Origin of the sequence: Streptomyces sp., assembly GCF_031181555.1 — a bacterium.
Lineage (GTDB): Bacteria > Actinomycetota > Actinomycetes > Streptomycetales > Streptomycetaceae > Streptomyces > Streptomyces fimbriatus.
Window position 1 is genome coordinate 1 of record NZ_JAPSKQ010000018.1, and the last position, 57,671, is coordinate 57,671.

Sequence of the window (57,671 nt, forward strand, 5' to 3'; positions counted from 1 at the left end):
TGACCGTCACCTTCGGCGGCCGCGGCCGCAAGGAGTCCCGGGCGGTCGACGGCGTCTCCTTCGAGGTCGACCAGGGCCAGGTCGTGGGCCTGGTCGGCGAGTCCGGCTGCGGGAAGTCCGTCACCTCCCTGGCCCTGATGGGCCTGCTGCCCCACAAGGGCGTCACGGTCGGCGGCCGTGCCGAATTCGACGGCACGGACCTGTTCACCATGAGCCCGTCCGCCCGCCGCGACCTGCGCGGCAGCAGGATGGCGATGATCTTCCAGGACCCGCTGTCCTCCCTCAACCCGGTCGTGCCGGTCGGCGTGCAGGTCACCGAGATCCTCGAACGCCACCGCGGGCTGAAGGGCGAGGCCGCCCGCAAGGAGGCCGCCCACCTGCTGGACCGGGTCGGCATCCCCGACCCGACCCGGCGGCTCAAGGAGTACCCGCACCAGCTCTCCGGCGGCATGCGCCAGCGCGCGCTGATCGCCATGGCGGTGGCCTGCGCCCCGAGCCTGCTCATCGCCGACGAGCCCACCACGGCCCTCGACGTGACGATCCAGGCGCAGATCCTGGAACTGCTCAAGGAGCTCGTGGACCAGGAGGGCACCGCCCTGCTGATGATCACCCACGACCTCGGCGTGGTCGCCGGCCTCTGCGACCAGGTCAACGTGCTCTACGCGGGCAAGGTCGTGGAGTCCTCCGGGCGCCGCGAGCTGTTCGCCCACCCCACCCACCCCTACGCGCACGGACTGCTGGGCTCCATCCCGCGTCTGGATGCCCCCCGGGGCGAGTCCCTCAAGCCCATCCGCGGCTCCATCAACGACCGCATCGCCTGGGCCGACGGCTGCGCCTTCGCGCCCCGCTGCGACCGGTACGAGATGGGCTGCCTGACCGGCACCCCGCAGCTCACCGAGCCCCGCGCGGCCGGTCACCAGGTGCGGTGCGTCAACCCCGTACTCGACGACGCGAAGGCCGAGGAGGTCCCCGCATGAGCCTGCTCGAACTGGACGGCGTCAAGGTCCACTTCCCCATCAAGAAGGGCGTCCTGTTCGACCGCACGGTCGGCCACGTCTACGCCGTGGACGGGGTGTCGCTGAAGGTCGAGGCCGGCGAGACGTACGGCCTGGTCGGCGAGTCCGGCTGCGGCAAGACCACCCTGGGGCGGTCGGTGCTGCGGCTGGTGGACATCACCGAGGGTTCGGTCGTCCTCGACGGCACCGACCTGGCGAAGCTGCCCGGCGAGGAGATGCGCCGCTTCCGGCGCCGGCTCCAGATGGTCTTCCAGGACCCGCTGGGCTCGCTCAACCCCCGGCAGAACATCGAGTCGATCCTGTCCGAGGGCATGGTCGCCCACGGCATCGGCAAGGACCAGGAGGAGCGCCGGGAGAAGATCAAGGCGATCCTGGAACGGGTCGGCCTGCCCTCCAACGCGCTCTCCCGCTACCCGCACGAGTTCTCCGGCGGCCAGCGCCAGCGGATCGGCATCGCCCGCGCGCTCGTCCTCGAACCGGACGTGATCATCTGCGACGAGCCGGTCTCCGCGCTCGACGTGTCCATCCAGGCCCAGGTCATCAACCTGCTGGAGGAGCTCCAGGAGGAGCTGGGCCTGACCTACGTGGTGATCGCCCACGACCTCGCGGTGGTCCGGCACATCTCCGACGTGATCGGTGTGATGTACCTGGGCTCGCTGGTCGAGGAGGCACCGAGCGACGCGCTGTACGCCGAGCCCCGCCACCCGTACACCAAGGCCCTGATGTCGGCCGTGCCGGTGCCGGACCCGGAGGTGGAGGACCGTCGCGAGCGCATCCTGCTCACCGGCGACCTGCCCTCCCCGGCGAACCCGCCCACCGGCTGCCGTTTCCACACCCGCTGCCCCTGGGCCCAGGCCGAGCGGTGCTCGACCGAACGGCCGGAACTGCGGGACGTCGGCGGCGGCCACCGGGTGGCCTGCCACTACGCCGACGAGATCCGGTCGGGAGAGCTGGCGCGGACCCGGCCCACGGGCATCGAGGCCGTCACGGCAAGCGAAGGCGTGGAGGCCGGGCGGACCGGGGGCGAGGCGGAGGTTCCCGCCGCACTCCTGCCGGCCGACTCGACGACCAAGCCGGACGCCGCGGTGGTCAAGGAGAAGGTGCCGACAGCGGCCGAGGCCCCGAACGACCGGACGGCCGATGCCGCGGCGAAGGACCTCGACGCCGCGGCGCCGGATGCGTCCGGCAAGGGTTCGGGCGGGACCGGCTGACGGACCGCCGTACTTCTCGGGTCTTCGGGCGGCTCCGCTGATCGGTCCGAGGACAGCAAGCCCTCATCACCCCTCGCCTTGTTTTGTAAGGCGAGGGGTTCTTGCTGAGTAAGAATGTAAGGGTGCTCCAGCAACTGTTCAGCCCGTCCGTCCTGCACGCACTCGACCTGATCGGCATCTTCGTCTTCGCGATCTCCGGTGCCCTGCTGGGCGTGCGCAAGAACTTCGACGTCTTCGGCATGGCCGTGCTCGCCGAGGTCACCGGCCTGGGCGGAGGCCTCTTCCGCGACCTGGTCATCGGTGCCGTACCGCCCGCCGCCTTCACGGACCTGGGGTACTTCGTCACCCCGCTGCTGGCGACGGCCCTGGTCTTCTTCCTCCATCCGCACGTGGAGCGCATCCAGACCGCCGTCAACGTCTTCGACGCGGCCGGCCTCGGCCTGTTCTGCGTCGTCGGCACGACCAAGGCGTACGACTACGGGCTCGGCCTGACCGCCTCCGCCTGTCTGGGCCTGGCCACCGCGGTGGGCGGCGGCGTGCTGCGCGACGTGCTCGCCAACGAGGTGCCCTCGCTGCTGCGCTGGGACCGTGACCTGTACGCGGTCCCGGCCATGGCCGGCGCCGTCATGGTCGCGCTGTGCCTCCGCTACGACGTGCTGAACGCGACGACCAGCAGCCTCGCCGCGGTCACGGCCTTCGTGCTGCGGCTGCTCGCGATGCGCTACCACTGGCGGGCGCCTCGCGCCTGGCACCGGCGTTCGACGGTCCGGGAGGAGTAGTGCGGGAAGGGGCGGGACCGCGGCACGCGCGCACCGGGACGTCACGCGGATTCCATCTGGGCGTCGAGCCAAAAGCTACCGCTTAGTAATTGCTTCTTGTACTGTTCAGCCATGCCAGAAGCAGCCTCCGCCCCGGCCACCCGGGCCACGATCGGCGCCAGTGAGTTCGACCGCGACACCGCGGTGACACCGCGCGCGCCCGGCGTCTACGACATCGACCTCTCCGCCGGCTGGACGATCATCAACGCCGTCAACGGCGGCTATCTGCTGGCCGTCCTGGGCCGCGCGCTCGCGGACGCCCTGCCGCACCCCGACCCGTTCACCATCTCCGCGCACTACCTGACCGCCTCCCAGCCCGGCCCCGCGGTCGTCCGCACCCAGACCGTGCGCACCGGACGGACCCTGTCGACCGGCCAGGCGTCCCTGTTCCAGCGGGACGAGCGCGGCCAGGAGGTCGAGCGCATCCGCGTCCTCGCCTCCTACGGCGACCTGGACTCCCTCCCCGACGACGTCCGTACGACGGCCGAGCCGCCCGTGATCCCGCCGATGGAGCAGTGCTTCGGCCCCGAGGACGGACCCGCCCCGGTCGACGGCAGCTCCGCCATCGCCGGCCGGCTGATGCTCAAGCTCGACCCGTCGACCCTGGGCTGGGCGCTCGGACAGCCCTCCGGCAAGGGGGAGATGCGGGCCTGGTTCGGGCTCGCCGACGGCCGCGACCCCGATCCGTTCTCGCTGCTCCTCGCGGTGGACGCGCTGCCGCCGACCGCCTTCGAGCTCGGGCTCTCCGGCTGGGTTCCCACCGTGGAGCTGACGGTGCACGTGCGCTGCCGTCCGGCGCCGGGCCCGCTGCGCGTGTCGGTCACCACCCGCAACCTGGCCGGCGGCTTCCTGGAGGAGGACGCCGAGGTCTGGGACAGCGCCGACCGGCTGGTGGCCCAGTCCCGCCAGCTCGCGCGCGTGCGGCTGGGCTGAGCCGCACGCCTTCGGTCCGCCTCCCGGACGAGTCCCTACGACGGCCGCCCCGCGCGCGGGGCGGCCGTCGTCATGGGGCGCTGCGGCCGCCTCCGGCCGGTCCGTCGAGCCAGTGCCGGCGGCCGATGCCGATCAGCCGCAGCTGACGGGTCGCCAGCCGTGTCACCCGCTCCCGCTCCCGCGGGTCCGCGTCCGCCTCCAGCGCCTCCAGGAAGAGCGAGGCCGTGACGAGCATCTGGTCCACGTAGAGCTGGGCCAGCATCAGCCGGTCGTCCTCGCTCCAGCCCGCGGAGACCGGGTCGCCGGCCAGAGCCTCCCCGACCTCCCCGGCGAACCGGGCGAGTTGCTCGCGTACCGCCTCCCGGACCGGCCGGACCCCGCCGTGCCGCTCCCGGGCGATGAAACGGACGTGCGCGGGGTACGCGTCCACATGACCGGCGATCAGTCCGACGGCGCGCGCGATGCGTTCCTCGCTGTCGCCGGCCGCGGACACCGTCGTCCTGATCATCGGGTGCAGGCTGCCCAGCGCCTCCTCGACCAGTGCCACACCCAGGTCCGCGGTGGAGCGGAAGTGCCGGTAGAAGGCGGTCGGGGCGACCCCCGCGGCACGGGTGACCTCACGCAGGCCCAGGCTGCTCAGGCTCTGCCCCTCGAGCAGTTCCAGGGCCGCGTCGAGGAGCGCCCGCCGGGTCTTCTGCTTCTGGGCCTGCCGGGCGCCGAGGGTGTGACTCATGCCATGCAGTCAACAACTGTTCTCCGGGAGGGGAAAGGCACGACCGGAGTTAGACTGGAAAGTCAGTGAACAACTGTAACTGCAATCGTTCACCGAAACGTGGGGATCCGACTCGTGCTGTTCCTCGTCGCCGCCCTTCTGCTGCTCGGCGTGCTCCTGGGCACCGTGGCCCACGCGCCGCTCTCCTTCTCCGTCGCCGCGGGCGCCGTCATCGCCGTCTGGCTCGGTGTCTTCGCCCTGCGCGAGCGCCACGGCCGCGGCCGCGGCACCTCGGCGCGCTGACCTTCCGCAGGACCGCCCCTCCGTCCGGCCGCCCCGACCGTGGGAGTCGATCACCATGCAGCTCATCGCACCGGCGAACCGCCGCACCGGTTTCCGGGACGCCGACGGCATGGCCGTCGCGTCGTTCGTCCTGGGCCTGCTGGGTCTGCTCGTCCTCAACGTCCTCCTCGGCCCGATCGCCATCGTGCTGGCGGGCACGGCCCTGTGGCGGGGCACCGCCCGGCGCGGCCGCGCCCTCCTGGGGCTCGGCCTCGGCGTCGCCGACCTGCTGGTCCTGGCGGCGTTCGTCCAGGCGGACCACACGATCTCGTGGAGCCTGTGAGCCGGCGTCGCGTCCCGGCCGACCTCGACCCGGAGCCGGTGCGCCGGGGCCCGTAGAATCGGCCCCACCATGGCTTACCTCGACCACGCCGCGACCACCCCGATGCTTCCCGAGGCAGTCGAGGCACTCACCGCGCACCTGGGCGTCACCGGCAACGCCTCCTCCCTCCACGCGGCCGGCCGCCGGGCCCGCCGCACCGTCGAGGAGGCCCGCGAAACCCTCGCCGAGGCCCTCGGCGCCCGCCCCAGCGAAGTGGTCTTCACCTCCGGCGGCACCGAGGCCGACAACCTCGCCGTGAAGGGCCTGTACTGGTCCCGCCGCGACGCGGATCCGGCCCGCACCCGGGTCCTCGCCAGCCCCGTCGAGCACCACGCCGTCCTCGACGCCGTCCACTGGCTCGCCGAGCACGAGGGCGCCACCGTCGAGTACCTGCCGGTCGACTCCCACGGCCGGGTCCACCCGGACGCCCTGCGCGAGGCCATCGCCCGCAACCCCGACGACGTCGCCCTCGCCACGGTCATGTGGGCCAACAACGAGATCGGAACGATCCTGCCGGTCCGCGAACTCGCCGAGGCCGCCGCCGAGTTCGGGATTCCGCTGCACTCCGACGCGGTCCAGGCCTTCGGCCAGGTGCCCGTCGACTTCGCCGCGTCCGGGCTCGCCGCGATGACCGTGTCCGGCCACAAGATCGGCGGCCCGTACGGCATCGGCGCGCTGGTCCTGGGCCGGGAGCACACCCCCGTGCCCGTCCTGCACGGCGGCGGTCAGGAGCGCCACGTCCGCTCCGGCACGCTGGACGTGCCCGCGATCGCCTCCTTCGCCGTCGCCGGGCGGCTGGCCGCCGAGCAGCGGGAGTGGTTCGCCCGCGAGATCGGCGCCCTGCGCGACGCCCTGGTCGCCGCGGTCCGCGAGGCCGTCCCGGACGCCGTCCTCGGCGGTGACCCCGCGCCCGGGGGGCGGCTTCCGGCCAACGCGCACTTCACCTTCCCCGGCTGCGAGGGCGACTCCCTGCTCCTGCTGCTCGACGCCCAGGGGATCGAGTGCTCCACCGGCTCCGCCTGCACCGCCGGCGTCGCCCAGCCCAGCCACGTGCTGCTGGCCACCGGTACCGACCCCGACCTGGCCCGCGGCACCCTCCGCTTCTCCCTCGGCCACACGTCCACGGAGGCCGATGTGGAAGCCCTGGCCAAGGCCATCGGCCCGGCGGTGGAGCGGGCCCGGGCGGCGGGGCTGACCTGAGGTCGGGAGGTCCGGCTTCCCCCGGACACGACGATGACCTACGAGACGGGTTCCCTTCGCCGGTATGACCCGGATCAGGTGACTAGGGGTCGCCTTCCGGTCGTGTGACCTTCCGGCCTCTCAGCCCGACCGTCGACGTCGGCACCAGCGGAAGTCGAAACTTCTCGCCGAAGTCGGCTACTCCGGTCGAACTCCCTCACTCGTCCCGTAGGCCTGTTTTCAGAATAGAACGCCCCTTTCGAAATGGAAGGGGGTGGATGGTGTTTTTTCGTCCGGACTTTCGGAGCGGTGGTCTCAGACCGTCCCCGTGCGCGCCCGACGTACGAGCCTCATGTAGCGGTCCCAGTCCCAGTGCGGGCCCGGGTCGGTGTGGTCCGTGCCCGGCACCTCGACGTGGCCGATGATGTGCTCCCGGTCGACCGGGATGTCGTACCGCGCGCATATCCGGGCCGTGAGCCGCGCCGAGGCCTCGTACATCTCGTCCGTGAAGTCCTGCGGCCGGTCCACGAACCCCTCGTGCTCGATGCCGACGCTGCGCTCGTTGTAGTCGCGGTCGCCCGCGTGGTACGCCACGTCCAGCTCGCGGATCATCTGCGTGACGCGTCCGTCCTGGCCGACGATGTAGTGCGTGGCCGCCTTGTGCCCCGGGTCCTGGAACGCCCTCACCGCGCTGTCGAAGCTGCCCTGGGTGACATGGACGATCACCATGTCGATGCCGTAGTCGTCGGGCCGGTCCGCGCGGCGCCAGTTGGCGTCCGAGGCCGCCACCCAGCGCGCGTCCGCGAAGTCCACCGCGCCCTGCTCGCGCGGCTTCTCCACCCCCGGCACGCGCCACCACAGACGCCCCAGCTCGTCCCGGGCCAGCACCGCCGTGCCCGCCGCGGCCGCCACCCCGCCCACGATCAGGGCCCGCCGCCCGATGCGCCGGTCCCCGTCCTTGCCCGCGGATGCTTTTCTCGCCCCCATGCGATCTTCAACGCACATGCGGCGGCTCCGGTTCCCGCGCCCCCGTACTCTGGAGGGGTTATGACTCACACCCCGCAGCCCTCCCGCCCCCTCCGCGTCCTGGCCGCCATGTCCGGCGGGGTCGACTCCGCCGTTGCCGCCGCCCGCGCGGCCGAGGCGGGCCACGACGTGACCGGCGTCCACCTCGCGCTCTCCGCGAACCCGCAGTCGTTCCGTACCGGCGCGCGGGGCTGTTGCACCATCGAGGACTCGCGCGACGCCCGCCGTGCCGCCGACGTCATCGGCATCCCGTTCTACGTGTGGGACCTCGCCGACCGCTTCCGCGAGGACGTCGTCGAGGACTTCGTCGCCGAGTACGAGGCCGGCCGCACCCCGAACCCCTGCCTGCGCTGCAACGAGAAGATCAAGTTCGCCGCGCTGCTGGACAAGGCGCTCGCGCTCGGCTTCGACGCCGTCTGCACCGGCCACTACGCCAAGGTGGTCCTGCGCGAGGACGGCACGCGCGAGCTGCACCGCGCCTCCGACATGGCCAAGGACCAGAGTTACGTCCTCGGCGTGCTGGACGACCGTCAGCTCGCCCACGCGATGTTCCCGCTCGGCGACACGGTCACCACCAAGGAGGAGATCCGCGCGGAGGCGGAGCGCCGCGGACTCGCCGTCGCCAAGAAGCCCGACTCGCACGACATCTGCTTCATCGCCGACGGCGACACCCAGGGCTTCCTCGCGAACCGCCTCGGCAGGGCGGAGGGCGACATCGTCGACGAGTCGGGCGCCAAGGTCGGCACGCACGAGGGCGCGTACGGCTTCACCATCGGCCAGCGCAAGGGCCTGAGGATCGGCACCCCCGCCCCCGACGGCAAGCCGCGCTACGTCCTCGACATCTCCCCGGTGACCAACACGGTCACCGTCGGCCCGGCGGCCTCCCTGGACGTCAGCGCCCTGACCGCGATCAGGCCCCGCTGGTGCGGCGCCGCCCCGGCCGGCCCCGGCACCTACACCGCCCAGCTGCGCGCCCACGGCGGCGAGAGCGAGGTGACGGCGGAACTCGTCGGCGACGAGCTCCGGGTCCGCTTCACCGAGCCCGTCCGCGGCGTCGCGCCCGGCCAGGCGATCGTGCTGTACGACGGCACGCGCGTGGTCGGCTCGGCGACGATCGCGTCGACGGTGCGCGCGACGGCCGGCGTGGCCTGAGACCGGCCGGGGCCCGCCCGGCACCCGCTCACCGCGCGAAGAACTCCGCCAGCACCGGCGCCAGGACGTCCGGTTCGACCATGTGGGTCTGGCCCTCCAGGGTGCGGTACGCGCCCCGGGGGACCGCGTCCGCGATCGCCCGCGCGGCCTCGCGCATCCACGCCGGGCTCTGATCGCCCGCGATCGCCAGCACCGGCACGCGGATCGACGACAGCAGCTCCCGGGGGACGCTCCCGTCGCCCATCACGGCGTCGTCGTACGCGAGGCTCGGGGCGAGGGACTCCATCCCGGCCCACAGGGGGGACTGCCGGGCGCCCTGGATCACCGCCTCGCCCAGTCCGGTCAGCCGCAGGAAGAGCTCCACCGCGTCCCCGCGCCGCCCCTCGGCCAGCGCCGCCGTCAGCCGCTCGGTGTACCGCGCGCGCTCCCTCAGATCGTCCTCGGACATCGCGTACGGCGTCTCGTACACGGCGGCGTGGCGCACCGGCAGCCCGCTCGCCGCCGCCCTGAGCGCCAGCGCGCCGCCCGAGGAGACGCCGTACAGCGACGCCTCGCCGCCCACCGCCTCGATCAGCGCCGCCAGGTCCTCGACCTCGCGCTCCACCGCGTACGGCGCGGTGTCCCCGCTCGTACCGCGGCCCCGGCGGTCGTACACGACGACCCGGAACCGCTCCGAGAGCGGCGCGGCCAGCGGCGCCACCGTGGCACCCGTCGACATCGCGCCGCTGACGAGGACGACCACGGGACCCCGTCCGGCGCTCTCGTACCCGAGGGAGGTGCCGTCGCGCGAAAGGATGTTCTTGTCCATGTCGGACCAGACTGCCGCACGGCACGGACTTCGTCGGTGAGGCGGACGGCGCGTCCGCCGATCGCACCCTCTTCTCCGCGGCCGCCCCCTACGCGCTCACCGCACTTCCACCTCGTAGAAGCAGAGGTGGTCCTTGATCTGCGCGACGTCCGGCTTCGGATCCGGGTACGCCCAGACCAGGTCGGCCGCGTCGGGCAGCGACCAGTAGGACGCGGTGCCCTTGAAGGGGCAGTGCGTGCGCGTCCCGGAGGGCGTCAGCAGGTCGAGCCGTACGTCCTCCGGCGGGATGTAGTACCGCGGGGGACAGCCCGTCTCGCGCAGCACCAGCGCCCGGTCGCTCCGGGCCAGCACCTGCTCGCCGTGCACCACGCGCACGTGCCGTCCGCTCTCCTCGATGGTGATCCGATGCCCGACCGTCACGATCGTCCCTCCTCGGGTAGCCGACTCACCGGTTACAGCGCACGCTGAAGCGGAGTTCTTCCCGAGGAGGTCCCATGGGAGCCAAGGAGCCCGGCAGGAACCGCGCCGGCCTCGCCTACCGGGTCCGCTACGCCCTGCGCCACCCGGAGCGCGTCCCCGCCCACGCGCGGCGCGCCCTGCGGGACGCCTGGCTGCGGCTGCTCCACCGCGACCACATCGCCTACTACCGCGCGGTGATGGCCTCCGACGCCGCCCGCAGCGCCGAGGCCGCGGTGGGCCACAACCCCTCGCGCGAGCAGTGGGCCAGGATCGGCCGGATGCAGTTCGACTATCTGGTGCGGCACGGTCTGAAACCGCACCACCGGATGCTGGAGATCGGCTGCGGCAACCTCCGCGCGGGCCGCCTGTTCATCGACCACCTGGAGCCCGGCCACTACTACGGCATCGACATCTCGCCGCACATCCTGCTCGCCGCCCAGGACACCCTCGTCCGCGAGGGACTCCAGGCCAAGCTGCCCCACCTGACGCTCGCGAACGACCTGACCCTCGCCTTCCTGCCCGACGGCCACTTCGACGTCGTGCACGCGCACAGCGTCTTCTCGCACTCGCCCCGGCACGTCATAGAGGAATGCTTCGCGCACGTCGGCAGAGTGCTCGCGCCGGGCGGGTTCTTCGACTTCACCTTCGACCGCACGGAGGGCGAGGAGCACCAGGTGCTGCACGAGGACTTCTACTACCGGACGGAGACGCTCGTCGGACTGGCCGCCAGGTACGGGCTGTCGGCGCGGTTCATGGACGACTGGGAGGAGCTGCCGCACCGGCAGTCGAAGATCCGGCTGACCGCGATGCCCGACCGGGCCCGTACTGTGGGTCCGTGAACATCTGCGTCTTTCTCTCCGCCGCCGACCTCGACGAACGCTACACACGCCCCGCGCGGGAGTTCGCGCGGCTGCTGGGCAAGGGCGGGCACACGCTCGTCTGGGGCGGCTCGGACGTCGGCCTGATGAAGGTCGTCGCCGACGGGGTGCAGGAGGCGGGCGGCAGGCTCTGCGGCGTCTCGGTGGAGTTCCTCGCGGCGAAGGCACGCGACGGCGTCGACGAGATGGTGATCGCGAAGGACCTCGCCGAGCGCAAGAGGCTGCTGCTGGAGAAGGCCGACGCCGTGGTGATCATGGTGGGCGGCACCGGCACCCTCGACGAGGCGACCGAGATCCTGGAGCTGAAGAAGCACGGGCACACCGACAAGCCGGTGGTCCTGCTCAACACGGCGGGCTTCTACGACGGGCTCAAGGAGCAGTTCCGCCGCATGGAGGACGAGGGCTTCCTGCCCCGCCCACTGTCCGACCTGGTGTTCTTCGCCGAGGAGCCGGTGGGGGCGCTGGCGTACCTGGAGGAGACCCGCGGCGTGGCGTGAGCGCGCGGTGATGCGAGCATGGCGGGTATGGCTACACATGTGATCACCGGGGCCGGCTCCGGCATCGGCGCGGCCGTCGCCCGCCGTCTGCACGCGCGGGGGGACGTCCTCGTGCTGCACGCGCGCGACGCGGGCCGCGCGAAGGAGCTGGCGGCCGAGTTCCCCGGCTCCAGGACGCTCGTCGGCGACCTGGCGGACCCCGACCGGCTCAGCTGGGCCTTCTCCCACCAGTCGCTCCCGGACCGGGTCGACTCCCTGCTGCACATCGCCGGCGTGGTGGAGCTCGGTCCGGTCGGCGAGCTCACCCCGAAGACCTGGCGCCACCAGATCGACGTCAACCTGATCGCCCCCGCCGAGCTGACCCGGCACTTCCTGCCCCAGCTCCGCGCGAGCCGCGGCCACGTGGTCTTCGTCAACTCCGGTGCCGGTCTGAACGCCCACGCCGACTGGTCCGCGTACGCGGCCTCCAAGCACGGCCTGAAGGCCCTCGCCGACTCCCTGCGCCACGAGGAGCACGCGAACGGCGTCCGCGTCACCTCCGTCTACCCCGGCCGCACCGCGAGCCCCATGCAGGCCAAGGTCCACCGGCAGGAGGGCAAGGAGTACGACCCCGGCAGGTGGATCGACCCCGAGTCGGTCGCCACGGCCATCCTGATGGCCCTGGACCTGCCCCGGGACGCGGAGGTCAACGACCTGACGGTGCGACCGGGGCGCTGAACCCGGCGGAATCGTTCCGTAGGCTCTACGGGTGAGCGAAAACAGCCAGTTCAGGTTCGGACCCGCCACCGGGGTCGGGTCCATGCCGGGCGGGGACGCCCGCGAGGCCGCCAAGACCGTCACCGGGAGCTTCGAGGACTTCCCGTTCCTGCCCGAACTGCCCGCGCGAGGGCCCGGCGCGGACATGATCGGGCGGACCGCCGGGATGCTCGTCGAGCTGTACGCGCGCGTGGAGCCCAGCGGCTGGCGGATCGGGGACCGGCCGGGGCGGGACACCAAGCGGGCCCGCTCCTGGCTCGGCGAGGACCTCGACGCGCTGGAGGAGTTCACGCAGGAGTACCAGGGGCCGCTGAAGGTGCAGGCGGTCGGGCCGTGGACGCTCGCCGCGGGCCTCGAACTGAGGAACGGCGAGGCCGCCCTGTCCGACCCCGGCGCCTGCCGCGACCTCGCCGCCTCCCTTGCCGAAGGGCTGCGTCTGCACCTCGCCGAGGTGCGGCGGCGCGTGCCCGGCGCGCGGCTCGTCCTCCAGCTCGACGAGCCCTCCCTCACCGCCGTCCTGCGCGGACGGGTGAGGACCGCCAGCGGCTACCGCACCCACCGCGCGGTGGACCGGCAGGTCGTCGAGGCCACGCTCCGGGACGTCGTCGGGGCGCACGACGGCGGGCCCGTCGTGGTCCACTCGTGCGCACCGGACGTCCCGTTCGCCCTGCTGCGCCGGGCGGGCGCGGCGGCGGTCTCGTTCGACTTCTCCCTCCTCACCGAGCGTGACGACGAGGCGATCGGGGAAGCGGTGGAGAGCGGCACCCGGCTGTTCGCCGGTGTCGTCCCGGGCACGGACGGTCCGTTGTCAGACCCTGCCGGTAGCGTCATGGGTGTCAGGACGCTGTGGCGCAGGCTGGGGCTGCGGCCGGGGCTTCTCCCGGAGACGGTCACGGTCACCCCGGCGTGCGGGCTCGCGGGGGCCTCCCCGGAGTACGCGCGCACGGCCTACGCCCACTGCGTCCGGGCGGCGAGATCCCTCGCGGACAACCCTGAGTAACGGGAGGACACACGGTGGCCGGCGACCAGCAGGCGGAGACGACGAGCGTGCCCGCCGAGGCACGGGAGAAGCACGCACAGCTCGCTGAGCAGATCGAGGAGCACCGCTTCCGGTACTACGTGAAGGACGCCCCCGTCATCAGCGACGCCGAGTTCGACCGGCTGCTGCGCGAGCTGGAGGCGCTGGAGGAGAAGCACCCGGAGCTGCGCACCCCGGAGTCGCCGACCCAGAAGGTCGCCGGTTCCTACGAGACGGAGTTCACGGCCGTCGAGCACCGCTCGCGCATGCTCTCCCTCGACAACACCTTCAACGACGAGGAGCTGGCCGCCTGGGCCGAGCGAATCCACAAGGAACTGGGCGAGCAGACGTACCACTTCCTGTGCGAGCTGAAGGTCGACGGCCTCGCCGTCAACCTCACCTACGAGCGCGGCCGGCTCGTCCGCGCGGCGACCCGCGGCGACGGCCGCACCGGCGAGGACATCACGCCCAACGTCCGCACCATCGCCGAGGTCCCGGACCGCCTGAAGGGCGACGAGGTGCCCGACCTCGTGGAGATCCGCGGCGAGGTCTACTTCCCGATGGAGAAGTTCGACGAGCTGAACAAGCGCCTGACCGAGGCCGGTGACAAGCCCTTCGCCAACCCGCGCAACGCGGCGGCCGGTTCACTGCGCCAGAAGGACCCCAGGGTCACCGCCACCCGCCCCCTGCACATGGTCGTCCATGGCATCGGCGCCCTGGAGGGCTTCGACGGCATGACCCGCCTCTCCCAGGCGTACGACCTGCTCAAGACCTGGGGCCTGCCCACCTCCCGGCACAGCAGGGTGGTCGACGACCTCGACGGCGTACGGGAGTTCATCGCGTACCACGGCGAGCACCGCCACTCCGTGGAACACGAGATCGACGGTGTCGTCGTCAAGCTCGACGAGATCCGCCTCCAGGGCCGCCTGGGCTCCACGGCGCGCGCCCCGCGCTGGGCCATCGCGTACAAGTACGCGCCCGAGGAGGTCAACACCAAGCTGGTCGACATCCGCGTGGGCGTGGGCCGTACGGGCAGGGTCACGCCGTACGCCCAGGTCGAACCGGTCACGGTGGCCGGATCCGAGGTCGAGTTCGCCACGCTGCACAACCAGGACGTGGTCAAGGCCAAGGGCATCCTCATCGGCGACACGGTGGTGCTGCGCAAGGCCGGTGACGTGATCCCGGAGATCCTCGGACCGGTCGCCGACCTGCGCGACGGCAGCGAGCGCGCGTTCGTGATGCCGGGCGAGTGCCCGGAGTGCGGTACGCCGCTGAGGCCGATGAAGGAGGGCGACGTCGACCTGCGCTGCCCGAACGCCCGCACCTGCCCCGCCCAGTTGCGGGAGCGCCTGTTCTACCTCGCCGGCCGCAAGGCGCTGGACATCGAGCACTTCGGCTATGTCGCCGCCGCCGCTCTCACCAAGCCGCTGGAGCCCGAGGACCCGCCGCTGAAGGACGAGGGCGACCTGTTCGACCTCACCATCGAGCAACTGCTGCCCATCAAGGCGTACGTGCTGGACCAGGACAGCGGTCTGCCCAAGCGCGACCCGAAGACCGGGGAGGAGAAGGTCGCCACGGTCTTCGCCAACCAGGAGGGCGGGCCGAGGAAGAACGCGCTGGCGATGCTCAAGAACATCGAGGCCGCCAAGCAGCGCCCGCTCGCCCGTGTCCTCACCGGCCTGTCGATCCGTCACGTCGGTCCGGTCGCCGCCGAGGCGCTGGCCCGTGAGTTCCGCTCGATCGACCGCATCGAGCAGGCCGGCGAGGAGGAGTTGGCGAACACCGAGGGCGTCGGCCCGACCATCGCCGCCTCGCTCAGGGAATGGTTCGCCGAGGACTGGCACCGCGAGATCATCCGCAAGTGGAAGGCGGCCGGTGTCCGCATGGAGGACGAGGGGTCCGGAGAGGACGAGGGCCCGCGTCCGCTGGAAGGGCTCACCGTCGTCGTGACCGGCACCCTGGAGCATTTCACCCGGGATGGCGCAAAGGAGGCGCTGCAGAGCCGGGGAGCGAAGGTGACCGGTTCGGTCTCGAAGAAGACGTCATTCGTCGTCGTGGGTGACAACCCCGGGTCGAAATATGACAAAGCGATGCAGCTCAAGGTGCCGGTTCTGAACGAAGAAGGCTTCAACGTCCTTCTGGGGCAAGGACCGGAGGCCGCGGCGGAGGTCGCCCTTTCGGCCGAGGAGTAGCGGTTGAAGCCCGCCCTATCGGCGCATACCAGATGCATACGGGTGGCCGGGGCGCATTCGGGCAACCGTCGGCGACCGGTGCCCGTGGAAGCCTTCTGCGGCCTACTGTTGAGACATGCGCCTGCCGTGCCCAGTTGCGGTCGGGGCAACTCCGCACTCGTGAAGGGTCCGGGGAAGGGCTTTCCACCGCGGAGCCGCTGAGGGTTGTCGGGCATCGGGCCGCGTGGCGTGGGCACCGCCGGCTGTGAGAGGGACGGGAATGGAACCGACCGAGAGCGCCGCCCCGGGCTCACGGCTGCGCCTGCGCCGCCTGGCGGTCGCATGGCGGCGCGGCCGTGGGGACGGGCGGCCCGCGGGGCGGCCGGGTGCGCGGGAGCGCACCGCCGCGGCCACCGCGGACGCGCCCGGCGCCGGGCAGTCGGCCGCCGGGCACGGCCCCGGACTGTCCGAGGCGGACACGGAACGGCACCCGTCCTGGCCCGCGTTCCCCACGGCGGTCGTCGCGGCGGCCGGCTTCGTGCTGGGCGCCGGCTTCCTGCGGGCGTTCACCGGCGGTCACGCGCTCTTCCCGTCCGGGACCGTCGGCTGGTCCCTGGCCGTGCTGACCGGGATCGTCGTCGGCCACCTGGTGATGCTGGGCCGCTCCCGCTGGTGGGGCGGCACCGGCTCGGGCGCCGCCCTCACCCTCGCCGTGCTGCTGCTGTACGGCTGGGTCCCGGCCGGCATGGTCAGTCTCACCGTCGTGGTGCTGGTCGGCACGGCCCGCAGGGGCCGCTGGCGGCAGGGCGTCCTGCACGGCGCGGTGGACCTGCTCGGCATCGGCGCCGGCGCCCTGGTGCTGGCCGCCTTCGGCTCCGTACCGTCCGTCGAGTCGCCGTCGACTCCGGACACCTGGACGCTCTACACCGCCCCCGGTGTGGTGCTGGTCGCCGCCGCCTACCTCACGGTGACCCGCTTTCTGCTCTGGTACCTGCACGCACCGCGCGCCGGACTCCCCACCGTCGCCCGCACCGCCCTGCTCAGACAAGGCCTGGTCGCGGTCGCCCTGCTGGGCATAGCGCCCCTGGTGTGCGTGGTCGCGGTCGCCAAGCCGGTGCTGCTGCCGCTGTTCTCCATTCCGCTGATCGCCCTCGACTCCACCCTGTGGATAGCCCGCGCCCGGGCGGAGGAGCAGCTGCGCGATCCGCTGACCGGACTGCCCAACCGGCAGTGGCTGCTGGAGCGCATCTGGACCGCGCTCGACGACGCCGAGCGCATCGACGCCCGCGCCGCCCTGGTGCTGATCGACCTCGACCGTTTCCGATCGGTCAATGACACCCTCGGTCATCTCGCCGGTGACCGGCTGCTGCTCCAGACGGCCGACCGGCTGAGAGCGGCCCTGCCGCGCGGGGCGGAGGCCGCGCGGCTGGGCGGTGACGAGTTCGCCGTCTTACTGCCCGTCGCCGACTCCACGACGTCCGCGACCCGCATCGCCCGCAGCCTGGTCGCGGCCCTCGGCGCCCCGCTCGACCTCGACGGTCTCACCCTCGTCCTGGAGGCGAGCGCGGGCGTCGCCGTCTTCCCCGACCACGCGCTCGACGCGGAGGGACTGCTGCGGCGGGCGGACGTGGCGATGTACCAGGCCAAGCGGGACCGCACGGGCGTCGAGGTCTACGAGTCCAAGCGCGACTCCAACACCCCCGACCGGCTCGCGCTGCTGGGCGATCTGCGCCGGGCCCTGGACGCCCGCGAGGTCCAGCTCCACTACCAGCCCAAGGTCCGCTTCGACGGTCAGGTCGCGGGCCTGGAGGCCCTGGTCCGCTGGGTGCACCCGGAGCGGGGCAAGGTGCCGCCGGACGAGTTCATAGCGATCGCCGAGTCCTCCGGGCTGATGCCGTACCTCACCGAGTACGTGCTGGAGACCGCGCTCGGGCAGGTCGCCGAGTGGCGTGCGCAGGGCCTGTTCGTACCGGTCGCGGTCAACGTCTCCCCGCGCGACGTCCACACCCCCGGCTTCGCCGGCTCCGTCGCGGCCCGGCTGGCCCGGCACGGCGTCCCGGCGGGAGCCCTCCAGCTGGAGATCACCGAGCACGTCCTCCTGGAGGACCCGCAGCGCGCCGCCGACACCCTGAACGCCCTGACCGGGCACGGCGTGAAGATGTCCCTGGACGACTTCGGCACCGGCTACTCCTCCCTGGTGCACCTGCGGCGGCTGCCGGTCAGCGAGCTGAAGATCGACCGTTCCTTCGTGGCCCGGCTGGCCGTCGACACCGAGGACGCCGAGATCGTGCGCTGCACCGTCGACCTCGCCCACTCGCTCGGTCTGCTCGTCGTCGCCGAGGGCGTCGAGGACGACGAGACCTGGGAGCGCCTGCGCGACCTCGGCTGCGACGCCGTCCAGGGCTGGCTGGTCGCGGCCGCGATGCCGCCCGACGAGACCACGGCCTGGCTCCTCGCCCGCGGCTCCCGCGGCTGGCAGCGCCCCGCGGCGGCGCTGCCCGCCGCCGCGGGGGACGACACGGGGCGGGTCGGCTGACGCACGCGTACGGCGCGGACCCGTGAAGCCTCCGCCGGCGTGCGGCCCCTCGGGCCTCCTCGGGACGCCGGTGTCCGCGGCCCGGAAAAGAGGGAGGGGGCCCGCCGGCGCGGCCGGCCGCACCCTCCCGCCGGACAGGGCCCCGGGCCGTGCGACGCGCTGCCGCGCCGCCCACCGGCAGGCCCTCCCGCACGGCCCCGGGCAAACCGTTTCACGGGCACGGCCTCCCGACCCATAGGATTGGGCCAAACCACACACACTCACCCCAGAGGATCGCTGCATGCCTGGCATCACGCGCGAGGAGGTCGCCCACCTCGCCCGGCTGGCGCGTCTGGAGCTGAAGCCCGAAGAGCTCGACCACTTCGCAGGCCAGCTGGACGACATCATCGGCGCGGTGGCCCGCGTCAGCGAGGTCGCCGACCAAGACGTACCGCCGACCTCGCACCCGCTCCCGCTGACGAACGTCATGCGCCCGGACGAGGTCCGTCCCTCGCTCACCCCCGAGCAGGCGCTCTCCGGCGCCCCGGCCCAGGAGCAGCAGCGTTTCAAGGTGCCGCAGATCCTGGGGGAGGACTAAGCAGTCATGACCGACATCATCAAGCTCACGGCCGCCGAGACCGCCGCGAAGATCGCTTCCGGCGAGCTCACGGCCGTCGAGGTCACCGAGGCGCACCTGGCCCGGATCGAGGCCGTCGACGAGAAGGTGCACGCCTTCCTGCACGTCGACCGCGAGGGCGCCCTCGCGCAGGCCCGTGCCGTCGACGAGAAGCGGGAGAGGGGCGAGAAGCTCGGCCCGCTGGCCGGCGTCCCCCTCGCGCTCAAGGACATCTTCACCACCGAGGGCATCCCCACCACCGTCGGTTCGAAGATCCTCGAGGGCTGGATCCCGCCGTACGACGCGACGCTCACCCGGCGGCTCAAGGCCGCCGACGTCGTGATCCTCGGCAAGACCAACATGGACGAGTTCGCCATGGGGTCCTCGACGGAGAACAGCGCCTACGGCCCGACCGGCAACCCCTGGGACCTCACCAGGATCCCCGGCGGCTCCGGCGGCGGCTCGTCCGCCGCGCTCGCCTCCTTCCAGGCCCCGCTCGCCATCGGCACCGACACCGGCGGCTCCATCCGCCAGCCGGCCGCCGTCACCGGCACCGTCGGCGTGAAGCCGACGTACGGCGCGGTGTCCCGCTACGGCATGGTGGCCTTCTCCTCCTCCCTCGACCAGGGCGGCCCCTGCGCCCGCACGGTCCTGGACGCGGCCCTGCTGCACGAGGTGATCGCCGGGCACGACCCGCTCGACTCCACCTCCATCGACGAGCCGGTCCCGCCGGTCGTCGAGGCCGCCCGCAACGGCAGCGTCGAGGGCATGCGCGTCGGCGTCGTCAAGCAGTTCCGCGGCGAGGGCTACCAGGCCGGCGTCATGCAGCGCTTCGAGGAGTCCGTCGAGCTGCTCAAGGAGCTCGGCGCCGAGATCGTCGAGCTGGACTGCCCGTCCTTCGACCTCGCGCTGTCGGCGTACTACCTGATCGCCCCCTCCGAGTGCTCCTCCAACCTCGCCCGCTTCGACGGCCTGCGCTACGGCCTGCGGACCGGCGACGACGGCACGCACTCCGCCGAGGAGGTCACCTCGCTGACCCGCGAGGCCGGCTTCGGCGACGAGGTCAAGCGCCGCATCATGCTCGGCACCTACGCGCTCAGCTCCGGCTACTACGACGCGTACTACGGCAGCGCCCAGAAGGTCCGCACGCTCATCAAGCGGGACTTCGACAAGGCGTTCGAGCAGGTCGACGTGATCGTCTCCCCGACGACCCCGACCACCGCCTTCCCGATCGGCGAGCGCGCCGACGACCCGATGGCGATGTACCTCGCCGACCTGTGCACCATCCCGACCAACCTGGCCGGCAACGCCGCCATGTCGCTGCCCTGCGGCCTCGCGCCGGAGGACAACCTGCCGGTCGGACTGCAGATCATCGCCCCGGTCATGAAGGACGACCGCCTCTACAAGGTGGGTGCCGCCGTCGAGGCCGCCTTCGTGGAAAAGTGGGGCCACCCGCTGCTCGAGGAGGCTCCGTCGCTGTGAGTGCACTGACCAAGGCCAAGGGCTTCAAGAAGTCCCGGTCCGGTACGTACCTGTCCATGGCCGCCACCGCGTTCGGCGCGGTCGGCGTCGCCAAGCGGCTGAAGAAGGCCCGCGTCGAGAAGGACACCCTGGTCCTGATCGACGCCACCGTGTCCGCCGCCGCGATCGTCACCGGCCTCGCCATCCTCTACCGCGAGCTGAAGCGGCTGGGCGACGACGACGTCCTGCTGGGCTGAGAGGGAAGTTTCACCGTGACCACCACGACCGACCTGGTGTCGTACGAGGACGCGCTGGCGTCGTACGACCCCGTCATGGGCCTCGAGGTCCATGTCGAACTCGGCACCAAGACCAAGATGTTCTGCGGCTGTTCGACCGCGCTCGGCGCCGACCCGAACACCCAGACCTGCCCCGTCTGCCTCGGCATGCCCGGCGCGCTCCCGGTCGTCAACGCGACCGGCGTCGAGTCCGCGATCAAGATCGGTCTCGCGCTGAACTGCGAGATCGCCGAGTGGTGCCGCTTCGCCCGGAAGAACTACTTCTATCCGGACATGCCGAAGAACTTCCAGACCTCCCAGTACGACGAGCCGATCGCCTTCAACGGCTACCTCGACGTGCAGCTGGAGGACGGCGAGACCTTCCGCGTGGAGATCGAGCGCGCCCACATGGAGGAGGACACCGGCAAGTCGACGCACGTCGGCGGCGCCACCGGCCGTATCCACGGCGCGTCCCACTCCCTGCTCGACTACAACCGCGCCGGCATCCCGCTCATCGAGATCGTCACCAAGCCGATCGTCGGCGCCGGCGAGCGCGCCCCCGAGGTGGCGAAGGCGTACGTCCGTGAGCTGCGCGAGCTCATCCGGGCGCTCGGCGTGTCCGAGGCCCGCATGGAGATGGGCCAGATGCGCTGCGACGTGAACCTGTCGCTGATGCCGAAGGGCGCCGACAAGTTCGGCACCCGCTCCGAGACCAAGAACGTGAACTCGCTGCGTTCCGTGGAGCGCGCCGCACGCTTCGAGATCCAGCGGCACGCGGCCGTGCTGAGCAGCGGCGGCACCATCGTGCAGGAGACCCGGCACTTCCACGAGGACACGGGGTCCACCACCTCGGGCCGCGTGAAGGAGGAGGCCGAGGACTACCGGTACTTCCCGGAGCCCGACCTCGTGCCGGTCGCCCCGTCCCGCGAGTGGGTCGAGGAGCTGCGGGCCGCTCTGCCCGAGCTGCCGCTGGTGCGCCGCAACCGGCTCCGCGAGGAGTGGGGCGTCTCCGCCACCGACATGCAGTCGATCCTCAACGCCGGCGCGCTGGACCTGATCGTGGCCACGATCGACGCCGGTGCCGACGCGGCCTCCGCCCGCAAGTGGTGGATGGGCGAGCTGGCCCGCAGCGCCAACGAGTCGGGCAAGGCGCTGGACGAGCTGGCGATCACGCCGGCCCAGGTGGCCCGGGTCGCCGAACTGGTCACCAAGGGCGACCTGAACGACAAGCTGGCCCGTCAGGTCATCGAGGGCGTCCTCGCGGGCGAGGGCACCCCGGACGAGGTCGTCGACAAGCGCGGACTGAAGGTCGTCTCGGACGAGGGCGCGCTCACGGCGGCCGTGGACGAGGCCATCGCCGGCAACCCGGCCATCGCGGACAAGATCCGCGGCGGCAAGGTGGCCGCGGCCGGCGCGCTGGTCGGCGCGGTCATGAAGGCCACGCGCGGCCAGGCGGACGCGGCCCGCGTCAAGGAACTGATCCTGGAGAAGCTGGGCGTCAGCGAGGGCTGACACCCGGGGACCGCCGGGGACCGACCGCACGAGGGGGACGCATCGAGCCCGATGCGTCCCCCTCGTCGTGGTCACGCGGTCAGCGGCGGCGCCCCACCACGCGGGCGAAGCCCAGTGTGCGGCCCTCGTCCGCGCGCAGCATCTTCGCGCTCAGACGGCTCATCCGCACGTGGAACTCATCCGTGCTCTCCTCGGCGACGACGTCGCACCACAGCAGCCAGTCCCGCCAGCCGTCGGGCTGCCAGTCGGCCGCCTCGACCTCCACGGCCCCGCTGCGGGTCCAGTGGCGGCGCCACCAGGCAGGGGTGTGGAAGCACCAGAACGCGGGCTCCCAGAAGGGCTTCAGGTGTTCCGGCGGCTCGGTGCCCCCGAGTTCCTCGCGGGTCGCCGGGACGACGACGCCGATCCGCCCGCCGGGCTTCAGCAGCCGCGTCAGCGTCGGCAGGTACAGGTCGTCGGTACCGAAGTACTGGTACGCGTCGACGGAGACGATCGCGTCGAAGCTCTCCCGGCCGAAGGGCAGGTCGTGCGCCTCGGCGAGGACCGGCATCACCCGGTCGGCGACACCCGCCTCGGCGATGCGGCGCGCGTTCTCGTCGGGCTCGACCCACAGGTCGGCGGCGGTGACCTGGACGTCGTACTCCCTGGCCAGGAAGATCGACGTCATGGCGCGTCCGCAGCCCAGGTCGAGCACGCGTGCGCCGGGGCGCAGGGTGTCGAGACCGAGGGCCGGCGCCAGCCACTCCAGCAGCCACAGCGCGTGCGGGCCCATCTGGTTCTCGACGGTCCAGCGGGCGTCGTAGGCGCTGCTGCGCGGGTAGCGGGGCAGGGTGAGGCGGCTAGTGAGGTCGTCGTGCGGGGTGTTCGATGTGATGTCCGACATCGGTGAACGGGCTCCTTGGGGCCGTGCAGAGGGAAAGGGTGGCGTCGGAGCTCGGTCGGACCGTCATCAAAGCACCTGCTTCGGCCGGGCGGCGGGCTGCCGCGGAACGTCGGACCGGCGGACGCTAGCAGGCGACCGCGCGCCCCCGCACCCGGGTTTCCGGACTCGAAGCGCTACGCTCCCGCGCCATGAGTGGACGTGCTGATTCCGACACGCCCCCGGACACTCACGCCGAGGACACCGACGACGCCGCGGGGCAGGCGCGACGGGCCCGGTGGACCGCGGCCGGCGCCGGGGCCGTACTGGCCCTGGCGGGGGTGGCCGCGGCGCTGCTCCGCCTCACCGGCCCCGCACCGGCCCTCGTCCCGGTCGCCTACGCCTGCGGTGCCGCCGTCTGCGCCCTCGCCGCGCTCCTGGGCTCCCGGGGACGTACCCGCAGGGCGCTGTGGCTGCTGGTCGCGGGGCTCATGGTCATGGCGCTGGGGGACCAGTTCGACTGAACCGTCCCGAAATGTTCCGGACGCGGAGCCCCGTTCGGGTGACGGGCGCCACGCCCGGCGACGGGGCCGGGGCGATTGCCGTACGAGTCATCTCCTCATCGATGTGAATAAGCCCACGAGTCCGACAAATGATCTCTCTTGCCTGCAAGAGTGGCGGGGAATTGCTCTTGCGTTCTTTGCGGGTGGTTCGGTCCATGCTCGACTGTTCCCGGTCAAAGATCCACACTCAGTCATTCTGGGAGCGCGTTCGTGGCAGCCCTTGCACGCTGGTGTGTCCAACGCCGTCTGATCACCGTTCTGCTGTGGTTCCTCGCCCTGGGCGGAACCGCCGCGGGCGCCGTCGCCGCAGGCTCCGCCTACTCGAACGACTACAACGTCCCCGGCACCGAGTCCGGCCGCGCCACCGAGCTGCTGCGTGAGGGCTTCCCGGGGCTCGGCGGCGACAACGGCACCGTGGTCTGGCACACCTCGTCCGGCACCGTCAGGGCCGCCGACGTCGGGCAGACCATGAGCCGCACCCTGGAGCGGATCGAGGACCTGCCCGGCGTCGCCGCCGTGACCGGCCCGTACGACGACGCGGGCGCGGGCCGGATCAGCGAGGACGGCCGCACCGCGTACGCCACGGTCACCTTCGACGCCCCGGCCGAGGACATCGACGCGGGCGAGGCCGCCGCCGTGGTGGAGACGGCCAAGGCCGCCGAGACCGACGGACTCCGCGTCGAACTGGGCGGCAGCGCCGTCGGACTCGGCGAGTCCTCCGGCGGACACCTCGCCGAGGTCGTCGGCGTGCTGGTCGCCGCCGTCGTCCTCTTCCTCGCCTTCGGCTCGCTCGCCGCCTCGCTGCTGCCCATCGCCACCGCCCTGGTCGGCGTCGGCACCGCCTACTCCGGGATCGTGCTGCTCGGGCACGCCATGACCGTCGCCGACTTCGCGCCCATGCTCGGCATGCTGATCGGGCTCGGCGTCGGCATCGACTACGCGCTGTTCATCGTCACCCGGCACCGGCGCGGGCTGAAGCGCGGTCTCGCCGTCACCGAGGCCGCCGCGGGCGCCGTCGCCACCACCGGACGCGCGGTCGTGTTCGCGGGTGCCACCGTTTGCATCGCCCTGCTGGGCATGGTGATCCTCCGGCTGAACTTCCTCAACGGCGTCGCCGTCGCCGCCTCGCTCACCGTGGTGCTGACCGTCACCGCCTCCGTCACCCTGCTGCCCGCCCTGCTGTCGTTCATCGGCATGCGCGCGCTCAGCCGCCGCGAGCGGCGCCGACTGGCCGAGCACGGGCCCGAGCCGGAACTGCCGACCGGGTTCGCCGCCCGCTGGTCGGCGTTCGTGGAGCGCCACCCCAAGCTGCTCGGCGCGATCGCGGTGGCCGTCATGGCCGTCCTCGCGCTGCCCACCCTCTCCCTCCACCTGGGCACCTCCGACCAGGGCAACGACCCGAAGACGTCCACCACCCGCCAGGCCTACGACCTCCTCGCCGAGGGCTTCGGCCCGGGCGTGAACGGACCCCTCACCCTCGTCACCGAGGTCGGCGGCGCCGAGGACCGGCTCGCCCTGGACAACCTCGACACCGCCCTGCGCGAGACCGACGGCGTCGCGTCGGTCTCCCCGGTGGCCTACGGTGCGGGTGGCGACACCGCGTACCTCACCGTGGTACCGGAGTCCTCCCCGCAGTCCAAGCAGACCAGTGACCTGGTCGACCGGCTGCGCGCCGACGTGCTGCCCCGGGCCGAGGCGGGTACCTCGCTCGACACGCAGGTCGGCGGCGTGACGGCCGGCTACGACGACTTCGCCGACGTCATCGTCGCCAAGCTGCCCCTCTTCGTCGGTGTCGTGATCGGCCTGGGCTGTCTGCTGCTCCTGCTCGCCTTCCGGTCCGTCGGCATCCCGGTGAAGGCCGCCGCGATGAACGTGGCCGCCGTCGCCGCCGCCTTCGGTGTCGTCGTGGCGATCTTCCAGTGGGGCTGGGGCAGCGAACTGCTCGGCCTCGGCAGCGCGGGCCCCATCGAACCCTTCCTGCCCGTGATCATGGTGTCGGTCCTCTTCGGGCTCTCCATGGACTACCAGGTCTTCCTGGTGAGCCGGATGTACGAGGAGTGGCTGGAGACCGGCGACAACCGGCGCGCCGTCCGCGTCGGCCTCGCGGAGACCAGCCGGGTGATCAACTCCGCGGCCGTGATCATGATCTCGGTCTTCCTGGCCTTCGTCCTCAGCGGCGACCGCGTGATCGCCATGTTCGGCATCGCGCTCGCCGCGGCCGTCGCCCTCGACGCCTTCGTGCTGCGCACCCTGCTCGTCCCCGCCCTGATGCACCTGCTCGGCGGCGCCAACTGGTGGCTGCCGCGCTCGCTGGACCGGATCCTGCCGCGGATCAGCATCGAGCCGCCCGAGTGCCGTGCCGCTCATGAGAGGCTGGCCGCTGCCACGGACGCCGAGGTGGCGGACGTGCTCGCGAAGGGGGAGCGGCAGCGGGATGTACGCGATACGACTGGGTGACGACGGAGCCGAACTGCGTCCTCTGGAGCCCTGGCACGCCGAGGAGTTCCTCGCCCACCTGGACCGGGGCCGGGAGTTCATCAACCGGTACGTCCCGTTCGGCGCCAAGGCCACGGACGTGACCGGTGCGCGGGAGGTGCTCCAGCGGTACGCCGACTGGCGCGCCGCGGACACGGCCTCGCTGCACGGGCTGTGGCTGGACGGCAAGCTCGTGGGCGGGGTGCTCACCCTGAACTTCGACGCCGGGAACGGCAGCTGCGAGGTGGGCTGCTGGCTGGAGCCCGCAGCCACGGGCCGCGGGCTCGTCACGCGCGCGATGCGGGTGCTCATCGACTGGGCGGTCGAGCAGCGCGGCATCCACCGGGTCGAATGGGTCGCCGCGGCCGGCAACGTGCCGAGCATCGACGTCGCCCGCAGGCTCGGCATGACCCGGGACGGGGTGCGGCGCGAGGCCCACCTCCACCACGGCGTACGGCACGACCTGGAGGTGTGGTCCGTCCTGGCCCCCGAATGGCGTGCGGCGCGGGCCGCTGCCGACGGCCGGTGAGCGCGACCGCCCGCAGCGGCCGTTAAGCGGACTCTCAGACGGCGTCCGTACGGTGCGGGACATGGGAACCAGGACAGCGGACGAAACCGCGGCCGAGACAGAGACCGAGACAGAGACCGGGACGGAGACCGGGGCCGCCGGCCCCGAGCGCGACAAGGAGGCGCGGGACGCCGCCGAGGGCACCGGGGCCGGGCCGGAGACGGAGCCGGCGCCCGGGGCCGGTGAGGAGGGCGCCTCCGGAGTCGGGCAGGGTGCCGCCGCGATCGTCTCCGCCGCGCTCGGCGTCGTCTCGCTCACCGGCAGCTGGCCGGGCACGGTGGCCGCCGCGCGCGAGACCCTCATCGGCCAGCTGGAGACGGCCGCCGACGCGGGCGTCGCGACGCAGGTCAGGGAGATGTACGGCGATGCCTGGCACACCAGCGCGCTGTGGGCCGGCCTGTTCGCGCTGACCGCGCTGATCGTCGGCGCGGCGGCGCTCGTCCGGCCCGCGTTCGGCGCCCCGGGCCGGACACGGGCGCCCTGGATCGGATCGGTCGCCTGGGCGGGCGTCTCGCTCGGCGTCATCGGGCTGCTGCTGGCCGTCCTCAAGTACACCGACGTGCTGCTGGGCCTGCCCGCCACGAGCTGAGCCGGATACGTCGTCGAGGGGGCCTTAGGGCATCCGTGGGGTGTGCTTACGGCACCCCGAGGCGGCCCCTCACACACGTCTAAGGCCCTCCGGACCGCCGAAGATGCGGAACTCTCCCGATGTGGCAGGACCGCCCGGCGGACGAAGGTGGAGGCATCGCAGAAAGCGACGTCCGACACCGACTCTTCCGGGAGATCCCGCCATGTTCGCGCACCAGCTCCAGCAGTTCCGCCACGACGACCTCGTCCGCCGGGCCGAGCAGGAGCGGCAGGCCCGTGAGGCCGTCCGCCTCCGCCGTGCCGCCCGCCGCGAGGCCGCCGCACGGGGCGCCGGAACCGAGAGCCATACCCGCCGTCACCGCCGCGCCCGGTTCATCCGAGCCGCATGAGCCCGGACGCAGGGGACGGCGGCGGGACCGTCCTCGGCCGCCGCCCCCGGGACGCCGGGCGCACAGGGACGGGCCGCCGCCCCCGGGCCGCCGGCCCCCGGCGCCTGCCACGTGGGAACACCGCCCGCCGAAGGCCGTCCCCGCGGAACCCGGCGCCGGGGTGCGGTCCGGTGGCGTGCCGGAACCCGGTGCCGGGGAGGCGGCCGGTGCCGCGCGGGCAGCCGGTGCCGGGCAGGGACCCGGTGGCCTGCCCGGTCGTGGCACGGGACCGAGGACCGGTGGCGTGGTGAGGCCGGGTGCCGGGGCGAGAGCCGGTGGCGCGGTGCGGTCTGGGGCGGGGCGGGCGCCAGAAGGTGCGCCGGGAGCGGGGACCGGTGCGAAAACCGATGCCCGGTTGCCGGAGCCGCGTGCGATGCTCGGGGCCGTGGAGACCAAGTCCGTCAGTCCCGTGTTCGTCGGCCGCACCACTGAGCTCGACACGCTGAACGACGCGCTCGCCCGGGCCACCGACGGCCCGGGCGAACCGCAGGCGCTGCTGATCGGCGGTGAGGCCGGCGTCGGCAAGACCCGCCTCCTGGAGGAGTTCGCCGCGGCGGCCCGCCGCCGGGACGCGGTCGTCGCGCTCGGCGGCTGCGTCGAGATCGGTGCCGACGGACTGCCCTTCGCCCCCTTCTCCACCGCCCTGCGCCAACTGCGCCGCGACCTGCCCGCCCAGCTCGCCGCCGCTGCCGCCGGACAGGAGGAGGAACTCGCCCACCTGCTGCCCGAGCTCGGCACCGCGGCCGCCCGCGAGGCCCGACGGGACGAACAGGGCATGGCCCGCCTCTTCGAACTCACCGCCCGGCTGCTGGAACGCGTCGCCGCGGAACACACCGTCGTCCTCGCCCTGGAGGACCTGCACTGGGCCGACGCCTCCACCCGCCACCTGCTCGCCTATCTCTTCCGCACCCTGCGCACCGGCCGCCTCGTCGTCCTCGCCACCTACCGCTCCGACGACATCCACCGCCGCCACCCCCTGCGCCCGCTCCTCGCCGAGCTCGACCGGCTGCGCACGGTCCGGCGCATCGAACTCGGCCGCTTCAACCGTGACGAGGTCGGCCGGCAGATCGCCGGCATCCTCGCCCGGGAACCCGAACCCGACCGCGTCGACGAGATCTTCGAGCGCTCCGACGGCAACGCCTTCTTCGTCGAGGAACTCGCCGTCGCCGCCCACGAGGGCTGCCGTGCCGGCCTCACCGACTCGCTGCGCGATCTGCTCCTGGTCCGGGTCGAGCGCCTGCCGGAGAGCGCCCAGCAGGTCGCGCGGCTCGTCGCCGAGGGCGGCTCCACCGTGGAGTACCGGCTGCTGGCCGCCGTCGCCCGGCTCACCGAGGACGACCTCATCGAGGCCCTGCGCGCCGGCGTCAACGCCAGCATCCTCAGCCCCGCGCCCGACCGCGACGGCTACCGCTTCCGCCACTCCCTGGTCCGCGAGGCCGTCGGCGACGACCTGCTGCCCGGCGAACGCTCCCGCCTCAACCGTCGCTACGCCGAGGCGCTGGAGGCCGACCCCGGCCTCGTGCCGGCCGACGAGCGCGTGACCCGCCTGGCCAGCTACTGGTATCACGCGCACGACGCCGCCAAGGCGCTGCCCGCCGTCCTCGACGCCTCCGTCGAGGCGCGCCGGCGCCACGCCTACTCCGAGCAACTGCGGCTGCTGGAACGCGCGATGGAACTGTGGGACTCCGTCCCCGACGGCGTCCGCGCCACCCTGCGCCCCGCCGACTACACCGAGGCCTATCCCCCCTGCGGCTGCGACCCCGAGACGGCCCCTCTGCGTTACCTCGACCTGATGGCCGAGGCCGCCGTCGCCGGACGGCTCTGCGGGGAACGCGAACGCGCCATGAAGATCACCAAGCGGGCGCTGCGCCTCCTGGACGAGGACCCCGACCCCCTGCGCGCCGCCTGGTTCTGGGAACAGCGCTCCCGGCTGACCCAGTCCCTCGCCCGCGGCGACGGCTGGACGGAACTCGGCACCGCACAGGACCTGGTGCGCGGCCTGCCGCCCTCCGAGGTGCACGCCCAGGTGCTCGCCTCCGCCGCCGCCTGGTCGATGCTGCACCGACCGGGCCCGGAGGCCATGGCCGCCGCCGAACGCGCCGTCGAGTACGCGCGCATGGTCGGCGCCCACGACATCGAGCTCAACGCCCGCCTCACCCTCGGCGGCCTGATGGTCGACGCCGGTGACATCGAGACCGGCCTCGCGGAGATGTACGAGGTCAAGGACCGGGCGACGGAACTCGGCGTGGACATGGTGGTGGGCCGCAGCCATGTGAACCTCCCCTCCGTCCTCGAAGGCGTCGGCCGCTCCCAGGAGGCGGCCGAACTCCTCCGCGAGGGCATCCGGGTCACCCGCAGGCTCGGCCTGTTGGACTCCGAGGGCTGGGTGTGGGGCAACCTCGCCGAATCCCTCCACTCCCTCGGCCGCTGGGACGAGGCGGCCGAGGCCGCGGCCAACGCGCAGCGTCTGGAACAGAGCGCCAAGCCGCGCGCCGGGGGCTCGGTCCGCCTGGCGCACCTCGCGTACAGCCGAGGGGACCTGGCCGAGGCGGCCCGCCATCTCGCCGCCGCCCGCACCTTCTTCGGCACGCACGACCCGATGCCGCAGTACGCCCTTCCGATGACCTGGGTCGCCCTCGGCATCGCCGCCGCCGAGGGCCGCCTCGCCGACGCCCGGGCCGAACTGCTCACCGCCCTCGACACCGGACTTCCGCCCGGCACCCAGCGCTACGGCTGGCCCCTGCTGCTCGCCGCCGCGACCGCCGAGGCCGACGCCCACGGCGACCCGGCCACCGAACCCGACCGCCCGAAGATCCTCGAACGCCTCCGCAAGGCGGCCAAGACCCTGGCGACCGGCGTACCGGTGTGGCAGGCGTACGACGTCTGGCTGCGCGCCGAGCTGCTGCGGGCCGAGGGCGTGTCCGCGCCGGGGGAGTGGAGCGCCGCCGTCGCCGCCGTGGAACCGCTGGGGCGGCCCTACGACCTCGCACGCGTCCGGTTCCGGCTCGCCGAGGCGCTGCTCGCCTCCGGCGCGGGCGAGGACGAGCGCGCCCGCGCCACGGAACTGCTCCGGCTGTCCAAGGCCGTTGCCGATCACCTCGGCGCCGGACCGCTGGCCCGGTCCGCCGGGCTGCTGGCCCAGCGCGCCCGCCTCGTCCTGAGCCCGGTCACCCGGGCGCCGGCCCCGGCGGCTTCCGCCGACCCGGCCGACGCCCTCGGCCTCACCAGCCGGGAGCGAGACGTCCTGCGTCTGGTGGCCGCCGGTCACACCAACCGCCGTATCGCCGAGGAACTGTTCATCTCGCCGAAGACGGCCAGCGTCCACGTCTCCAACATCCTCGCCAAGCTGGGCGTCTCCGGCCGCGGGGAGGCGGCGGCGGTGGCCCACCGACTGGGCCTGTTCCCGGCGGAGGCCGGGAAGCGGCGGGCGGCGGGATAATGGCTGTGCCACCCACGCGGCCCTGGGAAGGGGAGCGATGTTCAACGCCTTCGAGGAACTGTTCGCTCCCGGCCGCAAGCACACCAGGGACGAACAGAACCGGCTGGAGCTGACCCGCGAGGACGTCGGGGACGCCGATCCCGGTCGCGGACCGATAGACCTCGCCTCCGGGAAGGTGGTCGTACGCCCGCCGACGCCGGACGAGGAGGGGGCAGCCGCGGACTGAGGCCCCGCGGTTCGGCTCAGCTCACCTGGAGCTCCAGGATCCGGTCGTCGCCGTCCTTCGGGTCGCCGCGGCCGTCCGTGTTGCTGGTGACCAGCCACAGCTTGTCGCCGCCCGCCGGGACCACCGTGCGCAGCCGGCCGTGCTCGCCCTCCAGGAAGGCCTGCGGGTCCGCCGAGGCCTCGGTGCCCTTCAGCGGTATGCGCCACAGACGCTGGCCGCGCAGGCCCGCCATCCAGATCGAGCCCTCGGCGTGGGCGATGCCGCTGGGCGAGGCCTCGTCCGTGCTCCACTGGCCGATCGGGTCGTGGAAGCCGCCCTCGTCGGACCTGCCCTCCGCCTCGGGCCAGCCGTAGTTGTCGCCCGGCTTGATCGCGTTCAGCTCGTCCCAGGTGTTCTGGCCGAACTCCGAGGCGAACAGCCGCTGCTCGCGGTCCCAGGCCAGGCCCTGCACATTGCGGTGGCCGTACGAGTACACCGGGGAGTCGGGGAACGGGTTGCCCGGAGCGGGCTCGCCCTCCGGGGTCAGCCGCAGGATCTTGCCGCCCAGGGAGTCCCTGTCCTGGGACAGGCCGGTGTCACCGCTCTCGCCCGTGCCCACGTACAGCATCCGGTCCGGGCCGAAGGCGATCCGGCCGCCGTTGTGGATCACCCCTTTGGGGATGCCCCGGAGGACCGTGTCGGGCGCGCCCAGTTGTTCGCCGGAGGGCTTCTGCTCGTCGTACCGCATGCGGACGACGCGGTTGTCGGAGGCCGAGGTGAAGTAGGCGTAGATCATGTGGTCCGAGGCGTACTCGGGGGAGAGCGCGATGCCGAGGAGGCCGCCCTCGCCGGCCGGCGACACCCCCGGCACCTCGCCCAGCTCCGTCTTCCCGCCGGTCTTCCCGTCGATCCGCGTGATCGTCGCCTCGTCCCGGGAGGAGACCAGCAGGTCGCCGTCGGCCAGCGGGGCCAGGCCCCAGGGGGTGCTCAGGCCCGTGGCGACCGTGCGGACCACCTTCACCGAGCCCTTGGCGGGGGGTGTCTCCCCGGCGGTCCGCTCGGGCGGGGACGCCCCCGCCGCCGTGTCACTCGGGGAGGCGCTGCCGTTTCCGCCCGCTGTTCCTCCGTCGTCGGAGGAGCAGCCGGCCGTGAGCAGGAGCGCGGCGGCGGCCAGTACGGCCGTCACGGCTCGACGTTGCACGATCTTGTCCCTTCGACGCGGCGGGTTCTACCTGTCATACACCGCTCGCGCCTTTTAGGTTCCCGATCACGCGCGTCCGAACCACGCACTCCTGGTCCCCGCACTCCTGGGCCCCGTACTCCTGAACCCCGCACCGCCCGTCGGCGAACGGCTCAGTCCCACGACCCCTGCGCCGCGGGCAGCTCCGCGATCTCCGCGAGGTCCTGCTCCGTCAGACGCAGCTCCGCCGCCGCCGCGTTCTCCGTGACCCACCGTTCCCGCTTGGCACCCGGAACCGGGACCACGTGGCGGCCCCGGGTCAGCACCCAGGCCAGGGCCACCTGGGCCGGGGTGACGTGCTCGCCGTGCCGGCGGGCGACGCGGCGCAGACCGACCACGATCGGCTGGTTCGCGGCCATCATCTCGGCCGTGAAGCGGGGATGGCGGGCGCGCAGGTCGTCCGGCTCGAAGCCCACGCCGGGCGTGAGCGTCCCGGTCAAGAAACCGTTGCCCAGGGGCATCGCGGCCAGGAAACCGATGCCCCGCGCCTCGCACCACGGCAGCAGCGTCTCCAGCGCCTCGGGCGACCACACCGACAGCTCGGCCTCCACCGCGCTCACCGGAAAGACCTGCTGCACCCGCTCCAGCTGCCGGATCGTCGCGTCGTGCAGCCGCGCCCCCGGCCGCCGGGCCGAGCGCGCCCCGACCGCGCACAGCCCCAACGCCCGTACCTTCCCGGCCCGCACCAGGTCCGCCATCGCCCCCCAGGTCTCCTCGATCGGGACCTCCGGGTCGGCGCGGTGCAACTGGTACAGGTCGATGACGTCGGTCTGGAGCCGGCGCAGCGACGCGTCGCAGGCCCTTCTCACGTACCCGGGACGGCCGTTGGCCACGATGTGCTGGTCGCCCACCAGCAGACCGACCTTCGTGGACACGAAGGCGTCGGAGCGCCGCTCCTTCAACACCCGTCCGAGCAGCAGCTCGTTGGTGAACGGGCCGTACATGTCGGCGGTGTCGAGGAGCACCGAACCCAGGTCCAGCGCCCGGTGCACCGCCCTGAGCGACTCCTCGCCGCGCTGCCGGGACGTGCTGTAGGCCCAGCTCATCGGCATGCACCCGAGTCCGACGGCCCCCACCGCGAGCGCCGCCGCGCCGATCGTCCTGCGCTCCACCTGGTCGTGACCCTCCCTCTCCCGGCCCCCCAACCTAACCTCTGCGGTCGCGGGTTCCTGAACTAGCCTCCGGACCATGACTGCTGACGTGTGGCTTCCCATCCCGCCGGACGAGATCGAGGGCCTTCCCGAAGGGCCGGACTACCGCTTCTGGGACGGCGGTGAGGACTTCCCCGCCGACCCGGCCGACTGCGTCTTCTACGTCGTGCCCTACATGAAGCCCAGCGGGATCGGCGTGCGGCCGATGCCGCTGATGCGTTCCGTACGGGTCGTGCAGACCCTGTCGGCCGGCACCGACCACGTGGAACCGGGCCTGAAGCACCTGCCTCCCGGGGTACGGCTGTGCAACGCGCGCGGCGTGCACGAGGCCAGCACCGCCGAGCTCACGCTCGCGCTGATCCTCGCCTCCCTGCGCGGCATCCCCGATTTCGTGCGGGCACAGGACAAGGGGGAGTGGCGCGGCGGGTTCCGGCCGGCGCTCGCCGACAAGAACGTGCTCATCGTGGGCTACGGCTCGATCGGCGCGGCCATCGAGGACCGGCTCGTCCCCTTCGAGGTCGCGCGGGTGGCGCGCGTCGCGCGCTCCGAGCGCACCACGGCGCGCGGTCCGGTGCATCCGCTCGCCGAACTGCCCTCCCTGCTCCCGGAGGCGGATGTCGTCGTCCTCTCCACCCCGCTGACCGAGACCACCCGCCACCTCGTGGACGCGGGTTTCCTGGCCCGCATGAAGGACGGCGCCCTGCTCGTGAACGTGGCCCGCGGGGGCGTCGTCGACACCAAGGCCCTGCTCACCGAGCTGGAGAGCGGCCGCATCACCGCGGCCCTCGACGTGACGGACCCCGAACCGCTGCCGGCGGAACACCCCTTGTGGCGGGTGCCGGGCGTCCTCATCAGCCCGCACGTCGGCGGGCCCACCTCCGCCTTCCTGCCGCGCGCCGAGCGGTTGCTGGTGGACCAGTTGCGCCGTTTCCTGAACCAGGAGGAGCTCGGCAACGTGATCCTGGTGACGGGAGCGGAATCCCCGTAATCCGCTTCGAGTGCCGCCCGTGACCCCCCGGGCGCGGTGGGTACTCGCACATCAGCTGATCGTTACGGAGAGTAGAGAACCTATGTCCCTGAGTGACGAGACTGGTGTATCGTCCCGACAGGGGCGGCGCCGCTGACCAACGGCGCCGGGGATGGACATCGCAGATTGGCAAGGGGGGCGACGGACGATGCACGGTCCATGGACGAGCGATCCGACGCGGCGGAGCCGTCGGCGGCGACCGTGGCGCACGGCCGCGCGCAGCCGCGGTCACCACGGCGGCCATCACATCCGGCACGGCGACCGCCACGGCAGTCCCGTCCCTCACCACCGCAGGCACGGCGGCCGCAGGAGGCATGCCCACCCGGTGCAGCAGGGGACCAGGGATCCGGGCGCGACGCGGGCCGGGAGGCACCGGTGAGCGCGCCCACCCCCACGTCCACGCTCGACGGAGCAGTGCTGCCGCAGACCGCTCAGGGGACGCTGCTGTCCCGCGCGCCGGCCACCGACCGCCGGCCCGGTCCGCTCGCGCAGCTCGTCCTGGCTCTCGTCTGCGCGTCCTACGCCGTCGGTGCCGCGTTCGGCTGGGGCTCGGAGGAGCTCGCCCTCATCATGGGCGACTTCGGGCTGAGCGCCGCGGCCGCGACCGCCGCCGTGTCCTGTTTCGTCTACGCCCGCAGCCCGCGCACCCGGTTCCGGCCCGCCTGGCTGCTGTTCGGCCTCTCCTCGGCCATGGCGTCCCTGGGCAACCTGGTCTGGGGGTGGTACGAGGTGGTCCTCGGGGTCCCGGTGCCCAGCCCCAGCTACGCCGACCTGTTCTTCCTGTGCTTCGCGCCACCCGCCATCGTGGGCCTGCTGGTGCTCGCCAAACGGCCCGTGACCAAGGCCGGCTGGGTTTGTCTCGCCCTGGACGCCTGGCTGATCGGCGGCTCCCTGCTCACCCTGGCGTGGAGCCTCGCGCTCGCCCAGGCCGCGCGGGCCGAGGGGTCGGACGTCGCGCACACCGCGCTGTCGCTGGCCTACCCGCTGCTCGACATCGCCCTGGTCAGCATGGTGCTGGCGCTGCACTTCCGGCGTTCGGCGGTGAACCGCTCCGCGGTCAACACCGCGATCGGCGCGCTGGCGCTGACCGTCATGTGCGACGCCCTGTTCACCTCGCCGCTGGTGCACAGCAGCTACCGCTCCGGACAGCTGCTCGACGCGGGCTGGTTCGCCGGCTCGCTGCTCCTGGCGTACGCCCCGTGGACCGCGCCCCGCGACGGCCGGTCCGAGAGCGAGGGGCACACGCGCGTGGTCCGCGAGCACCTGCCCGGGCGGCGCGGCGGCCCGGGCCACGACCGTCCGCCCGCGCCCGGCGGTGAGCACAGCCGGTATCCGGCCGCCCGCCCCATCACCGGTTCCCTCGCCGCCCTCACGCCGTACCTCGCCGCGGCCGTGTGCACCCTGGGGATCCTCTACAACGTCCTCAACGGCCGCAGCGTCGACCGCGTCGTCCTGCTCACCGGGGGCACGGTGGTGCTCGCGCTCGTCGTGCGCCAGGGCATCATGCTGCTCGACAACATCACCCTCACCCAGGAACTGGCGCAGAAGGAGAACCACTTCCGCTCCCTGGTGCAGGGTTCCAGCGACGTCATCATGATCGCCGCGCCCAGCGGCATCCTCCGCTACGTCTCCCCGGCCGCCGCCGGGGTGTACGGCCGCCCCGCGGAGGAGCTGGTGGGTACGGAACTGGCCCACCTCATCCACCCGGAGGACCTGGGCTGCGTCGTGCACGAGGTGCGCCGTTTCCTCGCCGCCGACCCGGTCGAGGAACCCACTACGCGCATCGAATGCCGTTTCCGCTCCGGCGACGGCGGCTGGCTCAACGTCGAGTCGACCGTCAACCGGCATCACGGCGGCCTCATCTTCAACAGCCGCGACGTCACCGAAAGAGTGCGGCTGCAGGCGCAGCTCCAGCACAACGCGGAGCACGATCCGCTCACCGACCTGCCCAACCGCGCCCTGTTCACCCGGCGGGTCCAGCAGGCGCTGTCCGGCCGCCGCGCCTCCGACCGCGGAGCCGCCCTGAGGGGCACGGCCGTGCTCTTCATCGACCTCGACGGCTTCAAGGGCGTCAACGACACGATCGGGCACCAGGCCGGGGACGAGCTGCTGGTCCAGGCCGCCCGCAGGCTACAGGAGGCGGTCCGCAAGGGCGACACCGCCTCCCGGCTGGGCGGCGACGAGTTCGCGGCCCTGATCGTCGGGGACGGCGTCCGCGACCGGGACGCCCGGGAGCGCCACATCCTGGAGCTCGCCGACCGCCTCAGAGCGACCCTGTCCCAGCCCTACCTCATCGACGGCAACGATGTTCGTGTCAACGCCTCCATCGGCGTCGCCTTCGCCGAACCCGGCCTCGGCGCCGGCGAGTTGCTGCGCAACGCCGACCTCGCCATGTACCGGGCCAAGGCCGCCGGCAAGGGCCGGGTGGAGCTGTACCGGCCGCAGATGCAGCAGGACGTCGTCCGCAGGGCGGAGCTGGCCACACGGCTGCGCGCGGCGCTGCACGACGGCGAGTTCTCGCTGCTGCACCAGCCGGTGGTGTGTCTGGAGGACGGTCGGATCACGTCGGTCTGCGCACAGGCGCGCTGGCGCTCCTCCCAAGGGGTGCTCTTCACCCCGGCGGAGTTCCTGCGGGCGGCCGAGGACAGCGAGAAGACCGCCGAGCTGGGCCGGTGGGTGCTGGAGGAGGCCGTCGAGCAGGCCGCCGAGCGGCACGCGACCGGCCTGCCGGTGCCCGTGGCCGTTCGGCTCGGCGCGCGCCGGTTGCTGGATCGGTCGCTGCCGCTCGGCTCGATCGAGGCTCTGCTCACCCGGCACGGGCTGCCGTCCGGTTCCCTGGTCATCGAGCTGGCCGACACCGACCCCCGGGTCGGCCTGGACGAACTGGAGCACCGCCTGGCCGCGCTCAGGCGGGTCGGCGTCCGGATCGCCCTCGACGGCTTCGGCAGCGGCTACGCGGCGATCACCGCCCTCAGGCGGCTCCCCGTCGACGTGCTGAAACTCGACCGCGGCCTGGTCGACGGCGTGGTGGAGTCCGCCCGGCTGCACAAGATCACCAGCGGGCTGCTGCGCATCGCCTCCGACCTCGGGATGCAGTCCGTGGCCGACGGAGTGGACCTGCCCGAGCAGGTCGTGGCCCTGCGCGCGATGGGCTGTACGCACGGCCAGGGCATGGCCTTCTCCGGACCGCTGGACGAGTACCGGCTGCGCCGGGCGCTGTCCGCGGGGCGGTACCCGGTGCCGCCCGGACCGGCCGAATCCGTGTTCGTCGGCGGGGGCTCCGGGGTGTACTCCGCGGGAGTGACCGCCGTCCTCAGGGGTGGTACGGCCCTCCGCTCACATAGTGAGACTCCCGTCCCACCCACTTGACAGTGAGGGCGTGCCGGGAGGAGGGTCAGTGCCATGCGCACCCGAATTCTCGTACTTGGACAGCGCGTCGGCTGACGCTGAGCCTCGACCGCTCAGCGACCACCACCCGGCGCGCTCCCCTCGCTTGCCTCATGGCACGAGGGGTTTTTTGTTGCACAGGCACCTGTCGAGCAGCACGCACGACCCGCACAAACCTCGCAAAAACCCTCAGCATCGAGAAGAGAATGCCGATGACCGAGCAGGCCACCGGGGCCCATCACCCGCAGCCGCGGCCCCGATCCGGAGGACAGTCCGCCCCCGTCGAGCACGTCACGGGTGCGCAGTCCCTCATCCGCTCTCTCGAGGAGGTCGGCGCCGACACGGTATTCGGCATTCCCGGCGGTGCGATCCTCCCGGCCTACGACCCGCTGATGGACTCCACCCGGGTGCGCCACGTCCTGGTCCGGCACGAGCAGGGCGCCGGTCACGCGGCCACGGGCTACGCGCAGGCCACCGGCAAGGTGGGTGTCTGCATGGCGACCTCCGGTCCCGGCGCCACCAACCTGGTCACCCCGATCGCCGACGCGCACATGGACTCCGTGCCGATGGTCGCGATCACCGGCCAGGTCGCCTCCAAGTCGATCGGCACGGACGCCTTCCAGGAGGCGGACATCGTCGGCATCACCATGCCGATCACCAAGCACAACTTCCTCGTCACCAAGGCCGAGGACATCCCGCGGGTGATCGCGCAGGCGTTCCACATCGCCTCCACCGGCCGCCCCGGCCCGGTGCTGGTCGACATCGCCAAGGACGCCCTCCAGGCGAAGACCACCTTCTCCTGGCCGCCCACCATGGACCTGCCCGGCTACCGGCCCGTCACCAAGCCGCACGCCAAGCAGATCCGCGAGGCCGCCAAGCTGATCACCGCCGCCAAACGGCCCGTCCTCTACGTCGGCGGCGGCGTCCTCAAGGCCGGCGCCACCGCCGAGCTGAAGGTCCTCGCCGAACTCACCGGAGCGCCCGTCACCACCACCCTGATGGCGCTCGGCGCATTCCCCGACAGCCACCCGCTGCACGTGGGAATGCCGGGCATGCACGGTGCGGTCACCGCCGTCACCGCGCTGCAGAAGGCCGACCTGATCGTCGCCCTCGGAGCCCGCTTCGACGACCGCGTCACCGGCAAGCTGGACAGCTTCGCCCCGTACGCCAAGATCGTCCACGCCGACATCGACCCGGCCGAGATCGGCAAGAACCGCGCCGCCGACGTGCCGATCGTCGGTGACGCCCGCGAGGTCATCGCCGACCTCGTCCAGGCCGTCCAGAAGGAGCACGCCGACGGCCACCGGGGCGACTACACCGCCTGGTGGAACGACCTCAACCGCTGGCGCGAGACCTACCCGCTCGGCTACGACCTGCCCGAGGACGGCTCGCTCTCCCCGCAGCAGGTCATCGAGCGCATCGGGCAGCTGGCGCCCGAGGGCACGGTCTTCGCGGCGGGCGTGGGCCAGCACCAGATGTGGGCCGCGCACTTCATCCAGTACGACAAGCCCGCCACCTGGCTGAACTCCGGCGGCGCCGGAACCATGGGTTACGCGGTCCCGGCCGCCATGGGTGCCAAGGCCGGCGCGCCCGAGCGAACCGTCTGGGCGATCGACGGCGACGGCTGCTTCCAGATGACCAACCAGGAACTCACCACCTGCGCCCTGAACAACATCCCGATCAAGGTCGCCGTCATCAACAACGGCGCCCTCGGGATGGTCCGCCAGTGGCAGACCCTCTTCTACAACCAGCGGTACTCCAACACGGTGCTGCACTCCGGGCCCGACGACGTCAACCCGGAGGCGAGGGGCACCCGCGTCCCCGACTTCGTGAAGCTGTCGGAGGCCATGGGCTGCTACGCCATCCGCTGCGAGGACCCGGCCGACCTCGACAAGGTCATCGAGGAGGCGAACTCCATCAACGACCGCCCGGTCGTCGTGGACTTCATCGTCCACGAGGACGCGATGGTGTGGCCGATGGTCGCCGCCGGCACCTCCAACGACGAGATCATGGCCGCCCGGGACGTCCGCCCCGACTTCGGCGACAACGAGGACGACTGAGAGCCGTAGGCAAAGGAACAGGTAAAGGAAGCAGCCCCATGTCCAAGCACACGCTCTCCGTCCTGGTGGAGAACACCCCCGGCATCCTGGCCCGGATCGCCGCCCTGTTCTCCCGCCGCGGCTTCAACATCGACTCGCTCGCCGTCGGCGTCACCGAGCACCCCGACATCTCCCGCATCACCATCGTGGTGAGCGTGGAGGAGTTCCCGCTGGAACAGGTCACCAAGCAGCTCAACAAGCTCGTCAACGTGCTGAAGATCGTCGAGCTCGAACCCGGGCAGGCCGTTCAGCGCGAACTCGTTCTGGTGAAGGTGCGCGCCGACAACGAGACGCGCTCCCAGATCGTGGAGATCGTCCAGCTGTTCCGCGCCAAGACCGTGGACGTCTCCCCGGAGGCGGTCACCATCGAGGCCACCGGAAGCAGCGACAAGCTGTCCGCCATGCTCAAGATGCTGGAGCCCTTCGGCATCAAGGAGCTCGTCCAGTCCGGCACGATCGCGATCGGACGCGGTGCCCGTTCGATCACCGACCGGTCGCTGCGCGCCCTGGACCGGTCGGCCTGAGACCAGAAACGGGCGGTCGGCCGTCGGCCGGCCGCCCGTATTCCGAGACCCCGAACCTCCCCCTCCCCCCACCGTCATACGGTGGGACGCAACACCTGCACTCAAGGAGAGAACCCAAAGTGGCCGAGCTGTTCTACGACGCCGACGCCGACCTGTCCATCATCCAGGGCCGCAAGGTCGCGGTCATCGGTTACGGCAGCCAGGGCCACGCCCACGCCCTGTCGCTGCGCGACTCCGGCGTCGACGTGCGCGTCGGTCTGCACGAGGGCTCCAAGTCCAAGGCCAGGGCCGAGGAGCAGGGCCTGCGCGTGGTGACCCCGTCCGAGGCCGCCGCCGAGGCCGACGTCATCATGATCCTCGTCCCGGACCCGATCCAGGCCCAGGTCTACGAGGAGCACATCGCCCCGAACCTGAACGACGGCGACGCCCTGTTCTTCGGCCACGGCTTCAACATCCGCTTCGGCTTCATCAAGCCCCCGGCCGGCGTGGACGTCTGCATGGTCGCCCCCAAGGGCCCGGGCCACCTGGTGCGCCGTCAGTACGAGGAGGGCCGCGGCGTCCCCTGCATCGCGGCCGTCGAACAGGACGCCACCGGCAACGCCTTCGCGCTGGCCCTGTCGTACGCCAGGGGCATCGGCGGCACCCGCGCGGGCGTCATCAAGACGACCTTCACCGAGGAGACCGAGACCGACCTGTTCGGCGAGCAGGCCGTCCTGTGCGGTGGCGCGGCCGCGCTGGTCAAGGCGGGCTTCGAGACGCTGACCGAGGCGGGCTACCAGCCGGAGATCGCCTACTTCGAGTGCCTGCACGAGCTGAAGCTGATCGTGGACCTCATGTACGAGGGCGGCCTGGAGAAGATGCGCTGGTCGATCTCCGAGACCGCCGAGTGGGGCGACTACGTCACCGGCCCGCGCATCATCACCGACGCCACCAAGGCCGAGATGAAGAAGGTCCTCGCCGAGATCCAGGACGGCTCCTTCGCCCGCACCTGGATGGACGAGTACCACGGCGGCCTGAAGAAGTACAACGAGTACAAGCAGCAGGACGCCGAGCACCTGCTGGAGACCACCGGCAAGGAGCTGCGCAAGCTCATGAGCTGGGTGAACGAGGAGGCGTGAGCCTCACCGCCGGGGGGCCGGAGCGGACTGCTCCGGCCCCTTGGGCGAACCCGGGGTAACGTCGGTGGTACGGCGTTGTCCATCCCGTCCTGCCACGGACGGGTGATCCTTCCGAAGCGGCGTAAGACGACGCCCTCGGCGCCACTACACTGCTGCACTACATACGCGTCAGGCCCACAGCGTCGTGCGTCTTCCACGCGGCTAGCAACCCTCCACCGCCTGCGGCCGTCGGGACGGCCGTCCGCATTGGGACTTGTGAGGACTCACGTGAGCTCGAAACCCGTCGTACTCATCGCTGAAGAGCTGTCGCCCGCCACCGTCGACGCACTCGGTCCGGACTTCGAGATCCGTCACTGCAACGGCGCGGACCGCGCCGAACTGCTGCCGGCCATCGCCGACGTGGACGCGATCCTGATCCGCTCCGCCACCAAGGTCGACGCCGAGGCGATCGCCGCCGCGCGCAGGCTCAAGGTCGTCGCCCGCGCCGGCGTCGGCCTCGACAACGTCGACGTCTCCGCCGCCACCAAGGCCGGCGTGATGGTGGTCAACGCCCCGACCTCGAACATCGTGACCGCCGCCGAGCTCGCGTGCGGTCTGATCCTCGCCACCGCGCGGAACATCCCGCAGGCCAACGCCGCGCTGAAGAACGGCGAGTGGAAGCGGAGCAAGTACACGGGCGTCGAGCTCGCCGAGAAGACCCTCGGTGTCGTGGGCCTGGGGCGGATCGGCGCCCTCGTCGCGCAGCGCATGTCCGCCTTCGGCATGAAGGTCGTCGCCTACGACCCCTACGTGCAGCCCGCGCGGGCCGCGCAGATGGGCGTGAAGGTGCTGTCCCTGGACGAGCTGCTCGAGGTCTCCGACTTCATCACCGTCCACCTGCCCAAGACCCCCGAGACGCTGGGCCTGATCGGCGACGAGGCGCTGCGCAAGGTCAAGCCGAGCGTGCGCGTCATCAACGCCGCGCGCGGCGGCATCGTCGACGAGGAGGCCCTGTACTCGGCGCTCAAGGAGGGCCGGGTCGCGGGTGCGGGCCTGGATGTGTACGCCAAGGAGCCGTGCACGGACTCCCCGCTGTTCGAGTTCGACCAGGTCGTGTGCACCCCGCACCTCGGCGCCTCCACCGACGAGGCCCAGGAGAAGGCCGGCATCGCCGTCGCCCGCTCGGTGCGCCTCGCGCTCGCCGGTGAGCTGGTCCCGGACGCGGTGAACGTCCAGGGCGGTGTCATCGCCGAGGACGTCAAGCCGGGTCTGCCGCTCGCCGAGCGCCTCGGCCGGATCTTCACCGCGCTCGCCGGTGAGGTCGCGGTCCGCCTCGACGTCGAGGTGTACGGCGAGATCACCCAGCACGACGTGAAGGTGCTGGAACTGTCCGCGCTCAAGGGCGTCTTCGAGGACGTCGTCGACGAGACGGTGTCCTACGTCAACGCGCCGCTGTTCGCCCAGGAGCGCGGGGTCGAGGTGCGGCTGACCACCAGCTCGGAGTCGGCCGACCACCGCAACGTGGTCACCGTGCGCGGCACCCTCGCCGACGGCGAGGAGATCTCGGTCTCCGGCACGCTGGCCGGCCCCAAGCACGTCCAGAAGATCGTCGCGGTCGGCGACTACGACGTGGACCTCGCGCTCGCCGACCACATGGTGGTGCTGCGCTACGAGGACCGTCCGGGTGTCGTCGGCACCGTGGGCCGCATCCTCGGCGAGGCGGGCATCAACATCGCCGGCATGCAGGTCGCCCGCGCGACGGTCGGCGGGGAGGCGCTCGCCGTGCTGACGGTGGACGACACGGTGTCCGCCGCGGTGCTGGGCGAGCTCGCCTCGGAGATCGGGGCGACGTCCGCGCGTTCGGTGAACCTGGTCTGACGCCGCTGCGCGAAAGGCGCCGGGTGACCGAGCCGTCTCGGTCACCCGGCGCCTTTCGCGTGGCCGTCGTCAGACGGCCGCCTTCTCCGCCTCCGCGGCGACCTCCTCCCGCACCCGGATCCTGCGCAGGCCCACTGCCGCCAGCCCCGCCGCGCCGGTCAGCAGCACCGCCCCCGCGAGCGCCGCGCCCTGCATGCCGTGGGCGAACGCCTCCCGGGCCGCCGTCGCCAGGGCGTCCCCCGCGCGTCCCGGCAGTTCGGCGGCGACGGCCAGTGCGCCGCCCAGGGTCTCCCGGGCCGGCTCCGGTGCCGTCGACGGGATGTCGTGGTGGTAGACGGCCGTGCCGATGGAGCCGAGGACGGCCATGCTCAGGGCGCCGCCGAACTCGGTGCCCGTCTCCATCAGCGAGGACGCCGCTCCCGCCTTCTCCACCGGGGCCGAGCTCAGAGCCAGGTCGGTGAGCTGGGACATGACGGCGACGATGCCGCAGGCCAGCACGCCGGACGCGACCAGCACCAGCCACAGCGAGTCCGTATCGGCGAGGGCCAGCAGCCCGTAGCCGCCCGCCGCGACGAGGAAGCCGCCCGTCACGACGTGCGCGCGGTCGACACCCCGCTGGACCAGCCGGGCGGCGACCGGCGCGGCGACACCGATGGGCACCGACGGCAGCAGGCTCCACAGCGCGGCCTCCAGGGCGCTCTTGTCGAGCACCGACTGCAGGTACTGGGTGGTGAAGTACGCCGAGCCCATCATTCCGAAGGCCGACAGCGTGTTGAGGACGACCGCCGGGGTGAAGCCGTGCCCGCGGAAGAGGGCCGGCGAGATCATCGGCGAGGCCGCCGTGCGCTGCCGGTGCACGAAGAGCGCCGCGAACAGCAGGCCGACGGTGACCGAGACGACGTACCGGACGTTCCAGCCCCCGGAGGACAGTTCCTTCAACCCGTAGACCACGGGCAGGACCGCCGCCATCGACAGCGGCACGCCGAGGACGTCGAACCGGCCGGGGGCGGGGTTCTTCGACTCGGGGAGCAGCAGCGGGCCGAGGACCAGCAACAGGGCCATCGCGGGCAGGTTGACCAGGAAGACCGAGCCCCACCAGAAGTGCTCGACGAGGACGCCGCTCATCACCGAGCCGAGCGCGACCCCGGCCGTCATCACCCCGGACCACACCCCGATCGCCCTCGTCCGCTGGGAGGGATCGGTGAACATCGTGCGGATCAGCGCCATCGTGGACGGCATCAGGGTCGCGCCGCCGACGCCGAGCAGCGCACGGGCCGCGATCAGCGTCTCGGCGGTGTGCGCGTAGGCCGCGAGCAGGGAGGCCGCGCCGAACGCCCCCGCACCGATCAGCAGGAGCCTGCGGCGGCCGATGCGGTCGCCCAGCGAACCCATGGTCATCAGCAGGCCGGCCAGGACGAAGCCGTAGACGTCGAAGATCCACAGCTGCTGGGTGCCGCTCGGTTCCAGGTCCGCGCTGATCTCGGGGATCGCGAAATAGAGGACGGAGACGTCCATCGAGACCAGCAGCAACGGAAGCATCAGCACCGTGAGCGCGGTCCATTCGCGGCGGCCGGCGCGCGCGGCGGCCGGTGCGGACTTCGTCGAGTTCGTCATGGCAGCGAATGTACGCATGTATTAAACGGCTGTCTAGAACGATTGTATAAATCGTGCGTCTGGGACGCCTGTATAGACCGGGGTAGGGTGACGCCATGGGACACCGCGAGGATCTGCTCGAGGGCGCGAAGCGCTGCCTGCTCGCCAAGGGATTCGTGCGCACGACGGCGCGTGACATCGTCAAGGAGTCGGGGACCAACCTGGCGTCCATCGGCTACCACTACGGCTCCAAGGACGCGTTGCTCGCGCAGGCCTACGTCGCGCTGGTCGAGGGGATGAGCGACGCCTTCGAGGGCGGCGGGACCGCGGACGACACCGAACCCGGTTCCCTCGAACGGTTCGAGCGGGTGTGGTCGAACATCATCGGCACCATGAAGGAGCCCGGCTCGGTGTGGCGGCTCAGCATGGAGGTGCTCGCCCTCGGCGACCGACTCCCCGAGGTGCGCGACCATCTGGCGCTGGCCCAGCGCGAGGCCGGGCGCGGACTGGTCCCGCTGCTGGTGGGCGGCCGCGAGGAGGACGTCTCCGACGAGACCGCGGAGACCCTCGGCGTGTTCTACGTGACCCTGATGACCGGGCTCATCGCCCAGTGGACCTTCGACCCGCGCACCGCCCCCGACGCCGAGCGGCTGACCGCCGGGCTGCGCCGGGTCATCGAGGCCGCCACTCGGACGTGATCCGCCCCTCCCGCATCTCGATCACCCGGTCCGCGACGTGCCGCACGACCGCGCGGTCGTGGCAGATGAAGAGGTAGCCCAGACCCAGCTCGTCCTGGAGGTCGGCGAGCAGGTTCAGCACGCCGGCCCGTACCGAGGCGTCGAGCGCGGACACCGGTTCGTCGAGAACGAGCAGCCGCGGTTCGCAGGCGAGGGCGCGGGCGATGCCGGCCCGCTGGCACTGCCCGCCGGACAGCTCGTGCGGCCGGCGGTCCCCGGACGACGGATCGAGGCCGACCTTCTCCAGCAGTTCGGCCACGCGGGCCGGACCGTCGTCGGCGTTCCAGCGACCCTGCGCCTTCAAGGGCTCGGCCACCGCGTCGCGGATGCGGTGGCGAGGACTGAGGGAGCCGTAGGGGTCCTGGAAGACCGGCTGCATGCGCGGGCGCAGCGGCCGCAGTTCACGGTCGGTCAGGGAGGTCAGCTCCCGCCCCTCGAACCGGACCCGTCCCGCGTGCGGGCGGCGCAGCTGGAGCACCGCCAGGGCCGTGGAGGACTTCCCGCAGCCCGACGGGCCGTCGAGGGCGAGCGTCTCACCCGCGTCGAGCGTGAAGGACACGTGGTCCACGGCGGTCACCGGGCCGTAGCGGACGACGAGGCCGCGGACGTCCAGCAGGGGGTCGGTCACAGGAACTCCCGGATCGGTTCGGGCACGTCGGCCACACGGTGGCAGGCGACCGTCCGTCCGTCCACGGCCTGCGGCTCCGGCTCGTCCTCGTGGCAGGCGGCCACCGCCAGCGGGCAGCGCGGGGCGAAGGCGCAGCCGGGGCCCAGGGCGCCCGGCGCGGGCGGGGTGCCGGTGAGCGCCGGCAGGCGGCGGCGCCGGGGGCCGTCCTGCGGGAGGGCGGCCAGCAGGCCCGCCGTGTACGGGGCGCGGGGGTGGCCCAGCACCCGTTCGACGGGACCGAGTTCGGCCGCCCGTCCCGCGTACATCACCAGGACGCGGTCCGCGTGGTCCCGTACGACGTCCAGGTCGTGGGTGACGAGGACCAGCGCGGCGCCGACCGCCTCCCGCTGCTCGGCGAGCAGCCGCAGCACCCGCTCGCGGCGGTCCTCGTCCAGCGCGGTGGTCGGCTCGTCGGCGACGACCACATCGGGCTCGTTGACCGTCGCCATGGCGATCACCGCGCGCTGCCGCATACCGCCGGAGTACTCGTGCGGGTACGCCCGCGCCCGGCGCGCGGCGTCCGGGATGCCGACGCGGTCGAGCGCCGCCACGGCCCGGGCGCGTGCCTCCTTGCGGGAGACCCGCCGCACGGACCGTACGGCGGCGGCCAGTTGGTCGCCCACGGGATGGACGGGGGAGAGGGCCGACAGGGCGTCCTGGGGGACGAGGGCGATGCGGCGTCCGCGCTCGGCTGCGGGGTCGGCGCCGCCCCGCAGCCGGACGCTCCCGTTCACCGTCGCGTCCCGCGGCACGATGCCCAGCAGTGCCCGGGCGGTCAGGGACTTGCCGGCGCCCGACTCCCCGACGACGGCGAACACCTCGCGCGGCAGGACGTCGAAGGACAGACCGCGCACGGCCTCGACCGCGCCGAACGCGATGCGCAGGTCACACACCGACAGCAGTGCCTCGGACCGCATCGGCGGCCTCCTTCCGGGGAGCGGGGACGGTGCGGCGGGGGGGACGGCCGGCACGGCGGGCTCCGCGCCCCTGGGCGTACGCCGCGCCCGACACCGCCAGGCCCGCCAGCAGGGCGAGCGCCACGGCCGGGGCGAGGGCGGCCCACGGGGCGCGTTCGACGTAGGCGCGGGACTCGTCGAGGAGCAGGCCCCACTCGGGGGCGGGCGGCTGGGCGCCCAGGCCGAGGAAGCCCAGGGAGGCCAGGGCCAGCGCGATGCCGGGCAGCCGCAGCAGCGCGTGCCGGGCGACCGGGGCGGCGACGGACGGCAGGACGTGCCGGGTGAGGATCCACAGGGGCGAGGCGCCGATGGCCCGCTGCGCGGTCAGGAACGCCGACGCCCGTACCTCCTGCACCAGCGCCGCCGCGTGCGCCGCCAGTGGCGGCCAGGAGACCAGCGCGACGGCGAGCGCGGCTCCGCCGGTGCCGGGACCGGCCACCGCCGCGACCAGGATGCCGACGATCACCGGCGGCAGCGCGTTGGCGATGTCCGCCGCGCCCGCCGCGGCACCCGGCAGGAAACCCAGGGCGAGGCCGACGGCCAGGCTCAGCAGGCAGACGGCCGTCGCCGTGCCGACGGTCGAGGCGGCCCCGTGCCCGAGCCGGGCCAGGACATCGCGCCCGAGTCCGTCGGTGCCCAGCGGATTCGCCCAGGACGGCGGGGCCAGCCGGACCGCCGTGTCGACCGCGTACGGGTCGCGCAGCAGGCCCCAGCCGATCGCGGCCAGCAGGACGACGGCGAGGGCGGCCGGGACCGCCGGGTGGGCGCGGACCGGGCGGGGCGGGGGCAGGGCGAGCCCGGCGTCGCGCAGGGCGGGGCCCAGCAGCCGGCGCCGCACCAGGGCGGCGAGCGCACCGGTGACCAGGCCCAGGGCGAGCAGCGCGAGCACCGCTCCCTGGAGCAGCGGCAGGTCCTGGGACCTGGCCGCCCCCAGCGCCGTACGCCCGATGCCGGGCACCGCGAACACCGTCTCCACGGCGACCGCGCCGCCCGTCAGCCCGACGGCGACCATCCCGAACTGCGGAACCAGCGGCGGCAGGACGCGGCGCAGCGCGGCGGCCGTGACCCGGGCGCGGCTCGCTCCCGCGCCCCGCCACAGCTCCACCCAGCGCTCCTCCAGCACGGCGGGCAGCGCGTCCGCGACCAGCCGCCCGAGCAGTCCGCCCGCCGGGACGCCGAGCGCGACGGCGGGCAGGACCAGATGCTCCGGTCCCTGCCAGCCGGACGTCGGCAGCCACCCCAGCCACACCCCGCACACGAGCAACCCGACCGTGGCGAGCAGGAATTCGGGCAGGGCGGCCGCCATGGCGGCGAACGCCCCGGCCGACCCCCGCCCCCGTACCACCACCGGTGCCACCAGTGCGACGGCGAGCAGGACCGCCACACCGAGCGCGGCGGCCATCAGACCCAGCGACACCTGGAGCCCGGAAGCGACCGACGGCATGACGTCCGTCCCCGACACCCAGGAGGTGCCGAGGTCGCCCCGCAGCAGCCCGAAGGCCCAGTCGCCGAGCAGCGACAGCGGACCGGCGTCCAGTCCCAGGTCACGCCGGACGGCGTGCAGCGCCTCCTCGGTCGGCTCCTGCTCGGCGGACCTGGCCCGCAGCACGGTCAGGGCCGGGTCCCGGCCGGACAGCCAGGGCAGCAGCCCGACGACGGCCAGGACGGCGACGAGGCCGAGGGCACGGGTCACCCCCGCCGCGGTGGGCCTCACTTGACGTGGGTGTCGAGCGTGACCAGCTCCCGCTCGCGCGGGTCGTGGGCGGCACCGGCCACGTCGGCGGCGTCGCCCTGGATCACGCGCTCGTGGAGCATCGGCACGGCCGCGTCGGTGGCGAGCACGGCGGCCTCCGCCTCGATGACCGCCCGGCGGCGGGCGTCACCGGTGGGCGTCCCGCCCGCCTTCTCCAGCGCCTTGTCCACGGCCGGGTCGGCGAGCCGGGAGATGTTGAAGGAGCCGTCGGAGGCGAAGTCGCTGTAGAGGTAGGCGGCCGGGTCGCCGGAGTCGAGGACGGTGGCCCGGGACAGGATGAACGCGTCGAACGCGCCGGCCAGGGCGTCGGACTCGATGGCGGCGTACTCGCGGACCTCCAGCTTCACCTCGAACCCGGCCTTCCGGAGCTGCTGTTGCAGCGCGGCGGCGACCTCGGGGAGTTCGGCGCGGTCGGTGAAAGTGCCGATGGTGACGGTCTTCCCGGCCGGGTCGCCGGCCTTCGCCCGTCCTTCGACCGGCTCGCGCAGTCCGGTCGCCCACGGGAGAGCCGGGCCCAGCAGGCCCTCGGCCACGTCGGCGCGTCCCTCGTAGACGCCGTCCACGAGGGACTTCGCGTCGATCGCCTCCCGTGCCGCCGCGCGCAGCGAGGCGTCCTTGAAGACGCCCTTCTCCGTGTTCAGGTACAGGGTGTTGGTGCGCGGCATCGGCACCTCGGTGATCAGGTCCTCGTCCAGCAGCGCGGCCTGGGAGACGGGCACCGCCTCGACGATGTCGGCCTCGCCGCTGCGCAGGGCGGCGGCGCGCGCGGTGCCGTCCGGGACGAACCGCACGTCGATGCCGGGGGCCTTGGCCCTGCCGCCCCAGTAGTCGTCGTAGCGGTCGAGGGCGGCGGAGGAGGTGCCGTCGACCTCGGTCAGCTCGAACGGGCCGGTGCCGGCGCCGACGGGGTTCACCGTCCTCCCCCGGTAGGCCTTGGCCGCCAGGATCGACAGCTGCGGGGAGCTGAGCCGCTGCGGGACGAGGGGGTCCTCGTCGGCGGTGGTGACGACGACGGTGCCGGTGCCCTTCGCCTTCGCCGTCAGGTCGACGCCGTCGAGGATGCGGGGCTTGGGGGACGCGGTGGCCGCCTCGGTGAGGGAGCGGACGACGGCCTCGGCGGTGAGGTCGGTGCCGTCGTGGAAGGTGACGCCGTCCCGGAGGGTGAACTCCCAGCTCCGGCCGGACTGCTTCCACTCGGTGGCCAGCGCCGGCACGGCGTCGCCGTCCGCGTCGAGCTTCACCAGCGTTTCCGCCGTGGACCAGCGCGACAGCTTGAACGCGTCGTCGGACAGCGGGGACAGGCCGGAGCGCGGCGGTTGCATCATCGCGACGCGCAGGCGCTCGCCCTCACCGCTCCCGGCCGCTCCGGTCGACGAGAAGCACCCGCTGAGCAGGGCGGAGGCGGCGAGGGCCGCGGGGAGGGACAGACGGGCGGGGACGCGCACGGAACACTCCGGGGGAAGAGCGGGGTAAAGGTTGAGCGTGCAATGACCGTAGCACGATGACAATCATTTTCAGAAGCAGGGGTGAGGCCTCCCCGGCACCACCCGACGGCGGGTCAGAGACGTGCGCCCTTCAGGGCCATGTGCAGCAGCAGCCGGTCCTCGCCGTCGTCCAGGTCCAGGCCCGTGAGCTGCTCGACCCGGGACAGCCGGTAGTACAGCGTCTGGCGGTGGATGCCCAGCTCCGCCGCCGCGCGGCCGGCCTGTCCGGCGCAGTCGAGGTACACCTCCGCGGTGCGGGCCAGCTCCCGGTGGGCGGGAGAGAGCAGGGGCCGCACGGCGGGGTCGTGGGCAACCTCCGGGGGCAGGGCGGTCAGCAGGCGGAACGGGCCGATCGACGCCCACTCGGCGACCGGGCCGAACCGGCGCTCCGCCAGCGCCGCCCGGGCCGCCGCCGACGCCTCCCGCCAGGCCGCCCCCAGCTCCGCGAGTCCGGTCCGTGCGGCGGCGATGCCCGCGGCCGGCGCGGGACCGGCCGGGGCGCCCGGCTCCCCGAGGCTCCGCGCCCGCTCCAGCAACCGCCCCGCCGCGGAGGTCGCGGGGGTCGGCACGTCCGCCGAGCGCAGCCGGACCAGCAGCGCCAGACACTGGGCCTCGACCCCCCACGGCAGCGTGCACAGCGCCGCCGCCCCCGGCACCGTACGCACCGACGGCGCGTCGTCCGGGGCGGCGGACGGCCAGGGGGCCACGCACACCACGGTGTGGAGGAGATCCGCACGCGAACCGAGGGCGGTGCGCAGCTCCGCGACCGCCATGTCCTGCTGCCAGCCCCGCTCGGCGGTGAGCACCGCCCGCAGCTCCCGGCTGAGGTCGGCGCCGTGCTGCGCCTCGTCCGCCAGCAGCGCCCCGATCCGCGCGGTGACCTCCATCGCCGCCGCCAGCTGCCGGTCGGTCGGGCCCGGCTCGGTGTCCAGCAGCCACACGTAGCCGAGCACGACACCCCGGTGGCGCACCGGCAGGCAGATGCGGCCCCGGTACACCCCCGCCTCAGGGGTCGGCGGGATGCGGACCGGACCGGTGGCGCGGGTGATGCCGAAGCCCTCGAACCAGGAGCGGACGGCCGCCGTGGAGCGGCGGGTCAGGATCGAGCGGGTGCGCACCGGGTCCAGGGCCGAGGGATCGAGGTCGCCCTCACTGTCGTAGGCGCCGAAGGCGATCAGCTCGAAGTCGCGGCTCTCCAGCGTCGCGGGTGCGCCCAGCAGCTCCGAGAGCTCGTCGACCAGCTCCTGATAGTCACCCGTGAAATCCGACGTCACCCGGGCATTCTGCCGCATAGGTGCGCGGCCTTCATACATCTGTCTGAGATCTGCGGCACGGATGCGTGACAGCTGTCGATGGCCGACGATCGGAGTCATCCTTAGGTTTCACGGTGGTTCTCCGTGCCGTCCCCGAAAAGCCAGACATCCGGGTGCGGCCCCTGTTGCTTTGTAAGTGGAGGTGCCCCGTGCTGGGTCCCGTGATTCTCGCCGCGTCGCGCAGCGACCGGATGCGACGCCTGGTCTCGGCGGCTCCCGTGACCAAACAGGTCGTCGACCGCTTCATCCCCGGCGAGACCGTCGACGAGATCCTGCCGATCATCCGCGAGCTCACGGGCAAGGGCCTGGAGCTGACGATGGACGTCGTCGGCGAGGACATCACCACCCCCCAGCAGGCCGAGGCCGCCCGCGACGCCTACCTGGAGCTGATCGACCGGCTGGGGCCGCTGGAGCTCGGCACCCGCGCGGAGATGTCCGTCAAGCTGTCGATGTTCGGCCAGGCGCTGGACGGCGGCCACGAGCTGGCGCTCGCCAACGTCCGCCCGGTCGTCGAGGCCGCCGCCGGGATCGGCACCACGGTCACCCTGGACGCCGAGGACCACACCACCCTCGACTCGATGTTCGCCATCCACGAGGAGCTGCGGAAGGACTTCCCGCAGACCGGCTGCGTCATCCAGGCCTACCTCTTCCGCACGGAGGAGGACGCGCGCCGCCTCGCCGCGAACGGCAGTCGCGTACGGTTGGTGAAGGGCGCCTACAAGGAGCCCGCAGAGGTCGCCTACCAGCAGAAGCACGAGATCGACAAGGCGTACGTGCGCATCCTGCGGACGCTGATGGAGGGCGAGGGCTATCCGATGATCGGGTCCCACGACCCGCGTCTGATCTCCATCGCCCAGGAGCTGGCCCGGACGGCCGGGCGCAAGCTCGACGAGTACGAGTTCCAGATGCTGTACGGCATCCGCGGCGACGAACACCTGCGGCTGGCCGCCGAGGGCCACCGCATGCGCGTCTACACGGCCTACGGCACCGACTGGTACGGCTACTTCATGCGCCGTCTGGCGGAGAAGCCGGCGAACCTCCGGTTCTTCGTCCGCTCGATGGTCACCAAGGGCTAGCCGCCCGCACCACGCTCGCAAGACCGCTCAAGTCAAGGAGTTCGGAACTCATGGACGCTGTGACCCAGGTCCCCACCCCCGTCAACGAGCCGGTGCACGGCTACGCCCCCGGCTCGCCCGAGCGGGCCCGTCTGGAGGCCAAGCTCAAGGAGCTGGCCGACAACCCGATCGACCTGCCCTGCACCATCGGCGGCGAGAAGCGGATGGGCGGCGGCGAGCGCTTCGACGTCGTGCAGCCGCACAACCACAAGGCCCGCCTGGGCACGTACGCCAACGCCACCCAGCAGGACGCCCAGGACGCCATCGACGCCGCCCTCGCCGCGGCCCCGGCCTGGCGCGCGATGTCCTTCGACGACCGCGCGGCGATCATCCTGCGCGCCGCCGAGCTGCTGTCCGGCCCGTGGCGCGAGACCATGGCCGCCTCCACCATGCTGGGCCAGTCCAAGACCGCCCAGCAGGCCGAGATCGACACGCCCTGCGAGCTGGTCGACTTCTGGCGCTTCAACGTCGCCTACGCCCGCAGGATCCTGGCCGAGCAGCCCCCGGCCAACTCCCCGGGCGTCTGGAACCGCCTGGACCACCGCCCGCTGGAGGGCTTCGTCTACGCGATCACGCCGTTCAACTTCACGGCCATCGCCGCCAACCTGCCCACCGCCCCCGCCCTGATGGGCAACGTGGTGGTCTGGAAGCCGTCCCCGACGCAGACCCACGCCGCCGTGCTGATGATGCAGCTGCTGGAGGAGGCGGGCCTGCCCAAGGGCGTCATCAACCTCGTCACCGGCGACGGCATCGAGGTCTCCAAGGTCGCCCTGGAGCACCGGGACCTCGCCGGCATCCACTTCACCGGCTCGACCAAGACCTTCCAGTACCTGTGGAAGACGGTCGGCAACAACATCGAGAAGTACCGCACCTACCCGCGTCTGGTCGGCGAGACCGGCGGCAAGGACTTCCTGGTCGCCCACCCGTCGGCCGACCGCGCGGTGCTGAAGACCGCCCTGACCCGCGGTGCCTTCGAGTACCAGGGCCAGAAGTGCAGCGCCACCTCGCGCGCGTACATCCCGGCCTCCATCTGGAACTCCGGCTTCAAGGAGGAGTTCTGCGCCGAGGTCGACTACCTCACCATGGGTGACGTCACCGACCTGTCGAACTTCATGGGCGCCGTCATCGACGAGCGTGCCTTCGCCAAGAACAAGGCCGCCATCGACCGCGCCAAGGAGGACCCGGCCTGCACGATCGTCGCCGGCGGCTCCTACGACGACTCGGTCGGCTACTTCGTCCGCCCGACCGTCATCGAGTGCACCGACCCGGAGAACGAGGTGTTCACCACCGAGTACTTCGGCCCGATCCTCGCCGTGCACGTCTACGAGGACGACAAGTACGACGAGATGCTGACCCAGATGGAGTCGGTGTCGGACTACGCCCTGACCGGCTCGGTCATCTCCAACGACCGCGCCGCGGCGGCGTACACCATGGAGAAGCTGCGCTACGCGGCCGGCAACTTCTACATCAACGACAAGTCGACCGGCGCCGTCGTCGGCCAGCAGCCCTTCGGCGGCGGCCGTGCCTCCGGCACCAACGACAAGGCCGGCGCCCCGCAGAACCTGATGCGCTGGACCCTGACCCGCGCCATCAAGGAGACGCTGGTCCCGCCGACCGACTACACGTACCCGCACATGGGCTGACACCCCGACGCACGGAAACGGGCCAGGTCGACGACCTGGCCCGTTTCCGTCCCCGCGGGACCGGCCGGGACACGGCCGCCCCGACACTGGGGGCATGACCACTGCCGCGCGCGTCCGCACCGCACACACCGCCGACCTCACCCCCGCCGAACTGGCCGCCGTCCGCTCCCTGCTGCACGACGCCTTCGACGGCGACTTCGCCGACGAGGACTGGGACCACACGCTGGGCGGCATGCACGCCCTGGTCCACGACGGGCGGGGCCTCGCCGCGCACGGCGCGGTCGTGATGCGGCGGGTGCGGTACCGGACGCGTTGGCTGCGCGTCGGGTACGTCGAGGGGGTCGCCGTACGGCGTGACGTACGGCGGCAGGGGCTCGGCGGCGCGGTCATGGACGCCCTGGAGGGCGTCATCACCCGCGCCTACGACCTCGGCGCGCTGTCCGCGAGCGACGACGGCGCGCCGCTCTACACGGCTCGCGGCTGGCGGGCCTGGGGCGGGCGGATCTGCGCGCTCGGCCCCGACGGCACGGTCCGGCTGCCCGAGGAGGAGGGCTCCGCCTATGTGTGGCCCGTGCCCGCCGACCTGGAGGGCGAGCTGGTCTTCGACTGGCGGGACGGCGACGTCCTCTGAGTCCCCGGCCGGAGGAAAGCGCAGGTCGGAGAGGTGTGACGTGCTCCACCGTCTCAGATAGTAGGAAGTCCGAGTAATTGTGGAGACAGAGCTGTGCTCCTCCCTTAGTTTTGTAGGAGCCGAACGTCTCGCTCGATCAAGCGAAGGGCGGTCGTGAGCCGGGCCCCGTGCAGGCAACCCCTGCGGCCACCGCTCCCCGCCCCCACGGCGTCTCCTCACCTCTCTTCCCGCACTCCCGGTATGTCGAAGGAGTCGATGCCCCATGTCCGAGACGACCGTCCGCCGTCGCGTCCGCCACGTCTCCCGTGCGAGCGAGTCCGACCGCCAGAACGCCGCCGCCGCCCTCCAGCGCGCCCTCGACCGCCGGGACAACGGCGGTTCCACCGGTCACTGATCCCCACGGCCGTCGTGCGGCCGTGCGGGTGTCCGCATCCCGGACCGGGCGTGTCAGAGCATGGGACGAGGAGTAGGGTGCCCGCATGTCTCGCAGCATCAATCTCGCAGTGATCCCCGGTGACGGCATCGGCCAGGAGGTCGTGGCCGAAGGCCTGAAGGTCCTCTCCGCCGTCCTTCCGCAGGATGTGAAGCTGGAGACCAAGGAGTACGACTTCGGCGCCAGGCGCTACCACGCCACCGGTGAGACCCTCACCGACGCCGATCTCGACGAGCTCAAGCAGCACGACGCCATCCTGCTCGGCGCCATCGGGGACCCCAGCGTCCCCTCCGGCGTCCTCGAGCGCGGCTTCCTGCTCAAGCTCCGCTTCGCCTTCGACCACCACGTCAACCTGCGGCCGAGCAAGCTCCTGCCCGGCGTGGCCACCCCGCTCGCCGGACAGCCGGAGATCGACTTCGTGGTGGTCCGCGAGGGCACCGAGGGCCCGTACACCGGCAACGGCGGCACCATCCGCAAGGGCACGCCGCACGAGGTCGCCACCGAGGTGTCCGTGAACACGGCCTTCGGCGTCGAGCGCGTGGTCCGCGACGCCTTCGCCCGCGCCCAGGCCCGTCCGCGCAAGAAGCTCACGCTGGTCCACAAGAACAACGTGCTGACCTTCGCCGGCCACCTGTGGACGAACATCTTCGACAAGGTGGCCGAGGAGTACCCCGAGGTCACCACCGACTACATCCACGTCGACGCCGCGACCATCTACCTGGTCACCCAGCCCGAGCGCTTCGACGTCATCGTCACCGACAACCTCTTCGGCGACATCATCACCGACCTCGCCGCGGCCGTCTCCGGCGGCATCGGCGTCGCCGCGAGCGGGAACATCAACCCCTCCGGCGAGTTCCCGTCCATGTTCGAGCCCGTGCACGGCTCGGCCCCGGACATCGCCGGCCAGGGCAAGGCCGACCCCAGCGCCACGGTCCTGTCCGTCGCCCTCCTCCTGCGCCACCTCGGCTACGAGGCCGAGGCGACCCGCATCGAGGACGCCGTCTCCGCCGACCTCGCGGAGCGCGGCGGCCTGCCCGCCCGCAGCACCTCGGCGATCGGCGACGCGCTCGCCGTACGAGTAGCCGGCTGACCCGGCGCGCTCCCTCGAAACCGTTCGAAGCCGCCGGGTCGCATCCGCGCCCGGCGGCTTCCGCGTGTCCCCGCCGGGTGCCACCATCGATCACCGGGCCGCGTTCACCCCGTTCCTTCCGCCGCCGCCCCCGGGCGATAATCGGACGCGGAGCCGCGGAATGAGGGAATGCTCGGACGTCCTAGCACTGGCCACCGGCCGTACGGGCGTGTGCGCGGCCCGTCACTACAACCGGTGAAGGACAACCACTCATGACGACGCCCACGATCGAGCTCAAGCCCTCGGCCAACCCGCTCTCGGACGCAGAGCGCGAGGCGATCCTGGCCAACCCCGGGTTCGGCCGCCACTTCACCGACCACATGGTGACGATCAAGTGGACCGAGGGCCGCGGCTGGCACGACGGCCGGCTCGTTCCGTACGCGCCGATCTCCCTCGACCCCGCCACCACCGTCCTGCACTACGCCCAGGAGATCTTCGAGGGCCTGAAGGCCTACCGTCGGCCCGACGGCTCCGTCGCCACCTTCCGCCCGGACCGGAACGCCCTGCGCTTCCAGCGCTCCGCCCGCCGCCTCGCCATGCCCGAGCTGCCGGTCGAGACGTTCATCGAGGCGTGCGACGCCCTGGTCCGGCAGGACAAGGCGTGGGTGCCGGCGCACGGCGGCGAGGAGTCCCTCTACCTGCGCCCGTTCATGATCGCGACCGAGGTCGGCCTGGGCGTCAAGCCCGCCAACGAGTACCTGTTCCTGGTCATCGCCTCCCCGGCCGGCGCCTACTTCCCCGGCGGCGTCAAGCCGGTCTCCATCTGGGTCTCCGAGGACCGCGTCCGCGCCGTCCCCGGCGGCATGGGCGACGCGAAGACGGGAGGCAACTACGCGGCCTCCCTGCTCGCCCAGGCCGAGGCCGCCGCCAAGGGCTGCGACCAGGTCTGCTACCTCGACGCCGTGGAGCACACCTGGGTCGAGGAACTGGGCGGCATGAACCTGTACTTCGTGTACGGCGACAGGATCGTCACGCCCACCCTCAGCGGCTCCATCCTGGAGGGCGTCACCCG

The 57,671-nt window shown here is 72.5% G+C and carries 51 protein-coding genes and 1 riboswitch (1 of these 52 running past the window's edge); of the genes, 38 read left to right on the forward strand and 13 right to left on the reverse strand.

Features of this window, described 5'->3' with window-relative positions; genetic code table 11:
- From RIM90_RS06365 to RIM90_RS06380, 4 genes are all read left to right on the forward strand, one after another.
- The coding region (locus RIM90_RS06365; protein ID WP_309059577.1) for an ABC transporter ATP-binding protein at positions 1-977 on the forward strand (977 nt) is incomplete at its 5' end.
- Entirely contained in the window at positions 974-2,227 is a 1,254-nt protein-coding gene (locus RIM90_RS06370; RefSeq protein ID WP_309059578.1) for an oligopeptide/dipeptide ABC transporter ATP-binding protein, read from the forward strand. The genes RIM90_RS06365 and RIM90_RS06370, both read left to right, overlap by 4 nt.
- A gap of 122 nt (positions 2,228-2,349) precedes the next feature.
- Positions 2,350-3,006 (forward strand): trimeric intracellular cation channel family protein, encoded by a 657-nt coding sequence (locus RIM90_RS06375; protein WP_309059579.1) that lies wholly within the window; start codon positions 2,350-2,352, stop codon positions 3,004-3,006.
- Positions 3,007-3,117: 111 nt separating this feature from the next.
- Positions 3,118-3,978: a thioesterase family protein gene (locus RIM90_RS06380; RefSeq protein WP_309059580.1), complete on the forward strand. Its 861-nt coding sequence runs from the start codon at positions 3,118-3,120 to the stop codon at positions 3,976-3,978.
- Positions 3,979-4,048: 70 nt separating this feature from the next.
- Here RIM90_RS06380 and RIM90_RS06385 read toward each other — a convergent pair whose 3' ends face one another.
- The gene (locus RIM90_RS06385) at positions 4,049-4,711 is read right to left on the reverse strand and encodes a TetR family transcriptional regulator (protein WP_309059581.1); all 663 of its coding nucleotides are present in this window, start codon (positions 4,709-4,711) and stop codon (positions 4,049-4,051) included.
- Between the two features lie 99 nt (positions 4,712-4,810).
- On the opposite strand from RIM90_RS06385, the gene RIM90_RS06390 reads away from it, so the two are divergent.
- The 3 genes from RIM90_RS06390 (at position 4,811) to RIM90_RS06400 (ending at position 6,554) form a co-directional block, all read left to right on the forward strand.
- Entirely contained in the window at positions 4,811-4,993 is a 183-nt protein-coding gene (locus RIM90_RS06390) for a hypothetical protein (RefSeq protein WP_309059625.1), read from the forward strand.
- Positions 4,994-5,048: 55 nt separating this feature from the next.
- Complete coding sequence (locus tag RIM90_RS06395) at positions 5,049-5,315, forward strand: DUF4190 domain-containing protein (RefSeq protein ID WP_309059582.1); 267 nt, start codon at positions 5,049-5,051, stop codon at positions 5,313-5,315.
- Positions 5,316-5,384: 69 nt separating this feature from the next.
- Entirely contained in the window at positions 5,385-6,554 is a 1,170-nt protein-coding gene (locus RIM90_RS06400; protein ID WP_309059583.1) for a cysteine desulfurase family protein, read from the forward strand.
- 34 nt (positions 6,555-6,588) lie between these two features.
- Positions 6,589-6,762: riboswitch (TPP riboswitch) on the reverse strand.
- 86 nt (positions 6,763-6,848) lie between these two features.
- On the opposite strand, the gene RIM90_RS06405 is transcribed toward RIM90_RS06400, so the two are convergent.
- Positions 6,849-7,520 (reverse strand): peptidoglycan recognition family protein, encoded by a 672-nt coding sequence (locus RIM90_RS06405; protein WP_309059623.1) that lies wholly within the window; start codon positions 7,518-7,520, stop codon positions 6,849-6,851.
- Positions 7,521-7,580: 60 nt separating this feature from the next.
- On the opposite strand from RIM90_RS06405, the gene mnmA reads away from it, so the two are divergent.
- On the forward strand, positions 7,581-8,711 hold the full coding sequence (mnmA, locus tag RIM90_RS06410) for a tRNA 2-thiouridine(34) synthase MnmA (RefSeq protein WP_309059584.1): 1,131 nt from the start codon (positions 7,581-7,583) through the stop codon (positions 8,709-8,711).
- A 28-nt stretch (positions 8,712-8,739) separates the two neighbouring features.
- On the opposite strand, the gene RIM90_RS06415 is transcribed toward mnmA, so the two are convergent.
- Both RIM90_RS06415 and RIM90_RS06420 read right to left on the reverse strand, forming a co-directional pair.
- Entirely contained in the window at positions 8,740-9,519 is a 780-nt protein-coding gene (locus RIM90_RS06415) for an alpha/beta hydrolase (protein WP_309059585.1), read from the reverse strand.
- Between the two features lie 96 nt (positions 9,520-9,615).
- Positions 9,616-9,939: a DUF427 domain-containing protein gene (locus tag RIM90_RS06420; protein WP_309059586.1), complete on the reverse strand. Its 324-nt coding sequence runs from the start codon at positions 9,937-9,939 to the stop codon at positions 9,616-9,618.
- Between the two features lie 74 nt (positions 9,940-10,013).
- Between RIM90_RS06420 and RIM90_RS06425 the strand changes: the two genes are divergently transcribed.
- The 10 genes from RIM90_RS06425 (at position 10,014) to gatB (ending at position 21,677) form a co-directional block, all read left to right on the forward strand.
- Complete coding sequence (locus RIM90_RS06425) at positions 10,014-10,817, forward strand: class I SAM-dependent methyltransferase (RefSeq protein WP_309059587.1); 804 nt, start codon at positions 10,014-10,016, stop codon at positions 10,815-10,817.
- A complete protein-coding gene (locus RIM90_RS06430; RefSeq protein WP_309059588.1) occupies positions 10,814-11,353 on the forward strand; it encodes a TIGR00730 family Rossman fold protein in 540 nt (179 codons plus the stop codon). The genes RIM90_RS06425 and RIM90_RS06430 overlap by 4 nt, the downstream gene beginning before the upstream one ends.
- A gap of 18 nt (positions 11,354-11,371) precedes the next feature.
- Complete coding sequence (locus tag RIM90_RS06435) at positions 11,372-12,070, forward strand: SDR family oxidoreductase (protein ID WP_309059589.1); 699 nt, start codon at positions 11,372-11,374, stop codon at positions 12,068-12,070.
- A gap of 31 nt (positions 12,071-12,101) precedes the next feature.
- Positions 12,102-13,109, forward strand: a complete 1,008-nt coding sequence (locus RIM90_RS06440) for a methionine synthase (protein WP_309059590.1) — start codon at positions 12,102-12,104, stop codon at positions 13,107-13,109.
- A gap of 14 nt (positions 13,110-13,123) precedes the next feature.
- A complete protein-coding gene (gene ligA, locus RIM90_RS06445; RefSeq protein WP_309059591.1) occupies positions 13,124-15,319 on the forward strand; it encodes an NAD-dependent DNA ligase LigA in 2,196 nt (731 codons plus the stop codon).
- Positions 15,320-15,578: 259 nt separating this feature from the next.
- Positions 15,579-17,834 carry a bifunctional diguanylate cyclase/phosphodiesterase gene (locus RIM90_RS06450; protein ID WP_309059592.1) on the forward strand — a complete coding sequence of 752 codons (2,256 nt, stop codon included), beginning with the start codon at positions 15,579-15,581 and terminating at the stop codon, positions 17,832-17,834.
- 280 nt (positions 17,835-18,114) lie between these two features.
- Positions 18,115-18,411 carry an Asp-tRNA(Asn)/Glu-tRNA(Gln) amidotransferase subunit GatC gene (gene gatC / locus RIM90_RS06455; protein ID WP_031117542.1) on the forward strand — a complete coding sequence of 99 codons (297 nt, stop codon included), beginning with the start codon at positions 18,115-18,117 and terminating at the stop codon, positions 18,409-18,411.
- A 6-nt stretch (positions 18,412-18,417) separates the two neighbouring features.
- A complete protein-coding gene (gene gatA / locus RIM90_RS06460; protein WP_309059593.1) occupies positions 18,418-19,911 on the forward strand; it encodes an Asp-tRNA(Asn)/Glu-tRNA(Gln) amidotransferase subunit GatA in 1,494 nt (497 codons plus the stop codon).
- Positions 19,908-20,147: a hypothetical protein gene (locus RIM90_RS06465; RefSeq protein ID WP_309059594.1), complete on the forward strand. Its 240-nt coding sequence runs from the start codon at positions 19,908-19,910 to the stop codon at positions 20,145-20,147. The genes gatA and RIM90_RS06465 overlap by 4 nt, the downstream gene beginning before the upstream one ends.
- A gap of 15 nt (positions 20,148-20,162) precedes the next feature.
- Entirely contained in the window at positions 20,163-21,677 is a 1,515-nt protein-coding gene (gene gatB / locus RIM90_RS06470) for an Asp-tRNA(Asn)/Glu-tRNA(Gln) amidotransferase subunit GatB (protein WP_309059595.1), read from the forward strand.
- Between the two features lie 79 nt (positions 21,678-21,756).
- Here the strand turns inward: gatB and RIM90_RS06475 are convergent, their stop codons facing one another.
- A complete protein-coding gene (locus RIM90_RS06475; RefSeq protein ID WP_309059596.1) occupies positions 21,757-22,560 on the reverse strand; it encodes a methyltransferase domain-containing protein in 804 nt (267 codons plus the stop codon).
- 188 nt (positions 22,561-22,748) lie between these two features.
- Here RIM90_RS06475 and RIM90_RS06480 point away from each other — a divergent pair, with 188 nt between their 5' ends.
- From RIM90_RS06480 to RIM90_RS06510, 7 genes are all read left to right on the forward strand, one after another.
- A complete protein-coding gene (locus RIM90_RS06480) occupies positions 22,749-23,060 on the forward strand; it encodes a hypothetical protein (protein WP_309059597.1) in 312 nt (103 codons plus the stop codon).
- A 249-nt stretch (positions 23,061-23,309) separates the two neighbouring features.
- Positions 23,310-25,556 (forward strand): MMPL family transporter, encoded by a 2,247-nt coding sequence (locus tag RIM90_RS06485; RefSeq protein WP_309059598.1) that lies wholly within the window; start codon positions 23,310-23,312, stop codon positions 25,554-25,556.
- A complete protein-coding gene (locus tag RIM90_RS06490) occupies positions 25,534-26,103 on the forward strand; it encodes a GNAT family protein (RefSeq protein ID WP_309059599.1) in 570 nt (189 codons plus the stop codon). The genes RIM90_RS06485 and RIM90_RS06490 overlap by 23 nt, the downstream gene beginning before the upstream one ends.
- Before the next feature lie 61 nt (positions 26,104-26,164).
- The gene (locus RIM90_RS06495) at positions 26,165-26,731 is read left to right on the forward strand and encodes a hypothetical protein (protein ID WP_309059600.1); all 567 of its coding nucleotides are present in this window, start codon (positions 26,165-26,167) and stop codon (positions 26,729-26,731) included.
- A gap of 202 nt (positions 26,732-26,933) precedes the next feature.
- On the forward strand, positions 26,934-27,119 hold the full coding sequence (locus RIM90_RS06500; protein ID WP_309059601.1) for a hypothetical protein: 186 nt from the start codon (positions 26,934-26,936) through the stop codon (positions 27,117-27,119).
- Positions 27,120-27,531: 412 nt separating this feature from the next.
- Positions 27,532-30,597: an AAA family ATPase gene (locus RIM90_RS06505; protein ID WP_309059624.1), complete on the forward strand. Its 3,066-nt coding sequence runs from the start codon at positions 27,532-27,534 to the stop codon at positions 30,595-30,597.
- Between the two features lie 37 nt (positions 30,598-30,634).
- Positions 30,635-30,823, forward strand: a complete 189-nt coding sequence (locus RIM90_RS06510; protein ID WP_309059602.1) for a DUF6191 domain-containing protein — start codon at positions 30,635-30,637, stop codon at positions 30,821-30,823.
- Positions 30,824-30,839: 16 nt separating this feature from the next.
- On the opposite strand, the gene RIM90_RS06515 is transcribed toward RIM90_RS06510, so the two are convergent.
- Complete coding sequence (locus tag RIM90_RS06515) at positions 30,840-31,988, reverse strand: PQQ-dependent sugar dehydrogenase (protein ID WP_309059603.1); 1,149 nt, start codon at positions 31,986-31,988, stop codon at positions 30,840-30,842.
- Positions 31,989-32,155: 167 nt separating this feature from the next.
- Positions 32,156-33,154, reverse strand: coding sequence for an aldo/keto reductase (locus RIM90_RS06520; RefSeq protein ID WP_309059604.1), 999 nt, complete (start codon positions 33,152-33,154; stop codon positions 32,156-32,158).
- Between the two features lie 76 nt (positions 33,155-33,230).
- On the opposite strand from RIM90_RS06520, the gene RIM90_RS06525 reads away from it, so the two are divergent.
- The 6 genes from RIM90_RS06525 (at position 33,231) to serA (ending at position 43,205) form a co-directional block, all read left to right on the forward strand.
- A complete protein-coding gene (locus tag RIM90_RS06525) occupies positions 33,231-34,181 on the forward strand; it encodes a 2-hydroxyacid dehydrogenase (RefSeq protein WP_309059605.1) in 951 nt (316 codons plus the stop codon).
- Between the two features lie 414 nt (positions 34,182-34,595).
- Positions 34,596-37,589 (forward strand): EAL domain-containing protein, encoded by a 2,994-nt coding sequence (locus RIM90_RS06530; protein ID WP_309059606.1) that lies wholly within the window; start codon positions 34,596-34,598, stop codon positions 37,587-37,589.
- A 230-nt stretch (positions 37,590-37,819) separates the two neighbouring features.
- On the forward strand, positions 37,820-39,667 hold the full coding sequence (locus tag RIM90_RS06535; protein ID WP_309059607.1) for an acetolactate synthase large subunit: 1,848 nt from the start codon (positions 37,820-37,822) through the stop codon (positions 39,665-39,667).
- 38 nt (positions 39,668-39,705) lie between these two features.
- A complete protein-coding gene (ilvN, locus tag RIM90_RS06540) occupies positions 39,706-40,230 on the forward strand; it encodes an acetolactate synthase small subunit (RefSeq protein ID WP_030216544.1) in 525 nt (174 codons plus the stop codon).
- A gap of 119 nt (positions 40,231-40,349) precedes the next feature.
- Positions 40,350-41,348, forward strand: a complete 999-nt coding sequence (gene ilvC, locus RIM90_RS06545) for a ketol-acid reductoisomerase (RefSeq protein WP_309059608.1) — start codon at positions 40,350-40,352, stop codon at positions 41,346-41,348.
- Positions 41,349-41,615: 267 nt separating this feature from the next.
- Entirely contained in the window at positions 41,616-43,205 is a 1,590-nt protein-coding gene (serA, locus tag RIM90_RS06550) for a phosphoglycerate dehydrogenase (protein WP_309059609.1), read from the forward strand.
- Positions 43,206-43,274: 69 nt separating this feature from the next.
- On the opposite strand, the gene RIM90_RS06555 is transcribed toward serA, so the two are convergent.
- Positions 43,275-44,837 carry an MFS transporter gene (locus RIM90_RS06555; RefSeq protein WP_309059610.1) on the reverse strand — a complete coding sequence of 521 codons (1,563 nt, stop codon included), beginning with the start codon at positions 44,835-44,837 and terminating at the stop codon, positions 43,275-43,277.
- A gap of 77 nt (positions 44,838-44,914) precedes the next feature.
- Here RIM90_RS06555 and RIM90_RS06560 point away from each other — a divergent pair, with 77 nt between their 5' ends.
- The gene (locus RIM90_RS06560) at positions 44,915-45,496 is read left to right on the forward strand and encodes a TetR/AcrR family transcriptional regulator (protein ID WP_309059611.1); all 582 of its coding nucleotides are present in this window, start codon (positions 44,915-44,917) and stop codon (positions 45,494-45,496) included.
- On the opposite strand, the gene RIM90_RS06565 is transcribed toward RIM90_RS06560, so the two are convergent.
- The 5 genes from RIM90_RS06565 to RIM90_RS06585 form a co-directional block, all read right to left on the reverse strand.
- Positions 45,471-46,163, reverse strand: a complete 693-nt coding sequence (locus tag RIM90_RS06565; RefSeq protein WP_309059612.1) for a dipeptide/oligopeptide/nickel ABC transporter ATP-binding protein — start codon at positions 46,161-46,163, stop codon at positions 45,471-45,473. The two genes, RIM90_RS06560 and RIM90_RS06565, sit on opposite strands and share 26 nt — an antisense overlap.
- A complete protein-coding gene (locus tag RIM90_RS06570) occupies positions 46,160-47,119 on the reverse strand; it encodes an ABC transporter ATP-binding protein (protein WP_309059613.1) in 960 nt (319 codons plus the stop codon). Before RIM90_RS06570 ends, RIM90_RS06565 begins: the two co-directional genes overlap by 4 nt.
- A complete protein-coding gene (locus tag RIM90_RS06575; protein ID WP_309059614.1) occupies positions 47,088-48,872 on the reverse strand; it encodes an ABC transporter permease subunit in 1,785 nt (594 codons plus the stop codon). Before RIM90_RS06575 ends, RIM90_RS06570 begins: the two co-directional genes overlap by 32 nt.
- On the reverse strand, positions 48,869-50,356 hold the full coding sequence (locus RIM90_RS06580) for an ABC transporter substrate-binding protein (protein WP_309059615.1): 1,488 nt from the start codon (positions 50,354-50,356) through the stop codon (positions 48,869-48,871). Before RIM90_RS06580 ends, RIM90_RS06575 begins: the two co-directional genes overlap by 4 nt.
- A gap of 113 nt (positions 50,357-50,469) precedes the next feature.
- Complete coding sequence (locus tag RIM90_RS06585; RefSeq protein ID WP_309059616.1) at positions 50,470-51,687, reverse strand: helix-turn-helix domain-containing protein; 1,218 nt, start codon at positions 51,685-51,687, stop codon at positions 50,470-50,472.
- Positions 51,688-51,857: 170 nt separating this feature from the next.
- On the opposite strand from RIM90_RS06585, the gene RIM90_RS06590 reads away from it, so the two are divergent.
- The 6 genes from RIM90_RS06590 to RIM90_RS06615 form a co-directional block, all read left to right on the forward strand.
- Positions 51,858-52,784: a proline dehydrogenase family protein gene (locus tag RIM90_RS06590; protein ID WP_309059617.1), complete on the forward strand. Its 927-nt coding sequence runs from the start codon at positions 51,858-51,860 to the stop codon at positions 52,782-52,784.
- A 50-nt stretch (positions 52,785-52,834) separates the two neighbouring features.
- The gene (gene pruA / locus RIM90_RS06595; RefSeq protein ID WP_309059618.1) at positions 52,835-54,466 is read left to right on the forward strand and encodes an L-glutamate gamma-semialdehyde dehydrogenase; all 1,632 of its coding nucleotides are present in this window, start codon (positions 52,835-52,837) and stop codon (positions 54,464-54,466) included.
- Between the two features lie 94 nt (positions 54,467-54,560).
- Positions 54,561-55,097, forward strand: coding sequence for a GNAT family N-acetyltransferase (locus RIM90_RS06600; protein ID WP_309059619.1), 537 nt, complete (start codon positions 54,561-54,563; stop codon positions 55,095-55,097).
- Positions 55,098-55,359: 262 nt separating this feature from the next.
- On the forward strand, positions 55,360-55,491 hold the full coding sequence (locus tag RIM90_RS06605; RefSeq protein ID WP_309059620.1) for a hypothetical protein: 132 nt from the start codon (positions 55,360-55,362) through the stop codon (positions 55,489-55,491).
- An 85-nt stretch (positions 55,492-55,576) separates the two neighbouring features.
- A complete protein-coding gene (locus RIM90_RS06610; protein ID WP_309059621.1) occupies positions 55,577-56,620 on the forward strand; it encodes a 3-isopropylmalate dehydrogenase in 1,044 nt (347 codons plus the stop codon).
- Between the two features lie 251 nt (positions 56,621-56,871).
- Positions 56,872-57,671: the 5' portion of a branched-chain amino acid aminotransferase gene (locus tag RIM90_RS06615; protein WP_309059622.1), read on the forward strand. It continues 289 nt past the right edge of the window; 800 of the gene's 1,089 nt are visible here — the first part of the coding sequence; it begins with the start codon at positions 56,872-56,874; its stop codon lies beyond the right edge, outside the window.

Excerpts from the sequence above, each read along its gene's own strand:
- RIM90_RS06370 (WP_309059578.1), top strand. The coding sequence starts at position 974 with ATGAGCCTGCTCGAACTGGACGGCGTCAAGGTCCACTTCCCCATCAAG.
- RIM90_RS06380 (WP_309059580.1), top strand. The coding sequence starts at position 3,118 with ATGCCAGAAGCAGCCTCCGCCCCGGCCACCCGGGCCACGATCGGCGCC.
- RIM90_RS06385 (WP_309059581.1), bottom strand. The coding sequence starts at position 4,711 with ATGAGTCACACCCTCGGCGCCCGGCAGGCCCAGAAGCAGAAGACCCGG.
- RIM90_RS06395 (WP_309059582.1), top strand. The coding sequence starts at position 5,049 with ATGCAGCTCATCGCACCGGCGAACCGCCGCACCGGTTTCCGGGACGCC.
- RIM90_RS06400 (WP_309059583.1), top strand. The coding sequence starts at position 5,385 with ATGGCTTACCTCGACCACGCCGCGACCACCCCGATGCTTCCCGAGGCA.
- RIM90_RS06405 (WP_309059623.1), bottom strand. The coding sequence starts at position 7,520 with ATGGGGGCGAGAAAAGCATCCGCGGGCAAGGACGGGGACCGGCGCATC.
- mnmA (WP_309059584.1), top strand. The coding sequence starts at position 7,581 with ATGACTCACACCCCGCAGCCCTCCCGCCCCCTCCGCGTCCTGGCCGCC.
- RIM90_RS06415 (WP_309059585.1), bottom strand. The coding sequence starts at position 9,519 with ATGGACAAGAACATCCTTTCGCGCGACGGCACCTCCCTCGGGTACGAG.
- RIM90_RS06425 (WP_309059587.1), top strand. The coding sequence starts at position 10,014 with ATGGGAGCCAAGGAGCCCGGCAGGAACCGCGCCGGCCTCGCCTACCGG.
- RIM90_RS06435 (WP_309059589.1), top strand. The coding sequence starts at position 11,372 with ATGGCGGGTATGGCTACACATGTGATCACCGGGGCCGGCTCCGGCATC.
- RIM90_RS06450 (WP_309059592.1), top strand. The coding sequence starts at position 15,579 with ATGGAACCGACCGAGAGCGCCGCCCCGGGCTCACGGCTGCGCCTGCGC.
- gatC (WP_031117542.1), top strand. The coding sequence starts at position 18,115 with ATGCCTGGCATCACGCGCGAGGAGGTCGCCCACCTCGCCCGGCTGGCG.
- gatA (WP_309059593.1), top strand. The coding sequence starts at position 18,418 with ATGACCGACATCATCAAGCTCACGGCCGCCGAGACCGCCGCGAAGATC.
- RIM90_RS06475 (WP_309059596.1), bottom strand. The coding sequence starts at position 22,560 with ATGTCGGACATCACATCGAACACCCCGCACGACGACCTCACTAGCCGC.
- RIM90_RS06480 (WP_309059597.1), top strand. The coding sequence starts at position 22,749 with ATGAGTGGACGTGCTGATTCCGACACGCCCCCGGACACTCACGCCGAG.
- RIM90_RS06490 (WP_309059599.1), top strand. The coding sequence starts at position 25,534 with ATGTACGCGATACGACTGGGTGACGACGGAGCCGAACTGCGTCCTCTG.
- RIM90_RS06495 (WP_309059600.1), top strand. The coding sequence starts at position 26,165 with ATGGGAACCAGGACAGCGGACGAAACCGCGGCCGAGACAGAGACCGAG.
- RIM90_RS06500 (WP_309059601.1), top strand. The coding sequence starts at position 26,934 with ATGTTCGCGCACCAGCTCCAGCAGTTCCGCCACGACGACCTCGTCCGC.
- RIM90_RS06505 (WP_309059624.1), top strand. The coding sequence starts at position 27,532 with ATGCTCGGGGCCGTGGAGACCAAGTCCGTCAGTCCCGTGTTCGTCGGC.
- RIM90_RS06510 (WP_309059602.1), top strand. The coding sequence starts at position 30,635 with ATGTTCAACGCCTTCGAGGAACTGTTCGCTCCCGGCCGCAAGCACACC.
- RIM90_RS06525 (WP_309059605.1), top strand. The coding sequence starts at position 33,231 with ATGACTGCTGACGTGTGGCTTCCCATCCCGCCGGACGAGATCGAGGGC.
- RIM90_RS06535 (WP_309059607.1), top strand. The coding sequence starts at position 37,820 with ATGACCGAGCAGGCCACCGGGGCCCATCACCCGCAGCCGCGGCCCCGA.
- ilvN (WP_030216544.1), top strand. The coding sequence starts at position 39,706 with ATGTCCAAGCACACGCTCTCCGTCCTGGTGGAGAACACCCCCGGCATC.
- RIM90_RS06555 (WP_309059610.1), bottom strand. The coding sequence starts at position 44,837 with ATGCGTACATTCGCTGCCATGACGAACTCGACGAAGTCCGCACCGGCC.
- RIM90_RS06560 (WP_309059611.1), top strand. The coding sequence starts at position 44,915 with ATGGGACACCGCGAGGATCTGCTCGAGGGCGCGAAGCGCTGCCTGCTC.
- RIM90_RS06570 (WP_309059613.1), bottom strand. The coding sequence starts at position 47,119 with ATGCGGTCCGAGGCACTGCTGTCGGTGTGTGACCTGCGCATCGCGTTC.
- RIM90_RS06585 (WP_309059616.1), bottom strand. The coding sequence starts at position 51,687 with ATGCGGCAGAATGCCCGGGTGACGTCGGATTTCACGGGTGACTATCAG.
- pruA (WP_309059618.1), top strand. The coding sequence starts at position 52,835 with ATGGACGCTGTGACCCAGGTCCCCACCCCCGTCAACGAGCCGGTGCAC.
- RIM90_RS06600 (WP_309059619.1), top strand. The coding sequence starts at position 54,561 with ATGACCACTGCCGCGCGCGTCCGCACCGCACACACCGCCGACCTCACC.
- RIM90_RS06605 (WP_309059620.1), top strand. The coding sequence starts at position 55,360 with ATGTCCGAGACGACCGTCCGCCGTCGCGTCCGCCACGTCTCCCGTGCG.
- RIM90_RS06610 (WP_309059621.1), top strand. The coding sequence starts at position 55,577 with ATGTCTCGCAGCATCAATCTCGCAGTGATCCCCGGTGACGGCATCGGC.